This is a genomic window from Paraglaciecola arctica BSs20135 (genome assembly GCF_000314995.1).
GTDB lineage: Bacteria > Pseudomonadota > Gammaproteobacteria > Enterobacterales > Alteromonadaceae > Paraglaciecola > Paraglaciecola arctica.
The window spans coordinates 57672-115342 of sequence record NZ_BAEO01000006.1; the positions used below are offsets into that span (position 1 = coordinate 57672).

At 39.4% G+C, this 57671-nt stretch carries 47 protein-coding genes (2 of these 47 cut by a window edge); 17 read left to right on the forward strand and 30 right to left on the reverse strand.

Annotated elements, in window-relative coordinates; all coding sequences use genetic code 11:
- Positions 1 to 908: the final stretch of an LTA synthase family protein gene (locus GARC_RS01525; protein ID WP_007616039.1), read on the forward strand. 1057 nt of this gene lie to the left of the window's left edge; only the last 908 of its 1965 coding nucleotides appear in the window; the start codon falls outside the window, past its left edge; it ends in the stop codon at positions 906 to 908.
- A gap of 66 nt (positions 909 to 974) precedes the next feature.
- On the opposite strand, the gene GARC_RS01530 is transcribed toward GARC_RS01525, so the two are convergent.
- On the reverse strand, positions 975 to 4964 hold the full coding sequence (locus GARC_RS01530; protein WP_007616045.1) for a hybrid sensor histidine kinase/response regulator transcription factor: 3990 nt from the start codon (positions 4962 to 4964) through the stop codon (positions 975 to 977).
- Positions 4965 to 5255: 291 nt separating this feature from the next.
- On the opposite strand from GARC_RS01530, the gene GARC_RS01535 reads away from it, so the two are divergent.
- Positions 5256 to 6020, forward strand: coding sequence for a PEP-CTERM sorting domain-containing protein (locus GARC_RS01535; RefSeq protein WP_226989041.1), 765 nt, complete (start codon positions 5256 to 5258; stop codon positions 6018 to 6020).
- Between the two features lie 177 nt (positions 6021 to 6197).
- Here the strand turns inward: GARC_RS01535 and GARC_RS01540 are convergent, their stop codons facing one another.
- The 4 genes from GARC_RS01540 to GARC_RS01555 form a co-directional block, all read right to left on the reverse strand.
- Entirely contained in the window at positions 6198 to 6629 is a 432-nt protein-coding gene (locus tag GARC_RS01540; protein ID WP_039988382.1) for a CBS domain-containing protein, read from the reverse strand.
- Between the two features lie 116 nt (positions 6630 to 6745).
- Positions 6746 to 9367 carry a calcium-translocating P-type ATPase, PMCA-type gene (locus GARC_RS01545; RefSeq protein ID WP_007616050.1) on the reverse strand — a complete coding sequence of 874 codons (2622 nt, stop codon included), beginning with the start codon at positions 9365 to 9367 and terminating at the stop codon, positions 6746 to 6748.
- Position 9368: 1 nt separating this feature from the next.
- On the reverse strand, positions 9369 to 9941 hold the full coding sequence (locus GARC_RS01550) for a VIT1/CCC1 transporter family protein (protein ID WP_007616053.1): 573 nt from the start codon (positions 9939 to 9941) through the stop codon (positions 9369 to 9371).
- 12 nt (positions 9942 to 9953) lie between these two features.
- Entirely contained in the window at positions 9954 to 10232 is a 279-nt protein-coding gene (locus GARC_RS01555) for a DUF211 domain-containing protein (RefSeq protein WP_007616056.1), read from the reverse strand.
- A 159-nt stretch (positions 10233 to 10391) separates the two neighbouring features.
- Between GARC_RS01555 and GARC_RS01560 the strand changes: the two genes are divergently transcribed.
- Entirely contained in the window at positions 10392 to 11345 is a 954-nt protein-coding gene (locus GARC_RS01560) for an LOG family protein (protein WP_007616065.1), read from the forward strand.
- 33 nt (positions 11346 to 11378) lie between these two features.
- Here GARC_RS01560 and GARC_RS01565 read toward each other — a convergent pair whose 3' ends face one another.
- Genes GARC_RS01565 through GARC_RS01580 form a run of 4 tightly spaced genes read right to left on the reverse strand, consistent with a single transcriptional unit; the run spans position 11379 to position 16460 of the window.
- Entirely contained in the window at positions 11379 to 11729 is a 351-nt protein-coding gene (locus tag GARC_RS01565) for a rhodanese-like domain-containing protein (protein ID WP_007616068.1), read from the reverse strand.
- Positions 11730 to 11757: 28 nt separating this feature from the next.
- A complete protein-coding gene (locus GARC_RS01570) occupies positions 11758 to 12807 on the reverse strand; it encodes an efflux RND transporter periplasmic adaptor subunit (RefSeq protein WP_007616070.1) in 1050 nt (349 codons plus the stop codon).
- Positions 12804 to 16151 (reverse strand): efflux RND transporter permease subunit, encoded by a 3348-nt coding sequence (locus tag GARC_RS01575; RefSeq protein WP_007616072.1) that lies wholly within the window; start codon positions 16149 to 16151, stop codon positions 12804 to 12806. Before GARC_RS01575 ends, GARC_RS01570 begins: the two co-directional genes overlap by 4 nt.
- A 9-nt stretch (positions 16152 to 16160) precedes the next feature.
- Complete coding sequence (locus tag GARC_RS01580) at positions 16161 to 16460, reverse strand: ArsR/SmtB family transcription factor (protein WP_007616074.1); 300 nt, start codon at positions 16458 to 16460, stop codon at positions 16161 to 16163.
- Between the two features lie 97 nt (positions 16461 to 16557).
- Here GARC_RS01580 and GARC_RS01585 point away from each other — a divergent pair, with 97 nt between their 5' ends.
- Entirely contained in the window at positions 16558 to 16746 is a 189-nt protein-coding gene (locus GARC_RS01585; protein ID WP_007616076.1) for a YgaP family membrane protein, read from the forward strand.
- Between the two features lie 63 nt (positions 16747 to 16809).
- Here GARC_RS01585 and GARC_RS01590 read toward each other — a convergent pair whose 3' ends face one another.
- The 3 genes from GARC_RS01590 to GARC_RS01600 all read right to left on the reverse strand — a co-directional run bounded on the left by GARC_RS01590 (position 16810) and on the right by GARC_RS01600 (position 18783).
- Positions 16810 to 17367, reverse strand: coding sequence for a cytochrome b (locus GARC_RS01590; protein WP_007616078.1), 558 nt, complete (start codon positions 17365 to 17367; stop codon positions 16810 to 16812).
- Between the two features lie 34 nt (positions 17368 to 17401).
- Positions 17402 to 17827, reverse strand: coding sequence for a universal stress protein (locus GARC_RS01595; protein WP_007616080.1), 426 nt, complete (start codon positions 17825 to 17827; stop codon positions 17402 to 17404).
- 113 nt (positions 17828 to 17940) lie between these two features.
- Complete coding sequence (locus tag GARC_RS01600) at positions 17941 to 18783, reverse strand: helix-turn-helix domain-containing protein (RefSeq protein WP_007616081.1); 843 nt, start codon at positions 18781 to 18783, stop codon at positions 17941 to 17943.
- Between the two features lie 105 nt (positions 18784 to 18888).
- On the opposite strand from GARC_RS01600, the gene GARC_RS01605 reads away from it, so the two are divergent.
- From GARC_RS01605 to GARC_RS01630, 6 genes are all read left to right on the forward strand, one after another.
- A complete protein-coding gene (locus GARC_RS01605; RefSeq protein WP_153810837.1) occupies positions 18889 to 20082 on the forward strand; it encodes a PAS domain-containing sensor histidine kinase in 1194 nt (397 codons plus the stop codon).
- Between the two features lies 1 nt (position 20083).
- The gene (locus GARC_RS01610) at positions 20084 to 20734 is read left to right on the forward strand and encodes a response regulator transcription factor (protein ID WP_007616085.1); all 651 of its coding nucleotides are present in this window, start codon (positions 20084 to 20086) and stop codon (positions 20732 to 20734) included.
- A gap of 99 nt (positions 20735 to 20833) precedes the next feature.
- A complete protein-coding gene (locus GARC_RS01615; protein ID WP_007616086.1) occupies positions 20834 to 21235 on the forward strand; it encodes a response regulator transcription factor in 402 nt (133 codons plus the stop codon).
- A gap of 174 nt (positions 21236 to 21409) precedes the next feature.
- Positions 21410 to 21970 carry a DUF4136 domain-containing protein gene (locus GARC_RS01620; protein ID WP_007616087.1) on the forward strand — a complete coding sequence of 187 codons (561 nt, stop codon included), beginning with the start codon at positions 21410 to 21412 and terminating at the stop codon, positions 21968 to 21970.
- A gap of 71 nt (positions 21971 to 22041) precedes the next feature.
- On the forward strand, positions 22042 to 23034 hold the full coding sequence (locus tag GARC_RS01625) for a 2-hydroxyacid dehydrogenase (protein WP_007616088.1): 993 nt from the start codon (positions 22042 to 22044) through the stop codon (positions 23032 to 23034).
- A 115-nt stretch (positions 23035 to 23149) separates the two neighbouring features.
- Entirely contained in the window at positions 23150 to 23353 is a 204-nt protein-coding gene (locus GARC_RS01630) for a hypothetical protein (RefSeq protein WP_007616089.1), read from the forward strand.
- 371 nt (positions 23354 to 23724) lie between these two features.
- Here GARC_RS01630 and GARC_RS01635 read toward each other — a convergent pair whose 3' ends face one another.
- Complete coding sequence (locus tag GARC_RS01635; protein WP_007616090.1) at positions 23725 to 24825, reverse strand: glycerol dehydrogenase; 1101 nt, start codon at positions 24823 to 24825, stop codon at positions 23725 to 23727.
- A gap of 335 nt (positions 24826 to 25160) precedes the next feature.
- On the opposite strand from GARC_RS01635, the gene GARC_RS01640 reads away from it, so the two are divergent.
- Positions 25161 to 26120 (forward strand): DnaJ C-terminal domain-containing protein, encoded by a 960-nt coding sequence (locus GARC_RS01640; protein WP_007616091.1) that lies wholly within the window; start codon positions 25161 to 25163, stop codon positions 26118 to 26120.
- 2 nt (positions 26121 to 26122) lie between these two features.
- A complete protein-coding gene (locus GARC_RS01645; RefSeq protein ID WP_007616092.1) occupies positions 26123 to 26422 on the forward strand; it encodes a chaperone modulator CbpM in 300 nt (99 codons plus the stop codon).
- Between the two features lie 123 nt (positions 26423 to 26545).
- Here GARC_RS01645 and GARC_RS01650 read toward each other — a convergent pair whose 3' ends face one another.
- On the reverse strand, positions 26546 to 28828 hold the full coding sequence (locus GARC_RS01650; protein WP_007616093.1) for a nitric-oxide reductase large subunit: 2283 nt from the start codon (positions 28826 to 28828) through the stop codon (positions 26546 to 26548).
- Between the two features lie 323 nt (positions 28829 to 29151).
- On the opposite strand from GARC_RS01650, the gene GARC_RS01655 reads away from it, so the two are divergent.
- The 3 genes from GARC_RS01655 to GARC_RS01665 are packed head-to-tail and all read left to right on the forward strand — an operon-like array spanning position 29152 to position 32203.
- A complete protein-coding gene (locus GARC_RS01655; RefSeq protein ID WP_007616094.1) occupies positions 29152 to 30123 on the forward strand; it encodes an HlyD family secretion protein in 972 nt (323 codons plus the stop codon).
- Positions 30124 to 30134: 11 nt separating this feature from the next.
- A complete protein-coding gene (locus tag GARC_RS01660) occupies positions 30135 to 31058 on the forward strand; it encodes an ABC transporter ATP-binding protein (protein ID WP_039988413.1) in 924 nt (307 codons plus the stop codon).
- A complete protein-coding gene (locus GARC_RS01665) occupies positions 31055 to 32203 on the forward strand; it encodes an ABC transporter permease (RefSeq protein WP_007616096.1) in 1149 nt (382 codons plus the stop codon). The genes GARC_RS01660 and GARC_RS01665 overlap by 4 nt, the downstream gene beginning before the upstream one ends.
- A 45-nt stretch (positions 32204 to 32248) precedes the next feature.
- On the opposite strand, the gene GARC_RS01670 is transcribed toward GARC_RS01665, so the two are convergent.
- Entirely contained in the window at positions 32249 to 33286 is a 1038-nt protein-coding gene (locus GARC_RS01670; protein ID WP_007616097.1) for a mechanosensitive ion channel family protein, read from the reverse strand.
- A gap of 278 nt (positions 33287 to 33564) precedes the next feature.
- Complete coding sequence (locus GARC_RS01675) at positions 33565 to 34920, reverse strand: dicarboxylate/amino acid:cation symporter (RefSeq protein WP_007616098.1); 1356 nt, start codon at positions 34918 to 34920, stop codon at positions 33565 to 33567.
- Between the two features lie 350 nt (positions 34921 to 35270).
- On the opposite strand from GARC_RS01675, the gene GARC_RS01680 reads away from it, so the two are divergent.
- Positions 35271 to 36563, forward strand: a complete 1293-nt coding sequence (locus tag GARC_RS01680) for an NAD(P)/FAD-dependent oxidoreductase (RefSeq protein WP_007616099.1) — start codon at positions 35271 to 35273, stop codon at positions 36561 to 36563.
- Positions 36564 to 36654: 91 nt separating this feature from the next.
- Here the strand turns inward: GARC_RS01680 and GARC_RS01685 are convergent, their stop codons facing one another.
- Positions 36655 to 37374, reverse strand: a complete 720-nt coding sequence (locus tag GARC_RS01685; protein WP_007616100.1) for a DUF1624 domain-containing protein — start codon at positions 37372 to 37374, stop codon at positions 36655 to 36657.
- 1 nt (position 37375) lies between these two features.
- Complete coding sequence (locus GARC_RS01690; RefSeq protein WP_007616101.1) at positions 37376 to 37627, reverse strand: hypothetical protein; 252 nt, start codon at positions 37625 to 37627, stop codon at positions 37376 to 37378.
- A gap of 127 nt (positions 37628 to 37754) precedes the next feature.
- Between GARC_RS01690 and fabA the strand changes: the two genes are divergently transcribed.
- Positions 37755 to 38273 carry a 3-hydroxyacyl-[acyl-carrier-protein] dehydratase FabA gene (gene fabA, locus GARC_RS01695; RefSeq protein ID WP_007616102.1) on the forward strand — a complete coding sequence of 173 codons (519 nt, stop codon included), beginning with the start codon at positions 37755 to 37757 and terminating at the stop codon, positions 38271 to 38273.
- Positions 38274 to 38322: 49 nt separating this feature from the next.
- Here the strand turns inward: fabA and rmf are convergent, their stop codons facing one another.
- From rmf to GARC_RS01755, 12 genes are all read right to left on the reverse strand, one after another.
- Complete coding sequence (gene rmf, locus GARC_RS01700) at positions 38323 to 38499, reverse strand: ribosome modulation factor (protein ID WP_039988387.1); 177 nt, start codon at positions 38497 to 38499, stop codon at positions 38323 to 38325.
- A 277-nt stretch (positions 38500 to 38776) separates the two neighbouring features.
- Positions 38777 to 40549, reverse strand: a complete 1773-nt coding sequence (locus GARC_RS01705) for a DUF3466 family protein (protein WP_007616103.1) — start codon at positions 40547 to 40549, stop codon at positions 38777 to 38779.
- Between the two features lie 57 nt (positions 40550 to 40606).
- Positions 40607 to 42511 (reverse strand): ATP-binding cassette ATPase Uup, encoded by a 1905-nt coding sequence (uup, locus tag GARC_RS01710; RefSeq protein ID WP_007616104.1) that lies wholly within the window; start codon positions 42509 to 42511, stop codon positions 40607 to 40609.
- Positions 42508 to 42741 carry a glutaredoxin family protein gene (locus GARC_RS01715; RefSeq protein ID WP_007616105.1) on the reverse strand — a complete coding sequence of 78 codons (234 nt, stop codon included), beginning with the start codon at positions 42739 to 42741 and terminating at the stop codon, positions 42508 to 42510. Before GARC_RS01715 ends, uup begins: the two co-directional genes overlap by 4 nt.
- A 15-nt stretch (positions 42742 to 42756) precedes the next feature.
- Positions 42757 to 44880, reverse strand: coding sequence for a bifunctional 23S rRNA (guanine(2069)-N(7))-methyltransferase RlmK/23S rRNA (guanine(2445)-N(2))-methyltransferase RlmL (rlmKL, locus tag GARC_RS01720; protein WP_081587476.1), 2124 nt, complete (start codon positions 44878 to 44880; stop codon positions 42757 to 42759).
- Between the two features lie 119 nt (positions 44881 to 44999).
- The gene (locus tag GARC_RS01725) at positions 45000 to 45524 is read right to left on the reverse strand and encodes a cell division protein ZapC domain-containing protein (protein WP_039988414.1); all 525 of its coding nucleotides are present in this window, start codon (positions 45522 to 45524) and stop codon (positions 45000 to 45002) included.
- Positions 45525 to 45640: 116 nt separating this feature from the next.
- Positions 45641 to 46648: a quinone-dependent dihydroorotate dehydrogenase gene (pyrD, locus tag GARC_RS01730; protein ID WP_007616108.1), complete on the reverse strand. Its 1008-nt coding sequence runs from the start codon at positions 46646 to 46648 to the stop codon at positions 45641 to 45643.
- An 89-nt stretch (positions 46649 to 46737) separates the two neighbouring features.
- On the reverse strand, positions 46738 to 51576 hold the full coding sequence (locus GARC_RS01735) for an NAD-glutamate dehydrogenase (protein ID WP_007616109.1): 4839 nt from the start codon (positions 51574 to 51576) through the stop codon (positions 46738 to 46740).
- Positions 51577 to 52263: 687 nt separating this feature from the next.
- Positions 52264 to 52485: a DUF2835 family protein gene (locus tag GARC_RS01740; RefSeq protein WP_007616110.1), complete on the reverse strand. Its 222-nt coding sequence runs from the start codon at positions 52483 to 52485 to the stop codon at positions 52264 to 52266.
- Between the two features lie 198 nt (positions 52486 to 52683).
- A complete protein-coding gene (gene pepN, locus GARC_RS01745; RefSeq protein ID WP_007616112.1) occupies positions 52684 to 55293 on the reverse strand; it encodes an aminopeptidase N in 2610 nt (869 codons plus the stop codon).
- A gap of 69 nt (positions 55294 to 55362) precedes the next feature.
- Entirely contained in the window at positions 55363 to 56850 is a 1488-nt protein-coding gene (gene nhaC, locus GARC_RS01750; protein ID WP_007616113.1) for a Na+/H+ antiporter NhaC, read from the reverse strand.
- A 52-nt stretch (positions 56851 to 56902) separates the two neighbouring features.
- Positions 56903 to 57671 carry the 3' portion of a sodium-dependent transporter gene (locus GARC_RS01755; RefSeq protein ID WP_007616114.1) on the reverse strand. It continues 569 nt past the right edge of the window, so 769 of the gene's 1338 nt are visible here — the last part of the coding sequence; its start codon lies off the right edge, out of view — the gene reads right to left on this strand; the stop codon is at positions 56903 to 56905.

Consider the following 57671-nt stretch of genomic DNA (forward strand, 5'->3'; position numbering starts at 1 on the left):
AACTGGATAAGTCCCAACGTGACTTCTTTACTATTGCTAGTTTGTTAAGAAATAACGGTTATACCACGCAATTTATCTACGGTGGTGAAAGCCATTTCGATAATATGAAAAGTTTTTTCTTAGGTAATGGGTTTACCGACATTGTTGATTTTAAAGATTTTGAAGATCCAAAGTTTGTTGCTTCTTGGGGAGCCTGTGATAGGGATTTATTTAATCAAGCGGATATTGAGCTAACTAAACTCCATAACAGCAATAAACCCTTCCTGAGCTTTATTTTTTCATCAAGTAATCATGACCCATTTGAAATTCCAGAAGGCATTGTGACTCCTATTGAATACTCAGATGAACAATTGTCACAATATGATGAAAAAGAACGCAGGCGTCATCAAGCGATCCAATATGCAGACTTTGCTTTGGGTGAGTTTATAGACAAAGCGAAAACTCGCCCTTATTGGCAAGATACAGTATTTCTGGTGGTGGCCGATCATGATGCGAGAGCGCTAGGAAATAATCTTGTACCCATTAAAAACTTTCATATTCCTGGTGTCATATTAAATTCAACAAAAGGTCACGTCTCTGATGAAAGGATCACAAGCCAGATTGATTTAGCACCAACATTACTGTCGCAAATGGGGATCATAAATCATTCACCTATGTTGGGCCATGATATGAATGATCCGCAATCTTCGGGGCGTGCCATGATGCAATATGCTGAAAACTTTGCATATATGGAAGGTAACGAAGTAACGATATTACAACCACAAAAACCGGCTACTAATTTTATATATGATTTTAAACAAAAGACTCTCACCCCAACACAGATGAACCCAGCTCTGGCTGAGATAGCCTTAGCTCATGCTCTATGGGGCAGTTTGGCATACAAAAATGCATGGTATCGGGGTGAGTAAGTCGAGTTTTAGTGAATAAACTGGTTTAAATGAAAATTACTGCAGCATAATCTAGGCGTGAGTTTATTATTTCTGATTCAATGCTGAGGGCGATAGCCCATAATACTTTTTAAACACTTTAGAGAAGTACGCTAAGCTGTCAAAACCAACTGCATAGGCCACTTCACTAACATTCATTTTATCCTGCTCTAATAATAATTTTGCTTGTTGTAAGCGTAATGCCTGAATATGCGCTAATGGCGAAATCTCAAAACTGCTCTGACATTTTCGGCGCAGGGTTTCTTTACTCATAAACATCAATTGAGACAAAATATCTATATTAAAGTCGCTATCATGTAGATGAGCAAAAATATGCCGTTGCAAATTATCCTCAAACGAATCGTTATTGTTAGCTACACTTTCTAGTTGCGAAGCCATTTGGATTTTTTGTCGTGCAACAGCTTTACGACTTTTTATCAGAGTGTTGACCCGCATGACTAACTCTGAGGTATCAAATGGTTTGATCAAATAGTCATCGGCTCCACTGGCAAAACCCTGCACTATATCTCTTTTCATTGTTTGTGCTGAAAGTAATAAAATAGGTATATGTTTGATTTCTGGATGGCTCTTGATCTTTTGGGTTAACTCCAGCCCCGACATAACCGGCATACTAATATCTGAAATAATAATATCTGGTAGGTTTTTTAAAGCTGAAACATAGCCCGACTGACCATTATCAGCTTCAATAACAATAAAGCTATTTGTCAACCTCTGGCAGATAAACTGCCGTAACTCGGCATTATCATCAACTACCAGAATTTTCGCACAGTCTTTTTCCAGAGGGTCAATAAAATAATCTACTGTAGTACTATCTTGTTCAATTATGGTCGGTTCTAGAAGTTGTTCTGTTTTAAAATGGGATTTTCCATAAGGTAGCCATATTGTAAACTGGCAGCCCTGCTCTATTTCAGTTTGCAATTCAATTTCGCCATGATGCAACTCAACTAATTCTTTTACTAGCGCTAAGCCGATGCCTGTACCTTTAGTTGACTCACCTTTAGATGATTCTTCTTGATAGTATCGCTCAAAAACTTGTTCTATATTTGACGAATGAATGCCATGACCATTGTCTGTGATCCTTATTCCTAACTGCTGTGGCTGCTGGATAAGCTCCATTGTGATATCAGTATGTTTGCCGCTGTATTTGATCGCGTTAGAAAGTAAGTTTGAAATACATTTGTCGATTTGATCTAAATCGCAATATATGTCGTGGGGATTTTCACAGTTAACTAGTGTAAGGCGTTGCTGATGTTGCTCTGCCCAGGGTAAAAACCGTTCATAATTGACTCTGATTAATTCGGCTATATCATGCTGGCTAACCCGAAGAGATAACTGCCCTACTTCGAGTCGATTGATGTCGAGCACTTGTCCCACCAAAGCCAGCATTGTTTTGGCATTATTTAGTGCGGTAAAAGTTAAATTTTTAATTTTAACGTCTAATTGTGCGCCACATTCTTTTAGTATGGTTTCAAGTGGTCCGATAGTCAGGGTTAGCGGGGTTCTAAACTCATGAGACACATTAGAGAAAAATCGGTCTTTTAATATTTGTTGTTGTTTAAGTTGCTCTACTTTAAGGGCGATTTCTTTGGTTCGCTCTGTTATCCCAAGCTCTAAGTTTTGATTTTGTTGTTCTAAAGCTTTGTTACGCAGTTTTTGACCTAATCTAATACTCGCGCCGATGACCAGTAAAAACGTGATCAGATAAATCAATTTAGCCCAATAAGAAAGATACCAAGGATAGGCTACGGCAAAATTGTGTTCTGTTGTAGCGTTTCTCCCCCACGGATCTTCTGCTTCAACAAAAAGTGTGTAGTTGCCACCTGGAAGTAATGTGAAGTCTTTACTGGTTTCTGTTGACCATGGTGTCCATTGTTGCTCATCTGGCCCTGCAAGTAGCGTACGATAGCGAGTATCGGTAGGTGTTGAATTATCACCAAGCGCAAAACCAATGCGAATTGAATTGTTATCCACGGAAAAGGCATTTTGTGGAAAGTCTAAAGGTAAGCGGGAATTGCTGTTGATACTGTTAATATATTGAATTGTCAAAGGCGCAGCTTTGGGAATATTGTGAATCGACTGTTCAGACAATCTATAAATACTGCCATTTGCCGCCCCAAACCAGATTGCATCGTCAAAATAGGCCAATCCTCTGGTACCCGAATGATTGTAAGGCTTAAATAGTGATTCTTGTTCAACATATATTCCAGAGTCGTTTTTATATATCACCCCAGTGTCACGGCCTGCGTGGTACCAAATACGTTGTTTTTCATCAATTTTTATTTTGAATACGTCTTTATTTGGGGTTTTTAATGCGTCGGGTAAGTCATTCACTAGGGTGAACTCAGGTGTATCCTTAGAATGGTATTCGAGCACGCCATTTTGGGTTCCAATTAACATTCTTTGATCATACACAAAAGGACGCAAATGCTCGTTACCAAGTGGAGCCGATTTATTGTCGAATTTAAGCAGAGAATCTATATCAACTTTGGCATCTACCTTGGTTAATCGATACAGCTCTTGTTGCTCAGTCGAGAACCAAATATACAGCCGACTATCATCAATTGGTTGGATCGCTAGGTATTCAGTACTACTTTTGTCTTCTGCTAAACGCGTTTCTTGCCACTGCCCATTAACCCTAGTAAATTGCGATAAATTATTGCCTATTGTGGCATATAAAAACTGTTTGTCGGGAGACGTAGCTATCTCTGAAACCCAATCCTCAGTGGATATCAACTTGGGAGCTGTGATCACTCTTTGCTCATTGACCAGAGCCCAATTAAATGAATACACTCCAGCCTCTGTACCTACTAAAAGCTCGTCATCTATGACCAACAAGTCGAGCACAACAAGGTTGAAATCTGGAATTTGGGTAAACATAGGACTGCGAGTTTTACCATTTGGAAAAGTCAGTTGGTAAAATCCCGTTCCCGAAAAGAACATGCTTTGGTGAATATTATAGATATTTTCAAAATCAACTGTACCAGTATCACTCTGATACTCACTGCGTAGATGGGGAGGCTGAAAAACACTGATGTTAGGTAAGCCTGCTAACCAGATATTTTGTTGGTCATCTTGAAAGACATTGTAGATGGTAGACAAGCCTAAACCGTCAGTTTGTTTATAATGACGCATAAGAGTAAACGACTCATCAAAAACCATTACTCCGTCAAGTGAAGACGTTAGATAATAGTAACTGTCTTGCCCTTGTATACTGCTGCTGAGTCTGTTCGTAGGTAGGCTTTGAGGTGAAATAACATTGATGAACGTGTCATTTTCAAGTTGAAATACACCTTGTAAGTTAGTCACCATAATAATCTTCTTCTGGTGATTCATAAAAACCGACTTTATTCGCATATTAGCTGGAAATTGCCAATCTAATGGGGTTGCTACAGGCTCACCGTTAAGCATTTCTATTGAATACATTTTATGCTTGTCTTCAATTAATAAGGTGTTACCAATTTTAAAAACTCGGGTTCCTATTACACTTTGCTGTTTTATTCTTTTTATGTGTTTACCGTCCCACACTAAAATTGCTTGCTGGGTACTAAACACCACCATTTCTTGGTTACTGTTAACGCCTAAGGTCTGACCAAAATCTTCAAGTAGATGCGCTGTGGGTATCAAAGTAAAATTAAATTCTCCTGTGTTGGTTGGGCTGAAATAGCCAAGCTCTCCCACTGCACCAGCATAGATCCTGTCGTCGTGCCAAACGGTAACAGCGCGAATACGAGTATTATTAGGTGTACTAAAACGCTGCCAATTTTCGCCATCCCAAGTTGATAACCCATTACCGGTAGCAAACAGCATTCGACCGTCAATATATTGAGCTACAGACCAAATTTGATTACTGCTTTGATGCTCTTCAATATTAAACACTCGGGCAATAGGATTACCCACTTGCTGGTATTGGTTTGCATAAACGCTATTGAGGAAAAATTGTGATAAAAATATGGCAGGGTAAAATATATAAGCTAACCACAAAGGTAGTATTCGTTTTGATTCATCAAAAATATACAAACAGGCTCTACCTATATTTTTATTCTATAAATCAGTCTACGAGTACTTATCAAAAAGCACAAGAAAAGAACGTTAAATCAATTGTTTGCGTGTAAAACCATAAAGTATATTCCACTCATTAATGGCTGCGATATTATTTTGGATAAACATTAATGTGGATACAGGACAAACAACTGTGGATACAGAGCAACAGCTTAACCTTGGCTTTAGGTTACCTTGTTTAGCATCTTACTGATTGCGCAAAGGCTTAGCTTTTTAACAAAACAAACTCAAACTAAACGGAGAATAAAAGTGACTAAAACATATGTAAAGGAACAAAAAATGGTCAAACAAGGATTAGTGAAAAAAGTGGCTTTGGCAGCATTACTGTCGAGTGTCAGTATATTCTGCAGCCAATCGCAAGCCACTATTATCGGGAGTTTTGACACTGGTGTTGATGTGAATATTTCATCAAACATTTCAGAAAATGAATTCGGGACAGATATATTTGAAGAACTTGTTTACATTGAAGGCAACGCTTCTGGTAACAATAGTGGTAGCGATTACTCGGACATAATTCTTGGTGCCAATGAAACAGGCACCATGAGTGCAGCAGCTGATGGCCAAGTAGAAGGAGTTGCAGGTTTTGTACAAAGTTCATGGGAAACCGAAGGGTATTTTTATTTTGAAAATAATACTGGTTCGGACATTACCGTAAATATGACCTTTGATATAACTTGGTTCGCTAATATTTTCACCTCCAGTATTGACGAGGAGGCCTATGCTACAGCTGGTGTTTTTATAGAAGATAGTTATGGCGACAGTGTGTTCGAAGATTGGATTGAATTAGATAGTCTTATTGAAGGACCAGGAGCCTTTAGTCTTTCTGATTCCTTTGCCGTCAATTTTAGTTTTGATTTAGCCGATGGTGATTATGAAGAGTATTTTTTGATCGTAGACAGTTTTGGCTTTGCTGAAAATCTTCAGCAAGTTCCTGAACCAACAGGCCTTCTTTCAGCCGGGCTAGTACTTTTGTTTGTTATGCGAAAGCGTAAGATGACTACTTTAAGTGATTAAATTGAATTTTTTTATTGATAAACAGTTTTCACTTTTACCCTTGAAGTTGACTACGAAATGCTGAGGGTGTTAAGCGTTAAATAAAATTGTTTGATAAGTAAGTGCAGCAGATTTCATTACACCCGCGTTGATTAATTACGATGACCCCCATTGTAATTAATCAACTATTGTTCTATTTCAATTAATCAGTTCATTACTCAACAAATTTACTATTTCACTAAACTCTTTTGACAGTAGTGCTAATGAATCTTCAATGCTAAATAAACCAACCAATATACCGTTTACATTCACAACTGGTGCACGTCGCACGCCATAGTAATGCAAGTATTTAAGGGCCTCCTTAATATCATGAGTTTCAGTTACGCAGATCAATTCGCTGGTCAGAATATCTTCCGCCTTAACAACAGATGGGTCTAATTTTGAGGTGAGTACTTCGAGCACTAAATCACGCTCTGTAATCATGCCTTGAGGTCGTATCTCACCTCGCATATTTTCAACCACTACTACTGAACCAACATGTTGTTCTCGCATAATTCTGGCAACGTCCAACACCGAATCCTGCTGTAAAACATATACAACATTTTTTGAACATATGTCTCCGACATTCATTAAAATTTTTCCGGTCATGAAGCATAAGGTTATATTAGAAGTATTTTGGCTAGTGTTATTGATTTATGTCAAAGAAGATAATCGGCTTAGGCTGGACTAAAAATGACGCCCTACTCCTATCTCTCTTTATTATATAAAATCCCACGTCGTATCAAGAACTTCTCCCCTTCGACTGCCCACAAAATAATCGAGGACACAGCTATGCATATTAACAGTGCATCTAGCGGCAAGGGCTGGGTATGCAGAATGTGATTAAACGCTGGGGTATAAACAACCATTAACTGTAGTAATACAGTTAATGCAATAGACGAAAACATCGGCTTATTACTGAAGATACCTATTGTAAATATAGATTCTGATTCACTACGTACAGCTAACGAATGAAACAATTGGCAGAAAACTAAAACCGTAAAAACTGAGGTTTGCCAGTAATTTACATTTCGTTCAATGGTCCAAGCTAAGGTAGCAATAGAGATGCCCCCTACCGTTAATCCAACCCATAAAATATGTTGCCACATGCCATGAGTAAAAAAACTCTCTTCTACAGGACGTGGAGGTCGTTGCATAATATTCCGTTCTGCGGGTTCAGCACTTAAGGCCAATCCCGGTAAGCCATCAGTCACAAGGTTTATCCACAAAATGTGGATTGGTAATAAAGGAATAGGTAGTCCACAAAATGGAGCAAGAAAAAGAGTCCATATTTCTCCAGAATTTGAACTCATAGTATATTTTATGAATTTTCTAATATTATCGAATATTCTGCGCCCCGCTTTAACTGAACGTACTATGGTTGAAAAGTCATCATCCAATAACACCATATCAGATGCACCTCGAGCAACATCCGTACCTGTTTGTCCCATGGCAATACCAATATTGGCGCGCTGTAACGCCGGCGCATCATTCACACCATCCCCAGTCATAGCCACAAATTGATTATTTTCCTGCAGGGCTTTAACAATTTTTAACTTTTGTAAAGGGGACACTCTAGAAAACAGTTGTATTGAACAGACGTTATCTTTCAATTCTTGATCTGATATACGGTCGAGTTCGTCACCATCTAACATTTTGGGTTCACCATTAGCAATATGTAAACGTTTGGCGATTGCTAGGGCTGTGCCTCGATGATCTCCGGTAATAATAACAGGAGTAATGCCGGCAGAAATACAATCAGCCATGGCTTGTGGTACTTCAGTTCTAAGTGGATCTGTGAGCGCAACTAAGCCAAGAAAGGTTAGGTCTTGTTCAATAGTGACTGCACTTAGGTGTTCAGGCATTGAATCAAAGCTGCGTTTGGCCAACGCCAATACCCGATAACCATCATTAGCTAATTGTTCGGCTTCAGCTAAGATTTGTGTTTTGTCGATGGCTATTTGATCACCTTCTTGTTGCGTCTTTACACAATTAGCCAACACGCTTTCTGCCGCACCTTTAACATAAGCGACAACATCAGTGGAGGTACTATGCAGTGTTGTCATGAGTTTTCGTTGACTATCAAAAGAAATTACGGCTTCTCTGGGCATATCCATTATTAACTGATCTTTATCAAAACCACTACGTTTTGCAAATTCGAATAGTGCTAATTCTGTGGGTTCACCGAAAGGTATGCCATCCTTTTGTATAACATCATTACTTATGGCAAGAGCTTGCCCGAGAGTTTGCTCCAACTGAACACTATCAGTGGCTAAAAGGCTAGATTGTTGTTGCCCTATATACACTCGTTCAACCGACATTTTATTTACCGTTAATGTGCCAGTTTTATCGGTACAGATATATGTGACAGCCCCTAAGGTTTCGACTGCGGGTAGATTGCGCACTAAGGCTTGTTGCTTAAGTAACTTACGGGCACCAAGTGCAAGGGAAATAGTAATCACGGCGGGTAATGCTTCGGGTATTGCGGCAACCGCTAAACTAACTGAGGTCAAAAACATTAGCAGCAATGGTTGGCCCTGAAGTAGCCCAATTACTAACAATATTGCACAGATAAATAATATAGCTGAGGCGAGATATCGACCAAACTTAGCTAATCTTATCTGCAGTGGTGTTTTGGTATCATCTTGCTGCTGTAACAGATTAGCGATTTTACCTATTTCTGTATTTAGACCACTGGAAAATACCACCCCTGATGCTCTTCCGCTGGTAATCATACTCGCCTTAAAAACACAGTTTTTTTGATCTCCTATAAAAAGATTATTGTCTTTTAGTTCTGCCTGCTGTTTAAATACCGATTGTGATTCCCCAGTGATTGAAGATTCGTTAACTTGTAATTCTTCTACCTCAATCAAACGTATATCCGCAGGCACGATGTTACCTGCCTCTAATAAGACAATATCACCTACCACTAACTTTTCTTCAGGCAAGGTGACTGCTTGCCCATCACGCAATACGCTGGCAGATGGGGATGCCATTTTTTGCAAAGCCTCAAGGGATCGTTGTGCCCTAAATTCTTGAACCGTGCCCACAACCGCATTCAGTAACAAAATAATTAATATCGCCAGACTATCAATCAGTTCACCAATTACCCCCGATACTAAAGCAGCAACTAACAACACAATAATCATAAAGTCAGCAAACTGTCTAAAAAAAAGTTGCCAGATAGATTGTGCTTTTTTGCTGGGAATGACGTTAGGCCCGTTTTTCTGTAAGCGTATTTGGGCCTGTTCACAAGACAAACCGATCTCTGACGTTTCAAGCTCACTTAATGCAGTTTCAACGTCTAGCTGATAGTAATTTTTGTTCACTCTAATACCCCACAAATACAAAAATAAGCACCGCAGTTAATATGCCTACCAATAAGGTCCTTAATCCGCTTCGCCACCAAGATATACCTGAAACACGACTAAGAAATACACCCAGTAAAAATATAATCGTCATCGCAATAAGTACCGACATCAATAGAGGGGATATTGGCAACACCATACCACTTTTAAAAAGCCATAATGGCAGCAGTATAAGCAGCGAAATAACAAATGGTGCGAGGCCATTAACTAAGGCAATTATGATGGGAACAGTGCGCGCAGCATGAGCGTGAGAGGTTTGGCTTAAATCAGTGATCATAGATTGTTCGAGCTTGGTTAATACATATTGTCGCTCTGCACTTTCGCTCACATACGCACTGCTAATACCGCTCACACATAAAGCAATTGCGGCGCCTATACATACGTTAATAATATTATCTATATCAGTAGGATCACTGAACAAAAAACCCAAAATAAGGCCTAACATGGTTAATGCACCATCAAATCCATTGACGATAAAATAACGTCGAATAATGCCCTGAGAATGGGTAAGGGAAATTAAATCTTTTATATCCATGTATGGCAGTTATTAATCTTGCTGACTAAATTTTGACTGACTAATCGCATCAACTTCATCAATGCTGTGTAAGGATGCCCCCATATCAATAATCGCAGCTTGTACTAATTCAAAATTTATATTCGGGGCCTTTATCTCAAGTTGCACAGATTCAGTATTCTCATCCACTTCAATTACAGCTAAATGAACCTGGTATTCATTACCCAAATCAGCCAAAGTCATAGCAAATTCAGATGCTTTCGGTTGATGTGGTTTGAGAACGTCAAGAATGATCCTGCGGATTATGGCCATATTTTATACTACTTAGTATTTTATTTAGGCAAAGTGTATAAGCTTTAAGAGCAGTATTTATTGATACAGGTCGTATATTTGCCGTTTTAAGCATGGAATTAGGCCTTAACAAACGGCTATGATCAATACACCAGTATTTTTTGCAGTGTCTCCATTACTATGTCTAAAAAAAAGTTCATTTTGTCTATCCCTAAACCTGCTCACCCAATCAGACGCAAAGAGGCATTGCCTTGGCAAAAGCCTAAACCTGTAAGCGAAGACCCCAAAATTGCCAATAAGTTGGAAACTATATTGGATAACAGCAGCTATGTTCCCGCGATTGAAGATATTGATTTTCTACAAGGCCCAAACGCCAGAGGGATTAGGTTGCAGTTGGATTATTTAAAACCACAAATAATCTTAAATAAACACGGTATAGAGCACACCATTGTGGTGTTTGGCAGCACCCGTATCGTAGAGCCATTAGCAGCACAAAAGAAAATAAATTCGTTAAGTAAAAAACTTGAACAAAAGCCTTTGGATAAAGAATTAAATCGAAAATTGGCCATTGCCAAACGTATCCAAATCAACAGTCAGTATTATCAAGTAGCGCGTGAATTTGCTGGCATAGTTGGTAAGGCAGGTAATGGCCCTGAAGATTGTCGTTTAGTGATCATGACAGGCGGTGGGCCAGGTATTATGGAAGCGGCTAATCGTGGTGCTGCAGAAGCCCAAGCTGAAACCGTAGGACTCAACATTACCCTACCTAGTGAGCAATTTCCCAATCCTTATGTGACGCCTGAGTTATGTTTACAATTTCACTATTTTGCACTGCGTAAATTGCATTTTGTACTTAGAGCTCGTGCCTTAGTGGCTTTTCCTGGTGGATATGGCACCTTAGACGAAATGTTTGAGACTTTAACCTTAATTCAAACCCGTAAAATAGCACCAATGCCCGTGGTTTTAGTGGGGAAAAAGTTTTGGAAAAAAGCCGTGAACATGGACTTTTTGGTTGATGAGGGTGTGATTGATGCCGAAGATCGGGAGCTGTTCTGGTATGCAGAAACCGCTGCTGACATTTGGTCCGGTATCAATCAATGGTATGAAGAAAAAGGAGAGCGTTTGCTACCTTAAACTTGCATACCATTGCATTTACTTTGCGCTAGCTCAGTGCTGGTGCATTTTATGTATTTCGTCCATTTTACAAGTGATTACACTGACATTTGTGTAACCAACTCGCGCTAATTGTTCCGCACCTAAGGTTGCACGCAACGAAGATGCACAATGCAAATAAATAGGCCTTTCTGGGTCTTTCTCTATCTCCATTATTTTCATTTCCAATACGCCTCTAGGAATATTGATAGCACCAACAGCAGGCGATGCAAAATGTTCTGCTGATTCCCTAACATCTATTAACAAACCTTTGTTTTGTTTAAGTTCTTCTGCCGCTTTTTGGGCGGTTATAAGTTGCACATTTTGTGATGCTTGCTGTAATAATTCCGACATAGGTTTAAGCATGATTAATTCCTCAATGTTTATATTTTATTTAGTTAGCGCTCAAAGACAGTGTGTCACCGGAATTGAGACCTGAAACAATTTCTACTTGATTAAGCTGTGACTTTCCTAATCGCACAAAACGTCGGCTTAAATTGCCATCTTTTAACAGCCACACCATATCTAGTTGGCCGTAACTTTTTACATAATCTACTGGGATAGATAATATATCTTGGGTGCCATCTTCTATTATCATTCTGGCAAACATACCAGGCTTTAAATTGGGGTAGAATTCAATTCCAGCCTTAACCAAAAATGACCGTGCATTGGGGTCAGCAGCAGGCACTATTTCTACTATGGTGGCATTGATTTCTTTACCCAAAGATTCTATTTTAACCTTTATTCTTCGACCTATATTGAGCTGGGTAGCTAAGGATTCACGTACATCAGCTTCAATTTGTAAGGTAAGCGGATCATACAAGGACAAAAGTAGTTGCCCTGGTGACGCCATATTTCCCGGCTCCGCAGATCTCTCAACCACTACCCCAGTAAACGGAGAGTGTATTTTGCTATATTCAAGCCCAGTCTGTGCGGCTTGTTTACGCTCTGTTGCCGCTACTAATTCTGAGCCGTAACGGCGAAAGCTTGCGACGGCATTATCAAGTACGCTTTGCGATACCAAACCTTTTTCTTTTAGTGTTTGAGAGCGTTCAAAATTAGCTTTGGCTTCAGTTAACATCGCTTGTGACGCATCTTCCATTGCAATGGCTTGTGCCAACTGAGCCTTAAGGCTTTCACTTTCAAGGGTAACAAGTAACTGTCCTTTGGTTACTTTATCCCCTGCCCTAACATGTATCTTTTCGATCCTCGCCAAAATCTGACTTGATAACAAAGTCGCTTCCCTTGCTTTAATACCGGCAGGTATCGACTCCAATCTAGGCTGAGTGATTGTTTGCACCGTATAGCTGGATATGGCTTTATCAGTAGGACGTTCCATTAACCCAGGGGCAACTTGACTGGTAAATACGCCTGCCATCCAAGCCACTACAACTAATAATCCAGCAACAGTTACTACTGGGATTGCCCATTTTTTGATATTCATAATGTTTGTTCCTGTAACTGTGCTTGCGGTTTATCTTCAAACACTAAGTAATACACTATAGGTACGACAAATAGTGAGAAAAGTGTTGAAGCAATGATGCCAAAAATAATGGCCAGTGCTAAGCCGCTAAAAACCGGGTCTAAAGTAATCACTAAATTACCTAACATGGTCGTACCTGCAGTGAGTAAAACCGGCCTCATGCGTACCTCCCCAGCAGCCAAAAGAGCTTCTTTAATATTCATACCATTGCCTCTAGCTAAGGTGATAAATTCCACTAAAATCAAGGAGTTTCTGACGACTATGCCTGCAAGCGCAATCATGCCTATCATAGCGGTTGCGGTAAATAATATTGGATCAGGTGCACCGGCAATTGTTCGCTCACCAAACTGATTTAAGAGCCAAAAACCTGGCATGATGCCAATAATAGTTAATGGGATGGCCGACATAATGATTAATGCCAATGCCGAGCTAGAGGTTTGTAATTTAAGTAGAAAGAAAATACCCACTAAAGCAAACGCAAAGGCAATACCCATATCTCTGAACACATCTATGGTGATTTTCCATTCTCCTTCACCGGAAAATGAATAAGAGGTCCCCTCAGGTAATTCCCATTGCTCTCCCCCACCTGATTGTAAATAGGTTCTATTTTGCCAACTGTTTTGCCCGCTATTTTCAACTGAGTGTTCGCTAACCGACTCGCTGTTATCTGCTGTTTTAAGATCAGCGCTAAGATCTGCAATGACCTCTGCAGGTGTGCGGCCCGATAACTCTGCAGTGACGTAGATCACCGGAACAAGATCTTTATGTAATATCGGTTGTGAAACCTTAGTTTGTTGCCATTGTCCCAACTCCGCAAGACTCACCAGTGACTGGGGTGATGCTTCTAACCCAAGGCCATTATCCAGCTGTGCAATACCGTTTTGTCCTATGACTTGCAGTGACAGGATATCGGTTAGTGACTGTCTATCTGCGAACGCTAGTTTCACATCTATTGGCACAGGAGTTGCGTCATTTTCAACCTGATAAGTCCCCGCTCTTTTAGATGCTATAGCGACCGTCAATGCATTATTAATATCAACAGTAGAAATTCCTGACAATGCTGCTTTTTGTTTATCTGCCACGAAGCGCCAGATTAGCTGCTCGCTGGTGATTGTCGAATCAATCTCAACTACATGGGCCTCAGATTTAAGACGAGAAATCAGGCCAAGTGCAGCAGCTTGATGAACTTCGGGACTGACAAAAGGTTCGGCATAAATTTCAGCAACAAAAGTACTCAGTACAGGGGGACCCGGTGGCACTTCAATTACTTTTAATGAAAGATGTTGTTGTTGCATGGGTGCAAGTAACTCTCTTAAACGCAAAACAATGCCGTGAGATTGATGTTCCCGCTGTGTTTTATCCAGCAAGGTGATCCTTAATTCAGCAAGATTTGATGCCTTACGGAGATAGTGCTGGCGAACCATGCCATTAAAATCTATGGGAGATGGCTGACCAATATAACTAGCTATCGCCTTAACCTCTGGTAATAATTTAACAGTCTGAATAACATCTTCGACTTGTGCCGCAGTTTTTTCTAATGATGTGCCCTCTGGCATATCGATTAATACCTGTATTTCATTTTTGTTATCAAATGGCAGTAGTTTAAGTGGCACCATTCTTAACAAAGGTAAGGCACAAGACACTACAAACAACACTAATACAATCCATAAGCCTAACTTGCTTCTACTTTTATTGGCGATAAGTGGATTTAACAAACGAGAATATATGCCGTTGGTTTTATCGGCTATTTCTGTTGTGGATGGTTTTAAAAGTTTAGACGCTAGCCAAGGTGTGATTGCAAAGGCGACAAAGGTAGAGATCACCACACTAACAGGCACATTAAATGCCATGGGTGCCATATAAGGCCCCATCATACCGGTGATAAAAGCCAAGGGCACAAAGGCCAAAATGATGGTAAACGTTGACATAATTAATGCTGGGCGTATTTCTGACATGGCATTAATTATATTGTCACTTTTAGATGATTTTTTGTAACCCAGAAAACGGGTGATATTGTCAATTCCGGTAATCGGATCGTCTACCAATAACCCAAGAGAAAGAATTAACGCAAACAGCGTGACCCTATTGATAGTGTAGCCAAAAGCCAAGTCCAGCATCAGCGTCAGTCCGTAACAAATAGGCACAGCCAAGGCCACTACTATGGCTTGACGCCAACCTAAAAACACCCCAATAAATACCACTACTGTAAACACTGCAAAAGCCAAACTTGAGGTTAAGTTATTGACTTTTTCATTAGCTGTTTGGCCATAATTTCTCAGATATTCGTAGTGAACTTCAGCTGGCAATAATTGTGTTTGTAGTTCAGCCATTTTAGCCAGTACATCATCTGCAACTGTGACAGCATTACTGCCCTTTTGTTTGGCGACGCTGATAGTCACCATCGGATATTTGTCTTGGAGTTGCTTGTTCCCAACTCCATTTGCAGCTTCATTTGCGAACTCTAACCACTGATAACTTTGTGGTTCTGAAGGGCCATCACGTATTTCGGCAATATCTTTAAGCATCACCATTTTTCCATTGATGACGTTAACAACGATATTATTTAGCGCCTGCAGATCACGGATAACGTCGCCAGACTCAATCACTATGTTTTTTTGTCCCATAGCTAAGTCGCCATGTCTGGAAAGCTGGTTTGATAATGCCAGTGCATCCACCACGTTCATTACACTGGTTTGGCGAGCGGCAAGCGCCTGTAAGTCAAGAGACACTTGTATCGACCGTGAACGGCCACCCACTACATTAACTTCACTGGTATTAGGCAGACTTTGAATAACCGTAGACACTTCTTGCGCCATTCTGCGAAGTTCATAATCAGAATAAAGGTCTGGTGATGTGCTAAATAGCCCTACCATCAATATCGCAACATCGTCTACTTCAATGGGTTTAACAATCCAATTAGCCGCAACTTCAGGGATTTTATCTTGGTTAGAATGTAGTTTATTGTAGGTATTGAGTAACGCTCGTTCTCTGTCTTCACCCACCTCAAATCGCAAGGTGACACTTAATCCCCCATCGTGAGACGCAGAGTAAATATGTTCAATACCCGGTACTTGTTTGATGAGTTTTTCTAGGGGAACAGTCACTTGTCGTTCAACCTGGCGTGCAGATAAATTAGGCACATCCACCCACACATCAATCATGGGCACTACTATTTGTGGTTCTTCTTCACGTGGCGTATAAATAAGTGCTATTGCACCTAAGAATAGGGCAACAACAAACACAAATTGCGGAAAGCCGCCTTGTAATGAGTAGGCAACCAGTCGATCTATTGGATGTTTTTTCATATTTTTCAATTACTCTGTAACACAGAAAAATTCATACATTTTCTCGATTATTTGCTTTACTCTGACATCTACCACCGAGTAATAAATAGTTTGTGCTTCACGCCTTGTTGCTACTAACTCAGCTTTTCTAAGTGCAGCCAAATGTTGTGAAAGTGCAGATTGGGTAAGAGGTACCGATTGATTTAATTCATTAACCGAGCATTCTTTTTCAATTAAACTGCATAAAATCATTAACCTGTTTTTATTAGCTAACATCTTCAAAAACGATTCTGCCTCAGAAGCATTGGCTTTAATTTGATCTAGATCCAAGTTTACTGACTCCGACTTAATTTAAACTTGCTTTAGTATAAACATTATATTAGGTTTGTCTAATATTAGAATCTACTAATATTAAATGAGGTGTAAGATGAATATTAATCAAGGGTTAAGGTTGGTAGCTGGGATCATGATTTTAGTGTCGTTAGCCCTGACTTATTTTGTGCATGTTAACTGGGTTTATTTCACAGTTTTTATTGCAGCTAATTTAATTCAGTCGGCATTTACAAACTGGTGTCCGATGATGACAATTATGAAAAAGATGGGAATGCAGCAATAGTCTTTGCAGTTCTATGCAATATAAATATAACGGGTTCACATCTTAGCTGCGAACCCGACACTATTAATCTGACCTAGAATTTAGCATTGGCAACATACGTCGCAACGTATTATCTTTTTGTACGTAGTGATGAAATATTCCTGCAAGTGCATGTGATCCAATTAGGTAATATCCGACTGTACCTGCAGTCTTATGCACTTCTTCAATAGTCTCTGCTAATGGTTTATTTTGGGCTATTAATGCAGGTAAATTAAGACCAAAAAATGGAATATTCTTTCCTTCACCACTTAAGATAAGCCAACCCGCTATTGGCATACCGATCATCAAAATGTATAAGGCTATATGTATGGCTTTAGCTAATAATTGTTGCCACCTAGGAATGACAGCTAGGATTTCAGGAGCTGGTTTGATGAACCTAACGATAATTCTAATCCAAACTAAAATAAACACACTGAGACCGAGCATAAAATGCCAAGTTTTTAAGGTTTCTCTTAGATCACTGCCTTTTGGATAAATTTCTCGAAGTTCTATGCAGCTATATACAGCAACAAGTAACAAGAACATTACCCAATGCAGAATAATCGATAAAGTGGCATATCGCTGCTGGTTAATCTGAACCATTATTACATCCTAGTTTTGAACTAACAGCTTATGTCTATACAATCCTAACAGCCAATACATCTTGCTTTGCACCATGTAGCACTGAATTGGCAGTCGATCCCAATAATAGTTTAAGACCGCTTCGGCCATGTGTGCCTATTACAATAAGATCAGCTTTAATTTCATCTGCTAAAGTATGAATTTCATCGGCAGCATATCCAATGGGTAAATATAGTTGATTAGTGGGAATGCCATTTTTTTTAGCCATGTTATTCAAACTCATTTTGGCTTGTTGATGTATTTCAGCAATATAATCACCACTGACATCATTAACATAAGGTTGAAAATAAGTAGCCGGCAACGTCACAAAAACAACGCTTAGTTGACTGGCTTTGTCGACCAAACTCAAAGCTCTTTTAAGTACTTGGTCATATTCAGAATAAACATCAATAGCCACTAATATACGTTGATACTGTTTCATAATTTAGATCCCAAAAAGTGATGTACTGTTACTATTTAACTAAAACGTCAATCTACATACTCGACAGTCTAATTTTCCGAGATGTTCTTTATATAGCGTTTATAGTTGGCAGACTAATTCAATGCTTGTTTTACTCTTTTTATATTGGATTTTTTTGCTAAAGTTTGAGAACAGTTATCTATTGCCACTATGCTGTTCAACGATTCAAAGTCCAAAATAGACAAATAACGTAGCTTTACTGCAATAATATTTCTTTGTTGAAAGCTAGCGAATACACGACTTACTGTCTCTATAGCCATACCTAAATAATTGGCAATATCAGTACGTGTCATGCTTAACATAAATTCACTACCTGATAAGTTTCTATCGGAAAAACCGAATGATAAGTCCAGTAAAAACTGCGCGACTTTTTGTTCACTTGAACATGTACTTAAACACATCATCATTGCACTGTCGCTAGCTAAGGTATGACTCATGGATTGCAATAAACCATTGCGAAAATCAGGACTGGTTTGTATCAGACTATTTATCTGTGATTCTTTGATAAAACACACACTACTAGTTTCTAAAAAACGTACAGTTTGGGTATGCACATGTGCATCAAATCCATCTATTCCTAACATGTCACCAGGATAATAAAATTTAGTGATATGTTCTTCACCATCTCGGGAGGTAATAAATGATTTAGCCGAACCCGAGCGCAATAGATAAATACCTTCAAAATAATTCCCAACTGAAAATAGGTTATCTCTGCGATGAAAAACTCTATGGGAATCTCGCTGCTGGGATTGGTTTATAGAGCTACTACTGCCCATATAAGTGTCCAATAGCGTAGTTGCGTTGTAATAGTCATTTTGTGGTTGATATGAAGTCTTCATTTTAGTTACGCCTCTGTAGGTATTACTTGTGCCATAAAGTTTATCAACTGACATAACGCGTAATTGTCGAGCTGTCACTTTCACTTCCTCTTTCAAGTTAAATCATATACCGTAAACAAAAGGTTTCACTATCCGGAATGTCGCGTAAATCACTTCGGAAACTACGTATATTGGATGCTGTTAATGCCTGAATCTGACAAGTCATTCTCGAAGCAAAGATCATTGGATAACACTGTGGGCCAAGCCCCCATCGAAGATGCTAACGCCAGGTTGACTGCCTTACTTGACGCCACAGTAGACGCCTTAATTATTATTGATGGAAAAGGCAATATTGAGGTTTTTAACGCAGCGGCGCAGAGGATGTTTTTATATTCAAGTCAAGAAGTGTTAGGTAAAAATATTAAACTTCTTATGCCTTCTCCTTTTAGTGAAGAGCATGACAAATATCTCTCCACTTATTTGGCTTCTGGTGAAACCAAAATTATTGGTAAAGGCAGAAAAGTTAGAGGTAAAAAATCCAATGGTGAAGAATTCCCCATATTCCTGAGTGTTGGTGAGGTAAAAGAATCTAGCCACACCCAGTTTGTCGGTATTATTAGAGATATTTCTGAACAAGAACAGGACAGAATTGAGGTTCAAGAAAGTAGAGACCGTTTGTCGCACGCCTCTAGGTTAAGTTCTATGGGTGAACTCGCAGCTGGTATTGCTCATGAAATGAACCAACCCCTTGCTGCCATAACCAGTTATGCCCAAGCGTCAAAACGACTTTTGCAATCAGCGACAGTAGACAATAAAGAAAAGGTGGCGATTGCACTGGATAAAATTTGTGATCAAGCCATTCGGGCCAGCGATGTAATCGATAGGCTCAGATCATTTGTTAAAAAACGTGTAGCCCAACGTGAATCAGTTGACCTTAACAAGCTGATACTTGAAACTGTGAAGTTGGCTAAAGTAGATACCCGTATTCTTGATCATCAAGTCATACTGAAATTAAGCCAAGATATAAAACCTAAACTACTAGCTGACCCAGTGCAAATACAGCAAGTGTTATTAAACCTGATCCGCAACGGCATCGATGCCATGGAAGATTTAAAAGGCGCACCATTACATATTAGAAGCCAGTGGTTATCAGACGAGATGATTGAGGTGTCGGTTATTGATTGTGGCTATGGCCTAGATGAAGACTCCATTAGCGGTATATTTAGCCCGTTTTTCACCACCAAAGCGGCCGGAATGGGAATGGGCTTATCAGTAAGTCAAACTATCATTCATTCTCATGGAGGAACAATATACTTTGGCCCGAGCCAACCATCTGGATGTATATTTTCATTTAGTTTACCCGCTACTGTTATCAACCAAGAAAAGATTGAGAAATAATATGAAAAATAATCAGACTGAAAGTTTGTCAACTTCCCCCATGGTACATGTAGTAGATGATGATGAAGCCGTTTTGGATGCTGTGGGCATGTTATTAGACAGTATTGGACAGCGAAACACTTGCTACAAAGATGCCCAGGTGTTTTTAGAAGCATACAACTCCGCAGATTTCGATAACCACAATGGTTGTATAATGTTGGATATGCGGATGCCCGTAATTAGTGGCATCGAATGCCAACATAGACTCGAACAAATGGGCTGTAGTATGCCAATCATTTTTGTAACCGGTCATGGCGATGTGCCCACAGCAGTTGAGGCAATGAAACAAGGTGCTATAGAATTTATTCAAAAACCCTTCAGAGAACAGCAACTGATAGATGCTATTCAAAAAGCATTGCAAATAAATCTTAAGTCTCAAAAACGAATCGAAAAAGTACAGGAAACTCAGGCTAAATTAAAATTATTAACCAACCGAGAGGTCCAAATTCTTGAGGCGGTGGTATCAGGTAAAGCCAATAAAGTTATTGCTATTGAGCTTCATCTGAGCCAAAGAACAGTAGAAATACATAGAGCACATGTGATGGAAAAAATGGGTGTTAAGTCCCTTGCCGAACTAGTAAAAATAGTCATTGATGCCTCCCCTACTGAATAATTTACGTATAATTCCTTATTGCTCTATTCCTTCCTTTACGTGGATAATTAACTCTAAATCATACAATAAGTATTAAATTCAGTGTTATCTAGGCCTTTTATGGAATCCAAGATTAATGTCGCTAATAAACAGTTGGTAAAACCAATTGTGTATCTAGTTGACGGTGACCATAAGTTACAAGTTTCACTATCTAAACTATTAAATCAAAATAACGTGGCAGTAGAGATGTTTAGTTCTGCAGAAGACCTTTTGCAGACAAAATTAAGAACTAGAGCAGCCTGTCTAATAGTTGAAGTAAACCTACCCAATATGGACGGCATTCAATTACTCGAACATATTAATAATCTCGGCGTTAGATTGCCCACAATAGTTTTGTCATCCGACGGTAACGTTTCTGTAGCCGTTCGCGCAATGAAAGCAAAAGCCATTGATTTTATTGAAAAACCTTTTGTAGAAAACACACTCGTTAAAAAAGTACTGGATATAATAGAGTTGAATTAAGCGTTGTTAAAAATACAATTTGTATCTTTAACAATAAGTATTACCCCCTCATTTTTGTTTTGAACATCAATTATTTTGACCTGTATCAAGATTGCTACTGCTAATAAAGCGCAAAGTTATCTTCCATAACAGTATTTGTGTGTGTCAACAAATAACAATTCTAGGAGAATAGCGGTGGATAAAAATATTCAATTTACCATTAGATACGCACTTTTAGTGCTATTAACCGGCATATTGCTGGGTTGCCAATCGGTACCGACAATCCATAGCATGCAGGATCAATCGGCTCAATTTGATGAATACCAAACCTTTGGTTTTTATCCAACACTTCTGCCACAGGGTAATGAATACGATTCACTGACCTTTCGTTATATTAAGTCAGCGATAAAGTCTGAAATGCTAAACCATGGTTATAAGTATGCCGATGAACCTGATTTATGGGTAAACTTTAATGTGAATATTAAGGACAAAATAAATATCACTTCAGCTCCCTCAGCATCTTTGTATTATCACTATCGACGGGGTTACGGTGTTTGGGGCAATTATCCTATTGTTGATGATCGGATAACCCAGTATACCGAAGGAACCCTCAACATTGATTTAATTGACAGCAGCACTAAGCGTCTTTTATGGGAAGGTGTCGCCATTGGTAGAGTGAGCGAAAACACCTACGAAAACCTTGAAGATAAAATTAACAAAGCTGTAGCATTAATCTTTGAAAAGCTCCCAAAATAATGGTTTTTGTTTAATCACAATATCAATAATTAAAGGGCTGACTTAGGCTCTATTTAATTGAGGATTGCAAAATGAAAGTCGGTGTTTTTAGCTGTAAACCTTACGATCGTAAATTTTTAAGTGCTCGAAATAGCAACTTTGGATTTGATTTAGAGTTTTTGGATACCAGCCTTAATAATGAAACGGTTGAATTGGCAAGACCTTTCGATGCAGTATCCGTTTTTGTCAACGATGTGATTGACGTTACTGTACTCAAGGCTCTTAAATCCTTTGATATACACCATGTGGCGCTGAGATGTGCTGGGTTTAATAATATTGATCTGCAACAAGCACTAAAGTTGGGGATCAGTGTTTCCAGGGTGCCAAGTTACTCAGCCGAGTCAGTGGCAGAACACACTGTGGGGATCATCCTAGCCCTAAATAGAAAATTACTTAAAGCATCCAACAGAGTACTGGATAATAATTATGAACTAGATGGTTTATTGGGATTTAATTTGCGCAGCAAAACTGTCGGCGTAGTGGGAACTGGATCCATAGGTCGAAGATTAGTCGAGATACTAACTGGCTTCGGTTGCCGCATTTTATGTTGTGACCCATCTCCATCTGCCAAAATTGTTGCCATGGGACATCAATACGTCAGCCTAGAAAAATTAATAAAAGAATCAGATGTGATCAGTTTACATTGCCCTCTTAATGCAGGCTCGCAACATATGATTGATCATGCTTCGATACAAAATATGAAAGATAACGTGATGCTTATTAACACCTCTCGTGGTGGACTAATCAATACACAGGCTATCGTCGCAGGATTGAAAAGTGAAAAAATTGGCTATCTTGGATTAGACATATATGAAATGGAGTCTGAATTATCAAATAAAGACCTGATTTGCGAAACAGTCCCCGATAACACTTACCAAAGACTCGGCACATTTCCAAATGTGTTAATTACAGCTCATCAAGGATTTTTTACTGTGGAGTCCTTACAACAAAGTGCCGATACAACACTTAAAAATTTGCAGTATTACTTTGCCGGTAGAGTTTGTAATGAGACGTTTTTACTTTAGATGGATCTTGTAGTTAAAGATATCTAGAGTTAAAAGCAAAAGGAATTTGAACCACGTAGGACACAGAGAGCACAGAGGAAAAGCAGCTGAAAAAGAGAGTTGTTAGGAATTAGAAATGACTGTCTTGAGTGTGCCAATACCTGTCAGTCATGCCTCGCTTACCGAGTTAACAGTTATAGCAGTAAACAGTTATAGCAGTAAACAGACGGTGAGGATTTTTAAGATATTACACCTCGCTGACGGCGCAGATATTGAATATATTACACGTCATTCCCTCGGAGGAGGGAACCCACTAACATTTACCGTGCAGCCAATTTAAATCTTTTAAAAACAGTATGATATTAGTGTATTTCAATCAATTTTAACTTTGGAAATAAGATACTTTATTGAAATCTACAGATGTTGTTGGAGGTTCCCGCCTTCGCGGGAATGATGGGGTATATACGGGCGGATGTCACCATCCGCTTATTCAGTTTTTGAAACAGTCAGCAGGCATTAATCGTATGACCGCAGATCGCTCATTGCCGCCCAACAGGTTTAATTTGGGTCTATTGACCATGCGTGATATTTATCAGCGAACCCACAATATCTTTTCTCTGTGTTCTCAGTGCCCTCTGTGGTAAAAAGCTTTTATCTTTTACTTTTTAACTAGTCTCTAGCAGCCAGTTACTAGCCCCTGCTCTTAACCCATCAGCAAAGCATTGATTTACGACGTCGCCCCTCTGCATCAGCGGCTTTTAGGCAATGCATGACTCTTCGAGGTGTAACTTCATAGGGTTCATTATGTATGGTCTCTCCTGTTGCACAGGCTCTAGTGGCAACTTGCATTAATTCTTCGTCAGTTGGCTCTTGCATGCCAATATCGGCAAGGCAGATTGGTAAGCCTATTGATTGACAAAAATCGAAGACTAAATCGATAGTGGCGCTGGGTCTGTCAGTTAAGAACATCATAGCTTGCAATCCAATGGCAACTTTTTCACCATGATAATACTTGTGTGTGCTAGGTATGGCCGTTAGGCCATTATGAATGGCATGAGCGGCTGCTAAACCGCCGCTTTCAAAACCGAGGCCGCTTAACAAGGTATTGGCCTCGACTATATGTTCTAACGCTGGTGTGACTATATTGTTTTCACAGGCTTGTTTGGCTAATAACCCATATTCTAAAAGGGTTTCATGACATAATCGCGCCAATGCGTAAGCACTCATACAGCCTACTCTACCGGTCATATTCGCACCTTGTTTTAAGCGGCAATCTTCAGCCTCAAACCAAGTAGCAAACGCATCCCCCATACCCGCTACCAAAAACCTAACAGGTGCATGGGTGATGATATTGGTATCTACTAATACAACATTAGGGTTATGTGGCAAAACCTCATAACGTTTAAAAGACCCATCCGTATTATAGATGACCGCCAAGGCACTACAGGGGGCGTCTGTTGAGGCAATGGTTGGTACAACAATAATAGGGCAATTTTGTTTATTGCTTACAGCCTTTGCCGTATCAAGGGTTTTACCTCCACCTATGCCAATAATAACAGTAGCAGAATGCTCTGCAAAAACTTTCCCTAGTCTGGCTATTTCCTCGTCACAACATTCTCCAGAAAAAGGCTCAAGCTTAAAATCAAGTTGTTGCCCTAACGCTTGTTCAATCGCATCTTTACTCTGTTCAAACACAAATTTGTCGGCGATAACTAGCGCACTATTACCCTGCCTTAGAACTTCATCCGCTAAAATATTGAGTGCTTGGTCACCTTGGACATAACGTCCGGGGAAAATTGACGTTGAAATCATACATTGAACCTTTGTTTGCTCTAAAAGAGCATTACAATTTACCCATATATTTAATGTGCATTTTGATCTGCATCAAAATGTTACAGTAATTAACCCTGCAAACTAGAGTGCTAATTCATCCTTCACTATCCATTAAAAGTAATGAGTGTTGCGTTAAGTAAAGCGCTATATTAACGACAGAAAACGTCAAAATTAATTGCTGACGTCTAGAATGACGATAAAATAATTTATGAGCCAAAGTGCTTTTAAGCTAAACATTAGAATGAGATACAGGTTATCTCTGACAAAGCTAACCCCCTATCCCGATGACCCGTATTTAAGCTAAGGAACAATTAATGGAATTTAAAGATTACTACAAAATTTTGGACGTCAAAGAAGATGCTGATCTAAAGGAAATCAAAAAATCCTACCGTAAACTTGCCCTTAAATTTCACCCAGACATGAATCCAGATGAAGGTGCAGAAGAAAAGTTTAAACAAGTGGCTGAAGCCTATGAAGTCTTAAAAGATGACGATAAACGTGCTGAATATGACGAAATGAAGCGTTATGGTTCAAGTTCAGAGCAAGGCTTTAAAGCACCACCTGGTTGGCAGTCATCAGGAGGAGGCGCTAATCATTCTGGTTCTTCCGCTGATTTTTCTGATTTTTTCAATTCGGTTTTTGGTGGTGGTCGAGGTCAGTCTAGACACGCAGGACAACAACATGCTGATTTTTATAAAGGTCAAGATCTTGAAATGGAAGTGCCCATTTTTCTTGAGGAATCAGTATCTGGGATCACTAAAAATATTGAGTTTATGGTACCCGTTTTTGATGGTAGACAAACACAGCAGACCAAAAAATCACTTAAAGTAAAAATACCTGCAGGTGTCGCTGATGGAGAGAGGATTAGGTTAAAAGGCCAAGGAGCGCCAGGGCAAGGTGCTGCAAGCAGTGATAAAAAATTAAACGGAGACTTGTTTCTACATGTTCGCCTAGTACCTCATCCTCTATTCGATGTGCAAGGTATTAATCTGCTGTTAACTGTAACCCTCACCCCTTGGGAAGCTGCCCTTGGAATAAAACTTGAAGTACCCACACTTCATGGGAAAATTAATTTAAATATTCCCCCAGAAAGTCGTTCTGGTAAAAAATTACGAATTAAAGGCAAAGGGCTTAAAAACAAAACCGCACAAGGTGATTTACTGGCGATTATTAAGATTGATATCCCCCCAGTAACAAGCGACGAAGCCAAAAAGTTATGGGAACAATTAGCCGAAGTTGAAAAATATAACCCGCGCGACGATTGGAGCAACTAAGCATGACAAACATCACATTATATATGCCTTTAGAAGAATTGTGTCTCAGCGCTGATATAAGCCAAGAAGCAATAATTGAAGTAGTTGAATACGGCATAGTGACGCCCGTAGAAGGTGAGACTTTGTCCGAATGGGTATTTGATTTAGAAAGTGCCCACTGGATAAAAAAAGCCATCAAACTAAGCCAGCAATTACAAATTGACTGGGTTGCGACAGCTATGGTTATAGAATTATTAAAATCAAAACAACAATTGGAAAAAGAAAATAGTCAATTAAAAGCTAGACTTAGTCGTTTGCTTTAGGTTGTTTTAATCAGTCGTTTTGCCTCAAAAGGTAGCGCCCTAAAAGACGCTACTTTTTTTTGAATGTTTAAGCATTTACCCTGAAATATGTCAGGGTAAATACAAGCTAGCCAGTGAAGAACCTTATATTGCTTGGTTATTATGGTTTTTTCCTGGTACAAAGGCTTTATAAACAAAGCATACAAAAGCCACCACGCCCACACTAAATACTATGTCTCCAGGCACTCTAGCCCAAACCAGTGCTTCCATAATAGGGCTGTGTATAAACTCAGCCGAACGGGCAAAGAAATAACCTTGATCTATACTGACGTAAGTTTGAATGACGCCTTGTGGTAGCAGCGATAAAAAGGTCATCATCGCCAGACCAATGTTAAGAGACCAAAATGATATTTTAAGTAACTTTTGATTCCAAAAGTCGATATTAGTGAGGCCTCGCAGACAATATAATGTCAGTCCCAATCCAAGCATGCCATACACCCCAAACAGCGCCGCATGTCCATGATTGGCTGTAGTGTTAAGTCCTTGCATATAATAAAGCGCGATAGGTGGATTGATCATAAAGCCAAATATACCCGCACCGACTAAATTCCAAAAAAGAACCGCCGCAAAAAACATAAATGGCCAGTGATAATTACGCTGCCATTGTTCCATATGCTCTACTTTGTGGCGTGTATAAGCCTCAAAACCTACCACTAATAGCGGCACAACTTCTAGGGCAGAAAACATGGCGCCAACCGCAATAACTGATGTTGGTGTACCACTAAAATACAAGTGGTGGAAAGTACCCAGCACACCACCGAACAAGAATATAATAGTCGCAAACAATACCATTACAGTAGCGGTAGATTTACGTAAAATGCCCATGCGTACAAACAGTAAGGAAATAATCGCAGTCGCGAATACCTCAAAAATACCTTCAACCCAAAGATGAACCACCCACCAACGCCAATAGTTCATTATGGCTATATGGGTATGTTGGCCCCACATTAGGCCTGCGGCATACAGTAAACCAATCGCAATTGCCGATACCAGCACTAAATAAATCAGCGACTTACCGCCTTTTTGCATTAATACAGGCCAGAGTCCGCGCATCACTAAAGCTACCCAAAGGAATAATCCAATGGTCAGATAAATCTGCCAGAATCGACCCAGATCAACATATTCATAACCCTGATGTCCAAACCAGAAGTTCATGGTCAAATCACTAAAGAAACGATGCACCGCAGCCCATTGCCCCAAAAACGACCCTATAACAATGATCAACAAACTAAAAAACAGAAAGTTAACCCCAAAGCGTTGAAATTTTGGTTCACGGCCTCCCATCAAAGGTGCAACATATAATCCTGTTGCCAGCCATGCGGTAGCAATCCAAAGCACCGCCAGTTGCGTGTGCCATGTTCGTGTCACTGTGTAAGGAAGATACTCAGCAAAAGGTAGACCGTAGAGCCCCTGCCCTTCAACCGCATAATGGGCGGTAATAATGCCAAGCAATACTTGCGCGAGAAACATAGCACTGACCACCCAAAAATACTTTGCCGTTGCGCGCATCGAAGGTGTGACAATTGTACTATCCACTAAATCCGCTTTGGCCATGCCGGTTTCGGGTAAAGCGTCGTTTTGCCAAACATCAAATTGTTTTGCGTAATAGGCAATCAGAGCACCAGCGCCGGCTAGCAGTAACAGCACTGATGCAATGCTCCACATTAACAGTTCAGTTGTAGGCTTGTTGCCCACTAGCGGTTCATGGGGCCAGTTGCTCGTGTAGGTAATATCCAAGTTTGGGCGATTTGTAGTGGCCCCCCAAGCAGTCCAGAAATAGAAAGATGAAAGCTGCTTTGCTTCTACTTCAGTAAGTAGGCCATGCACAGGGAAAGCATAATCACGGCGCAGTGCCAAGGACTCAGGATCGCTGCCTACGTAGAGTCTTACAAAATGGTTTCCGACCTTTTTAATGGCCTCGGCTCTAAGGTCAGTGACCATAATATTACCCGTTGCCGGGTCATAGCTGTTGGTGCGCATCTCTTTTTGCAGCGCGGCTTTTCGTAATGCAGTATTCTGCTCTTCAGACAGCCCTGTAATAGGCGTTTTAAGCATTAACCCCAACAGGGTTTCAGCTTCTCGATGCAGCCATTCAGCGCTCCAATCTGGCGCAAGATAACTACCATGCCCCCAAATTGAACCTTGCTCCATGCCACCAATTGACTGCCACACATTTTGGCCGGTTTCGATATCATTTAAGGTATATAGTACTTCTCCAGAAGACGAAGTAACCGTTTGTGGCATAGGTGGTGCTTTTTGATAAATTTCTGCTCCGAGAAATAGCAAGATGCCGAACATGGCAATCATTCCTACGATCAGAATTATCCATAATCGTTTTATGCTAAAAGTTTGTTGATAGGTTTGCATGACTCAGTTCCTTGTTCATTAAAAACATATAGGTAGGTGTTTACAACTGAGTCATTACTTTACGCAATATCCCGATAATGATTAACAGAAACAAACTATGCGAGTTTACTTATCCCTAAATTTATAATGTTGATCTACATCAATGACTAGGCTAACCAAACTCAACGTTTAAACCGCTTTACTGTACCTTTATTTGACCTTACCCTCGTAAATCGAAGTTTTATGTTTCAAATTGAAGTTTGCAATAATACTGACTTATGTCGCCTTCGAAAGTGAGATTTCTGTCACAACCACAATTTCATCCACAAACTGGATAACATCACATGAAGAACTTGATAGAAATTACCAACATTAAGTATGTCATTGTCATATTAACCACCCTACTAGCCTGTCTTGGTTGTGAAGACGACTCACCTAGCCTTGCGTTAGGAACACTCGAACGAGATCGTATTGCACATACAGCAACTGCAAACGAAGTGGTCGTTGCTTTACCGATTGCCCGAGGAGCTCGCGTTAATGTAGGTGATGTACTAGTGCAATTAGATAATCGTCAACAATCTGCATTAACTGTTAAGGCACAAGCCTATGTGGCTGAAGCACAAGCTAATTTAGAAAAATACCGTAACGGCGCGCGGCCTGAAGAAGTCGCTGCAGCTAGCGCTAAATTACAAGGTGCTAAAGCCGCATTAACAGAGAGTGACGCAGCTTATCTTAGAGCTAAAAATCTACTGGCAAAAGGTTTGGTCAGTCAAGCTAGTTTAGATCAAGCTCTCGCGTCTAAGGATTCAAATAGCGCGGCAGTCCAAGCGGCTCAAGAAGAGTTATTGATACTCACCAACGGCACTCGCCATGAAGACTTATTAATGGCCGCAGCTAACCTAGCAGTTATGCAAGCAGCTCTTGCTAGTGAGAATAAAAAACTTGAGGACTTAACTGTTACAGCTACCCGAGACGGGCTTCTCGATAATCTGCCGTGGAATTTAGGTGAAAGAGTCACTCTGGGTAGTCCTGTGGCAATTGTTTTAGCAGGTCACACGCCTTACGCACGTATTTATGTTCCAGAACCTTACCGGATTAAAATTAAAGCAGGTGATGATCTAATTATTCATGTTGATGGATTAGCCAAAACTATAACAGGCAAGGTACGCTGGATTTCTAGTGAACCGGCTTTCACCCCCTACTATGCCCTTAATCAAGAAGAACGTGCCCGCTTAATGTACTTGGCTGAAGTACAATTACCTGACAGTTATGCAGAATTACCTAATGGTGTGGCTGTACAAGTTGAACTGCCTTGAATACCGATGCAATGCCTGATTTGGTTATTCAAGCCAAGCAACTAAGCCGCCACTTCGGCGAATTAAAAGCCATAGATAAATTAGACCTAAATATCGATAAAAATCGTATTTACGGATTCTTAGGTCCCAATGGTTGTGGAAAAACCACGGCTATTCGTATGCTGACTGGGTTACTAAAGCCGACTTCAGGAGAGATACAAGTCCTCGGTCTATCATTGCCAAAAGATGCTGAAAAACTACGCTTGAGAATGGGTTACATGACTCAGAAATTTTCTCTTTATAATGACCTAACGGTTAAAGAAAACCTACAGTTTATAGCTAAAATTTATGGTATTTCAGGTACTGCTCAAAAAAGTCGTATTGATGAGTTGTTATCCATTTATGGTCTTAACCAAAAACAACAACAATTAGCAGCTAGTATGAGTGGTGGTCAACGACAACGTCTAGCGTTAGCTGCAGCTACCCTGCATAAGCCTGATTTATTGTTCTTAGATGAACCCACATCAGCAGTTGATCCCGAAAATCGACGTGAATTCTGGGAACAATTATTCGATCTTTGTGATCAGGGCACCAGTATTCTTGTTTCAACTCACTATATGGATGAAGCTGAGCGTTGTCATAAATTGGCGATATTAGAAGATGGAGTAAAACGTGCAGATGGCACACCAGAACAGCTGATGAACAATATCGCTGCCCATGTGGTTGAAATTGAAGCTGAGGGACTACGGCATTTAAAACAACAATTAGTCACCCTGCCTGATATTGTCACTGCCGCACAGTTAGGTGCGCGCTTAAGAGTGTTGATAAAAAACACTGTGAGTGACCCTATAGGCTTTTTAGAGCATCACACTGATATTGAGTCGAATAAATTCACTATTGTGCGACCTAGCTTGGAAGATGTGTTTATCGCTTGCACTGGGAGTAGTCGCCAATGATAAAAAGCCTATATCGCATTCAAGCAATCTTTCTCAAAGAATTGACGCAATTAAAGCGAGATAAAATGACCTTTGCCATGGTCATTATGATCCCCTTAGTGCAATTAATATTATTTGGTTATGCAATCAATACCAATGTACGCCACATACCAGTGGCAGTGGTTGATCTCAGTCAAAGTGCATTGAGTCGTGTATTAGTACAAACCGTTGCGGCCACACAAGTTGTCACCTTTAGTGAGCAGTTTTATGATATCGAGAGTGCTCATGCGGCACTTGAACAAGCAGAAATACGCGCCGTTTTAATTATTCCTCAAGATGTTAGCCAGCGTATCGCTCGCCACGCCAGTGTTGGCTTTGGCTTACCTGCCTCGAGCGATGAAGAAACCAGTCGCCCCATAGCACAATGGTTAGTAGATGGCTCAGACACCATGATAGCTGGTGCAATTAAAGGGCTGAGAAACATGCCATTGGCAGAACTACTGAGTAAACCAAGCAATCGCACTATTCCAACTTTTGAAGTCACATTATTATACAATCCAGAACAGCGCACCGCAGTCAATATTGTGCCTGGTTTGGTGGGTATTATTCTAACCATGACGATGATCATGTTTACATCTGCCGCTATAGTGCGCGAACGTGAGCATGGCAATATGGAGATGTTAATAACCACACCTATTCGTCCAATAGAGCTTATGTTAGGCAAAATAATCCCTTATATATTCATCGGATTATTGCAGGTTTCAATCATTTTAGGATTGGGATATATGCTATTTAGCGCGCCTATTAATGGCGGTTTATGGGCATTGTTTTGTATTACGTTACTATTTATTGCTGCAAGCTTAACTTTAGGTTTGGTTATTTCAACCATAGCAACCAATCAACTACAGTCCATGCAAATGACTATATTTGTGCTACTACCGTCGATTTTATTATCAGGTTTTATGTTTCCATATGAAGGCATGCCCCTAATAGCTCAATATATTGCCGAAGCACTACCCGCCACTCATTTTATGCGCTTAGTTAGAGGAGTTATATTAAGAGATGTAGGTTTTACCGATATGCTGCCAGATGTGTACTGGCTTAGCCTATTTACTATCGCTGGTCTTGCTATTGCATCTTTACGTTTTAAGAAAAATCTAGATTAACAGAGCGTCAGTAACCTTTTTTGTCGTATTCAGAGCCCAGGGGATTTAATCACTCTTGGCATCTTGTTTTTTTAGACGCTCTTGCTCTTGATTAAGCTGCTCATTTAACACTCCTAATTTTTCTTCAATAGCCTCACGTTCTTGATGACTCAAAGTTTCTTTTGATTGTTTTAGTTCAGCAGCTAATTGTTCGATGACAGTCTCAACGTTAGTAATTGATGACGCCATTTCTGCTTTTTCAAAGGCTAATTTTTCTAACTTATTATCACTAATTTCTGTCTTCATAAGATCTGGCTTTGGAATGATTGGCTGTTCTTTTATGGCCCTAGTGTTCATAAAATTAGGCGACACAATCTCTATATTATCAGCGTGTAAACGATCAAGTACCGCGTTATATAAATGGGCTCTTACCGACAGTAAATTGGAGGTATCTTGCAAATGGCCTGCTATGCGATAAGTAACAGAAAAATCGCCCAAGTTTCTTATTTGAACAAAACCATCTGTCAAACCGGCGTCTTCCGATGCAAGGCATAGTTGTTTGCTTATCTGCTGCCGAGATATGTCGTACCCCAGCGAGATATCGATTGACACAATAGTACCTGAACTCCGCACAACCTTAACTGGGTAAGTCACCATGTGGATATTCGGGATAGTGACAAGATCACTTTGTTCCGTTTGAACTTCAACATGCAATAAGTTCATTTCTGTAGCTCGGCCAGTGATATTGTCTACAGTAATGTAATCACCTAGTTTGATATTTTTGATTACTCGTAACATCACTCCTGCCAATATATTGCCAATAAAAGTAGTGGAGGCAAATGCTATCGCGGCACTCAGTAATATGCCAAATAATGATAGTAATTGTCCCCGCAGCGCATCGCTAAGAGGCAGAACAATAATGATGACCACAACGGTAACGATAGATAGACTGAGCATCAAGAATTGGAATAAAAATTTACGTTTTTCCCAATATTTACTGAGATAGCGATTCAGTAACGTCAGCAAAATAAAACAAAACAATATAGTAGCAACTAGCTTAATGGTGCTACTTCCGGCTAAAAGCAGGTCAAATATACTGGCCATTTTTTCTGGATCCCTTATATGATAAATACTGAACTAAGCTCTAATTATTGATGATTATACGCTTGATTAAAGATGTAGAACTATCCCTGTTTTAATTAGGCTGTTGTGTTCCAATTTCCTTTAGATGTCATCCCAGTCAATCGGACCATGAAATAACACCAGGCGGTAAGTTAGTCAGAATGACTTTGGCTATGACTATGACTATGACTATGAATTGTGTAATTTGAAATAGGCAGAACTTGTCACATGATGAATTTAAATTGATAACCGAACTGAGGTTATTCAATGTTTTTTTCTAGTTTCAGAATTGGGTTGTCAGCTATACTTGGATTGCCAGTAAAATACTGAACCGTTGTACATGCCACAACATCACCTAATACATTCACAGACGTTCGACACATATCCAAAATTCGGTCCACTCCTAGAATGAGTGCGATGCCCGCAGCTGGTATACCAACGCCTTCAAGTACCATGCTCAATATAATGATGCCAGCACCAGGGGTGGCCGGAGATCCTATCGAAGCGGCGACTGACATGGTAACTATAAATAGGTAGCTGGATAGACTCAAATCAACATTAAAAACCTGTGCCAAAAATACGGTCGCAACACCTTGATACATAGCAGTACCTGTCATGTTGATAGTGGCACCTAGTGGTACCAGAAATCTCGCTATCTCTGGGTTTACGTCTAGTTTGTCTTCAACTAGCTGTAATGTAATTGGCATAACAGCCGCAGAACTACTTGTGGAAAAAGCCAGTAATAGTAACTCTCTCATGTTACTAAAAAATTGCCTAAACGATTGTGTCAGTGTGACTTTGGCAACCATAAAGTACAGAGCAGCAACAATCAGTAGGCCAAGGAGCACAGTTGCCACATAAACAGCCATTCCCGTGAGCACCTCCACCCCAAGATTTGCCACCAAACGTGTAATAAGTCCAAAAACAGCTACGGGTGCTAATAACATTGCCCAAGACACAATACGTAAACTAACGTCCTGTAATGCACCCATTAAATCAAATAAGGGTTTCGATTGCTGTGCCGGAATGGACAACATTGCAGCTCCCAGTACTGCTGCAAACAAAATGATCTGCAACATTTCTCCGGAAGCCATTGAAGCCAATGGATTTTTGGGAATAAGGTCTGAAACTTTGTTAGGTAATTCCGATATGGCTGGAAAGCCCTGTACAGCGTTACCGCTTACAGAAACTGTGGACACATCCACTAATGCACTGGCATCAACAAATTGCCCAGGCTGAATACTGAGAGCTAATGTGATCCCGACCACTGCTGCTATTGCGGTTGATAACACAATAAATATCAGAGCAATCAAGCCATTTTTCTTAATCGCTGCCGGATTATTGTTCGCAGCTAACCCTCTGACGATTGAGGCAACAACTAATGGCACAACAATCATTTGAATAATGGCTAAAAAAACTTGTCCAGGCAGTGCTAGCCATGCCGTTATTGGTTTAACCAATTCAGTATTAACCAATCCTAAATCTGGTCCTAACAATATTCCTAAGATTACACCTAACAGCAGTGCAATTAACACTTTCAACCAAAGCCTTCCGCTGATGAGGTGATCGAACTGATCTGCAAGATTTTTAAAGGGACTGCCAATAAAGGTTTTCAATTGATACCGCCAACAAAGTGAAAATTTGAATCGCCTGTTTTTGTTCCTTCTAAAGGAAAATATGAGGTAACTCAAAATAATATAAAATCATAACTATTAATCAGCCTGCTATCTTGATGTAAATCAAACCTAATGAGAGCTATTTCATATTCCTAAGGATTTAGGAATAAACCCAATTGGTATAAACCCATATATAAGTATCTAGACAGCTACGCAGGATTTGTGCATGATCTTTATATCGCGTTCTTGATTTGCAGTTACCGTGTTTTTACTCGTTATACATTTACCTATCCTTTCATCAATATTGCCTTCAGACGCCTCCAATTTTTATTTAACCTTTAGGAAATACCATGCAGAAAATCGTTATTGTAGGCGGAGGCGCGGGTGGCTTAGAACTCGTTAGTCGATTAAGTCGAACATTAGGCAAAAAAGGCTTGGCACAAATCATACTCGTTGACCGGCAGCCGACCCATGTTTGGAAACCGTTGCTCCATGAAGTTGCGGCTGGGGTAATTGATAAAAACTCTGATGGTGTGGATTATCGTATTCATGCTGCTCGGCACAATTATCAATTTCAACTTGGTACTATGAGTGATATCGATTCGATAAGTAAGCGAATAAAACTTGATCCTATTAAGGATGAGCAAGGCGATATTTTAATCCCAAGTAGAGAGATTGACTATGATTTTTTAGTGTTAGCTATTGGTAGTGTCAGTAATGACTTTGGCACTCCAGGTGTAAGTGAAAATTCCTATTTTCTAGACTCACTGGCGCAAGCTGAACGTTTTCACAAAGCTTTGTTAAATCAATTATTAAGGATCAATCAACATTCTGACCTTTCCAGTACTTTAAAAGTTGCGATTGTTGGAGCGGGCGCCACAGGCACAGAATTAGCGGCGCAGTTACACCATGTCGCAAATTTAGCCCGTTCTTATGGCATGCCAAAAATGTCATCTAAACGCCTGGTTATATCTATTATTGAAGCTGGTGACCGGATATTACCGGCCTTGCCTGAAAGGATTGCGATCTCGGCTAAGAACGCATTAACTAAACTGGGTATTAAAGTATTGGAAAGAACCCGAATAACTAAGGCCCAAAAAGAAGGTTTTGTTACCAACGAGGAGGTACTAATTGAAGCTGACTTGTTAGTTTGGGCGGCAGGTATTAAAGCCCCCGATTTCATTCAAAATCTCAACTTATTTGAAACTAATAAAGCCCAGCAAATTTTAGTCAATATACATTTACAAAGTACCATTAACGAACAAATCTTTGTGATTGGTGATTGTTGTGGGTTTAAACAAGAAGATGGTTCCTGGGTGCCTCCTCGTGCTCAATCTGCGCATCAAATGGCCAGCGTTGTCGCTACCAATTTGACAAATATATTTAAGTCTAAGCCACTGATAAATTATCGTTACACCGACTATGGGTCTTTGGTGCATTTAAGTAAGTACAGCACGGTTGGTAGCCTAATGGGTAGCTTAAGTAATAGCAGCATGTTTATTGAAGGTCGTATTGCAAGGTTGGTATATATTTCCTTATACAATATGCACCAATTCGCTGTGCACGGCTGGCGTAAGGGGCTACTAGTATTACTGAGTAGAAAATTGAGTAATATAGTCGGGCCTAAGTTAAAGCTTCATTAAACAAACAGTTATAAAGGGATAAATTGGCTTAGGCCAATTTATCCCTATTTTTTTGCTACTTTGACACTAACCTACTATGATTCTGCTGAATTCAACGTCCTAAAATCACATCTACCAGACCAAATAGTCCGTATAAAATAGGCTGATGTATCAAATAAATAAGCAACGAATGCTGACCTAAAAAAACTAACTTGTTAGAGATAACCCTAGGTTTAAACTTAATATTAAAAATCTCATTGTGCATTACAAACACACCTATTAATACCACGCCTATCCAAGGGAACAAGCTAACTAAATCGACTGTTTGCGAGGGTATACCTAAATGTAAAACACTCCAGTCCCAAATAAAGTCGAAGTTTAAGATACCTAACCAATAACCCAATATGCACCCAGAGCCAACAATTAAGGCAATATTTGGAATGCGAACAAATAACACTGAAATAGGTAATGCCACTGTAATAAAATGTATGATCCCAAAGTACACCCAGGTATTAGGATCCATAAAAAGGCTGCCGATAGTGATTAACAGTGAAACGCAGAAGAGTTTGCCCACAGTCTTAGCCAGTTTCTTTTGGTTGATGGATTTTTGATAGGCTAAATAGCTGCTCATACCCACAGCCAATAAAAAGCCACTAACGATAATGGTTCTAAAGATTCTCCATTCGATATCTTCACCGGTATTAAAAAATGCCCAGCCAAACATAGTTAAGTCGTAGCTAAAATGGAAGATTATCATCAGTACAATGGCTATACCTCTGAGTAAATCAATTTCATAATTTCTACTAACGTTATTATTTGAAATCTTGCCCATATTACTTATCGTGATCCTTAAGCCATTCATTTAAAAGCTTAATTTGCCCACATTTATAAGCTGCGTAGGTTATGCGTAACGCATTTGATAACATTTCACTGTCTGTCCATTTAGTTTTTTCTGACAACTCTTTATAACAGTCCATCGCTTGAGGTGTGACATAACCCCTCACCTGCTTTTTGCCTGTCTCTTTTTGTCTATCCCTGAATCGTTTTTGTTTCTCAGCGTTAGCACTGCGTTTAATTATGCTCATATTCTTCAAATAATCATTTGTTTGGGGTTAAATTGCTCAAAAGGTGAAATATATCACTGTTCAGAGTTGTTTAGCGTACAACTGTTCGCTAAATTACCCACCTCAGTTTATTTAGGCAGTATATAGAATGACAGAACAACAAAATAGTTTCACAAAAGAAGAACTTTTATCCTGTAGCACAGGAGAGTTATTTGGCCCAGGAAATAGCCAACTTCCAGCGCCAAATATGTTAATGATGGATCGTATTGTAGAAATTTACGAAACCGGTGGTGCCCATGATAAAGGTTACATAATAGCAGAACTCGATATTACACCCGATCTCTGGTTTTTTGCATGTCATTTTCCTGGTGACCCCGTTATGCCTGGCTGCCTAGGTTTAGATGCAATGTGGCAACTAGTAGGATTTTTCTTAGGTTGGTCTGGTGGACCGGGCAAAGGTAGAGCATTAGGAGTGGGCGAAGTTAAATTTACTGGTCAAGTGTTGCCAACAGCTAAAAAAGTAACCTATCGCATTGATTTGAAACGCGTAATCAAACGTAAACTCTTTATGGGTTTAGGTGATGGTTCTGTTGCAGTAGACGGTAGAGTGATTTATCAAGCCAAAGATCTAAAAGTAGGTTTATTTCAAGATACCAGCAAGTTTTAGTTGGAATTGAGATTTAAAAAAATTAAAGCCCCAAACTGGGGCTTATTTATTATCGACTAACTAGTCCTATACCTCTATCGCCGATGGCCTCTCGCCACCCTCCTAACCATTCAGATCGTGTATTCGTAGTATGAAATGGGCAATTCTCTTTTGAACGTCCGGTAATGCCTGCTTGGTAACCTTTAGAATGCGCCCTTGACAGCTTATCTCGTTTTTGTCTTTTCATTGAGTTTCCTCTTTGGAATGATTAATTACCTGTGGATCTTAATAGCCACGTAGTAGAGATAGTGGATGCGGGCATTTGGTTCAATAGTAAATAACACTTATATTATTTGACATTATTTAACTCTTTGAATAATTGTGTTTTTTTGTCCATAAACCAATTTTGTATATAAACCAGCCGTTTTAAGCCTATTTGTAATAAAAGAAAAATTGCTGGAAATACATAGCTATTTATACAAAAAACCCGCCTATAGGCGGGTAAAAATAAAACTGTAGTCAGTTTAGAATGTATTTTTAGAGCGTCTCCAACCTAATAATAGTAAGCTAAGTCCAATTATCCAGGTTAGACTGCCACCTTGCCTTTCCCTGTTTATGTCATCAATAACTTCACAGCTTTCTATTTCGCCACCTACAATAGGCACTAATTTAACTGTAGTGACTAAATCAACTATAACTTCACTACCTGTTGAATCGAGAACAACTTCCCCCCTTGAATCCCTTGATGGTCCGCGGTACAAGGCAGTTGCTGCTATTTCATCTTTATCATTAATGGCATTAGCTTGAACTATTTTGTATGGTGAATCACAACTGATTAGTTCACTAAGACCATTAAACTGCTTTGCTGTATGATCATATAGAAAACCTTCAGTTCGTCGCCCTGTTAAAGAAGCATCAATTTCTCCATACCCGACAACTAAGCCATTGTTATTTATATCTAAAGCAACACTCTCAGAGCCCAAGAAAAAATCAGTTGGTAAAGTTAGCTCAGACAAATTCATATCGTAAACAAAAAACTTGCTTCTATTCACGCCGTTCACTCGTTTTACTTGAGTACCCGTCACTAAATTATTATTGTTGATGTCCTTCGCACTACTAATTATTCTTGAAGTTCTTTGTACATCACTATCGGGTTCAGGAGTAATATTAATCACCGCTCCGTTATGAAATATTACTGCATAGTTTTGAAGAAATGTTTGGGTCCCTAGGGTATGAGGTATATTTGAATTACCTACAGCAATGCCGTTGTCATTAATCGCCACTGCTTGGCTAGAGTATTTCAAAGTGTCATCTTCTTCAGGCTCATGTAGTAACCCTAACACTGTAGTATCTAACAAGTTTCCTTGGTCATCTAATTGCCAAATTAGTCCTCTCAACTGAGCGTAAGTAGACACAGAATTCGTCAATAAGCTAACAACTTTACTGATGCAAGATTCGACAGGAACGTTTCCTCTTAGCGGAAGATAATCTACGGTAGCTTCGTTTTCATCATCTACTATATCTTCGCTTGCGCAGTTTGTTATGGCTGTTTGTAAGGTGTCGGATAAAAATAGCGTTGTTCCAGAACCAACCACTTGATTACTCTCATTAATGCCATTAGCTTCACTAAAGCCACCTGCAATTAATGATGGTGCAGGTAAATCAATTATTGTGTTGCCATGACTAACAAATCCTTTCGTACCAAATTCCTTTACTACAAAGGTTGCTTCTACTTCTACTGTGACTTCGTCTTCAGTGGTTGGAGGAGGCAGTTTAAACGTATAATCAACTTTATTGTAGGAACCTTCACCGCTGCCAACAGCAAAGCCTGAGTCGTTGATATCTTTAACGACAGTTGTTGTACTATTATAAAACTTGTTATCTTGTTCAGACCACGGATCAAAACCAGAGATATAACTTGTTTCATTTTCCGCTGCTAAAAAACTAATAGTATTGGCTATTTGTTGAGTGAATTGTGAACCGGCAACAGATCCTATAAAAGCTAATAGTATTTCATAGTCAGTACTATTGAAGTTTCCGTTTCTGGCTGACTCAATGTCAGTTAAGACTGACATTAAATTCTCTGATTCAAAATCTATTAAATCTAGATCAATCGGCACATTGTATGGAGACTTCACATTTACGGTGATATCGCCATCTTCATTGATTGCGCTGGGGAAGTTATTTCGTCCTTCATCTGCAACAGGCAGTTCAACTATTCTGTACTTAGCTGCTTGGCTAATAGGTGCCACCATAAGGGCTAAAGATAATGCGGCGGCTAGCCTTGTTTTAGTCATGTATAATTAATCCTACTTACTACTAATATGTGAATTTGTAATATTTATTTTAGTATTTTATTTTTTAGTCATACCTTCAATCTCATCCCACCTTTCGTATGCTAGGTTTAGCTTTTTTTCTGTTTCAGCTAATTCTGCAAGCACGGGATCAGATTTTGACACCTCTTGAGTAAAAAAATCTGGGGCGTTCACTAATTTTTGCAAACTTTCGACTTTAGTTTCAAGTGATTCAATTTCTAATGGTAACGATTCTAATTCAAGTTGTAACTTATATGATAGCTTTTTACTTTTTACTTCTGGCAAACTGCTTTTAGGACTCTGAGTTTGTGTTTTAGTTGCAACTGGAGCAACTTTTTGTGACGACTGCTGTGAATACCAATCGCTAATATCAGTACAACCACCTACAAACTCCCTGATTATGCCATTGCCTTCGAAGAAGTAACTGGTTGTTACTACGTTATCAACAAACTCTCTGTCATGGCTAACCAAAATAACCGTACCAGGATAATTACATATAGTGTCTTCTAATAACTCAAGGGTTTCTACGTCTAAGTCATTTGTCGGCTCATCCAGGATCAGTATATTGCTGGGTCTTAGCATTAATTTTGCTAACAATAATCGATTTTTTTCACCGCCTGATAACGACTTAACGGGAGAATTCACTCTTTCAGGGGTAAACAAGTAGTCTTGTAAATAACTCATGACATGTTTTGTTTTGCCATTGATTGTTACTTCGCGTCGACCATCAGCAATAGCGTCAATCACTTTAAGTTCACCGTCCAACTGGTCACGATGCTGGTCAAAGTAAGCCACTTCAAGTTTTGAGCCTGACTTTACCACACCAGAGGTTGGCGATAACTGGCCTAATAACAGCTTAATTAAAGTACTTTTACCACAGCCATTTGGACCTACCAAAGCAAGTTTTTCGCCTCTTTGAATAGTAGTTGTCAATGATTCAACTATTAGCTTGTCGGCAATGGTGTAATGTAAATTTTCAGTTTCAAAAACAATTTTTCCAGAACTCTTAGACTCGCTAACACTGACCTTTGCAGTACCTAACTTGTTGGCTCTTTGGGAACGTTCAGTTCTTAATGCTTTAAGGGCACGCACTCGACCTTCGTTTCTAGTTCGACGTGCTTTAACACCCTGACGGATCCATGTTTCTTCGATACTTAATTTTTTATCAAATAGTGCATTTTGAGTTTCTTCAACTTCCAAATCATGCACTTTTTGATCGAGGTATTCCTGATAATTCCCCGGATAACTTACTAAGTTACCGCGGTCTAAATCGATAATTCGGCTGGCAACTTTACGGATAAATGCCCTGTCATGGCTTACAAACACCACAGCTCCAGCGTAACCAATAATGGCATCTTCAAGCCACTTGATCATTTCAATATCAAGGTGGTTGGTAGGTTCATCTAATAGAAGAATGTCTGGCTCACTTGCCATAGCTTTAGCTAACGCCGCTTTTCTTCTCCAACCACCAGACAAATTACTTAATTGTTGATTGGGATCTAGTTGCAGTTTAGTCAGAACTTGTTGAATACGTTGCTCTAACTGCCAGCCATTATGGTGATCAAGTTGAGTTTGAAAAAACTCCAACTTTGCCATATTGGCATCAGACGGGTCCTCAGCGACCAAATCGGCCGTATGAAAATATCCTTTCAGATACTCCCCTACCTCAGCCAATCCTTCTGCCACATAATCAAACAGACTACACTGCACACTTGCTGGAGGATCCTGCGGCAAACGAGAAATTTTCACTTCTTTATTTACCAAACGTTGTCCGTCGTCTAGTTTGATATCTGCCTCAATAACTTTGAGCAGAGTGGACTTACCGCAACCATTGCGACCGACTAAACATAATCTTTCACCAGGATGAATGACTAGTTCTATACCATTTAATAAAGGGGGATGACCAAGGATAATACTGGCATTTTTTAACTGCAATAAACTCAACGTAAAAACTCACCTAATTGAAAAGAATCGAATGGCCAAGGCAATTCACTGTGGTTGTCTTCGCGGTACAAAACCGGAATTCGTGCACCATATAAATGGTACAAATCTGAGCTAGCACGAACATCCACTTTTTTAAGTATGGAGGCCGCGCTTTTGTCTGCTTTTTCAAGTAAAGCCTCGGCTTGTTCGCAAAGGCAACAACCTTGGCCGGTATATAAAATTAAACCCATACAAGTTAACACATCCTATTGTTTAACAAGAGACCAACAATGATGGATTTTTGGGTTACGCTGAAAATCTTCTGGCAGTGTTTGCTTGGAGATATCTTCAATACTCAGTCCTAACCCAACTAATGCTTGCTCGTCTAACTTAAATTGACGTAAGTTGTTTGAAAACAAAATTTCACCACCTGGATTGAGGCAAGTCAACGCATCTGTGATTAACGCTATATGATCTCTTTGTACATCCCAAGTACCTTCCATTCGTTTAGAATTGGAAAAAGACGGGGGATCAATAAACATTAGGTCGTATTTACCGTTATGACGATTCAACCAAGTCAAGCAGTCGGCCTGAATAAATTCGTAAGCCCCAGTTAACTTATTGATCTTGAAATTTTCTTTTGCCCAATCAATGTAAGTATTCGACATATCCACTGTGGTCACCGATCTGGCACCACCTAATGCGGCATGTACTGAGACACTACCTGTATAAGCAAACAAGTTCAGCACGTCTTTGCCTTTGGATTTTTGTTGGATTAATTGACGTGTCACTCTATGGTCTAAAAACAAACCTGTATCTAAGTAGTCATATAAATTAACTTGAAACTTCGCACCATTTTCAAACACTTCGATAGTTTCTTTACGTTGCGACACTTTTTGGTACTGGTTTTTACCTTTTTGTTGCTCTCTGACCTTAAGAATAATCTTATTTGCATCAATACCTGTGACTTGAGGTAAAGACATCATGACTTCCTGTACACGCCTTTTAGCTTTATGTTCAGGTACATCTTTAGGTGCTGAATATTCTTGCACCACTAAATAGTCGGCATATCGATCCACTGCGACATTGTATTCAGGCAAATCGGCGTCATAAATTCGATAACAATTAGTGTTTTGCGTTTTTAACCACTTATTGGTTTTCACCAAATTTTTAGCTAAACGATTAGAAAAGTCATTATTAACTGTTTTGTTTTCTCGGACCTGACAATTTTTTTCATCTAATTCATAGTTAACTAACAAACATTCCAATTTTCCGTTCATTAATTTGTAATCTTTTTTAGCCGCTAATTTCATTTGACGTAACAAATCACGGTCAGATGTTAATAACGAAAGATGCCAGCTCTTAAATTCTTGTTTTAACCAACTGCCCCATTTTTGGAAAATCGGAATAAGTTGAGTTGTTTCGCTTAATCGTTCACCGTAGGGTGGATTACTCACTATGTATCCACTAGGTAAATCGGATGATGGTAAAAGACATGCGTCTTGTTGAGTAAATTTAATTAAATCTGCTACGCCCGCTGCTTGCGCGTTTTCTTTGGCAACGGCGACTATCGAGCTCTCGATATCATTTGCCCAAATAACACCTTTATGGGGCACAATTGCTTGTTCGGCTTCTTCAATCAATCTATCCCAGCTAGATTTATCATGCTCTTTCCATGCATCTAATCCCCAGGTCTCTCGTTTTAAACCCGGCGCCATATTGGTTGCCATCATTGCGGCTTCAATGGCAATAGTGCCTGAACCACACATGGGATCGATTAAAGGTACTTGCATGTTTTTTGTCCAGCCACTTCTGATAAGCATGGCACTGGCTAAATGTTCTTTTACTGGCGCTATGCCAGTCTTACTCCGATAATGCCTTTGATGTAAGCTTTGACCTGTTAAATCAATATAAACACCCAAAATGCTTCGCCACATACGGGCTTGAACTCTTATGTTTGGAGCGACTTTACTGACCGAAGGACGTTCATCGAAAAAAGTTGAAAATTGGTCAACTATGGCATCTTTTACTCTTAATCCGCCAAACTGGGTATTATTGATACTTTGGTTGGTGCCAGTAAAGTCCACCATAAAGGTATCGTTTACTCCAAAATGAGTTGGCCAGTTTGCTTGGTCAGTTACTTTATACACATCGTCTGCAGTATTGACTTCACCTTCTGCTAGCTTTACCAACACGCGGTTTGCTAAACGTGACCAGATGCAGACTTTATAAGCGTCAGCGAGTTCACCGCTAAACAATACTTGTCCGGGTTTAGATTTTAGTGCTACGTCTGGGCAAATCTCTGCTATTTCTTCTAATAACATTCCGTCTAAGCCCTTAGACGTAGTGATTAAAAATTCGAACGTGGTTTGGCTCGTGGTTTGGTTCATACTGCGGCTCAAGATACTCATAGATTAAAACGGGCGCGATTATACGGTAAATGTCGACTAAGCGCATGTTTAATCGACATTTAAAAGGCGCGGTATTTGCAGGCGCTAGGATGCGACAGTTATGCAGTAAGTTGGGAGCTAGCTTCAGACAAAAAAGGTTCAAGGCGGTTTTTCGCTACTTTAATTAATTCAAACTGTCGTAAATATTTATTTTCATTAAGTTGCAGTTTTGAAGATATCAACATGCAGGTCGCTAAAGAGTGTTCATCTGTCAAAACTAATACAACTGCAGAATTAAACTTATTGGAAACTCTGGCTAATCTATGATGAAAACCAAAAGATTCTATTTCATCTAAAAACCAACTTTTTGGAGACACCGGTTTGTGAAACATTATCGCGGCTGTGGCGTTGATTAAAATTTGGGTGAGCTGTGCTTCTGAAAATTGCCCACCGCTGGCAAGCAAATGATCAGCAAAGGTCAAATAATATTCGGTGTCTGATAAATTAAACAACTGATGCGACTTTGGTAAATCGACAATCTGTTTTTGCCCAAATGCAGTTGTGCACTGCCACTCCTTTCCCATAGACAACATAAGTTGACTATTTTCAGAGAACCAATACCAATCTGACCTGGGTTGAAGCATAAATGGAAACAAACTCAATAGATAACAAAGGCTAAAAAACTAACATATGTCTTTAGCCTTTGGGCATTTTATTACCTATTTATTTAGTATAAAAGAAGCAGATCTACGCAAGATCATTATATGGAATCGACGATCTCTTTGATCACTTTTGGCCCCTGATAGATCAATGATGAATACAGTTGGATCAAAGTTGATCCGGCGTCGATCCTTGCCTTTGCAGACTCAGCGGAGTGAATACCCCCTACCCCTATAACCGGTATTCTACCTGCGATCACTTTACAAAGCTTCTCAGTAACGGCCTGACTTTTAGCGGTTAACACAGCTCCACTAAGACCTCCCATTTCTTCTGCATTTTGTTGTCCAAGCACTTCAGTTCTATCTAGAGTTGTGTTGGTTGCAATCACTCCGTCGATCTTGGCATTGATCAAAGAATTAGACATGTCGACAATTTCTTGGTCGCTAAGATCTGGTGCGATCTTAACTAGGATCGGTACATATTTACTGTGCTGTTTTTCTAATAATTTTTGTTCTGTTTTAAGCCCTATTAAGAGTTCATCTAAAGCTTGTCCGTGCTGAAGATTTCTTAATCCAGGAGTATTAGGTGATGAAATATTAACTGTGATATAACTGGCATAGTTATACACTTTACGCAGACAAATCAGGTAATCATTCAGAGCCTGCTCTTCTGATGTGTCTTTATTTTTACCAATATTGATCCCTAAAATACCGGTGTATTTTGCTCGTTTTACGTTTTCAATTAGATTGTCCACACCCTTATTATTAAATCCCATACGGTTAATAATGGCCTGCCCTGCTGGTAACCGAAACATTCTAGGCTTGTCATTGCCGGGTTGTGGTTTAGGTGTAACGGTTCCAATTTCAATAAAACCAAACCCCATAGCAGCAAAGGCATCAATACATTCGCCGTTTTTATCTAAACCTGCCGCTAATCCCACTGGATTTTTAAAGTTTAAGCCGAATGCTTGTACTGGTTTATCGGCTATTTTTTGTTTGTACACACAATCTAATAAGCTATTTTGTGTGCGTTTAAGCCAATTAATAGTGAAGTCATGACTCCATTCGGCATCTTGGGTGAATAATAATTTTTGGATAAGGGGATACATAATTTCTCTTTAAACATAAAAAAGCCCCGGCACGTATTAACGAAAACCAGGGCGTTGTTAGACAAAAAGGGCTTTAATAAGCCCAATTATCAGTTATTGGCGTTGATGCTCAGTAGCATTAACTCCCTAAGAGCAACTGAAAACTTAGCAAACTCATGTGTACTGCTGGTTTTAAATTCTGACATCATATGATACCAGCGATCGAGCAAGACTTGGTTATTGTCCATCCAATTATTTAGAATCGATTCTGCATCTTTATTCTTTGGAGCGGCAGCCAACAACACTGTAGCTATCGAACGTTGTTGCCAATCAAGTTCCTCGCGATACGATGCCCGTGCCAGTGCCTGCCAATGATTGCTCACTGCTTGACCATCTATTTGTGCCAAGAACCAATGTAATTCGAGTTTTGAACCTAACTTAAAGTACAAGTTAGAGACTAATTTTATATCGCGTTTCTCGCTTTCGGCAATCTGAGCTAAATCCATACAAGGGAACATATTACTAAGAGAGGCAACTTTATAAGCAATTGGATCAGGAACACCAGCTGTAGTCAGCTCAAGACTTGCGCTTTCAAGTTGTTTGTATTCGCTTTCGACCAAATAATCTTGGATATTGGCAAATAAATCGTCATAAGTAGAACGATAACTGTCAATAGAGTCTTGAATACTAAGGGTTTTGCTGCCGTGGCGTAAATACCAGCGAGACGCTCGTCGCATGCTTCTTCGCATGCTGTCGAGCATACGTAACTGCACGTCTGAGGATACTTTGTTATCTAAATCCTCGATTTCATCCCATAAGTTTTGCATTCCAAAAATGCCTTTAACCACAGAATAGGCAGTGGCTATTTCATCAACACCAGCCCCTGTTTCTTCCTGGATCCTAAAGACATAATTCATGCCCATATCATTAATGATATTATTGGTTAACTTAGTGGCTATGATTTCGCTTCTAAGGGGATGCTGTTGCATCTGCGCTGAGAAATTTTCTTGTAATTTCTTTGGAAAGGCTTCAATCAGTAACTTACCGTGGTATGGATTATCAGTTATAGATGCAACATTAAATTGCTCTTTCATGACCATTTTTCCATAGGCAATCAATACTGATAACTCTGGTCGTGTTAATCCAGCAGATTTTGCCAGCCGATCAGAAATTTCATCATCAGAGGGTATAAACTCTAGTTCTCTGTTTAAATACCCCTCCCTTTCTAGACCATGAATAAAGCGCATTTGCTCTCTAAGCTGACCTACTCCACCTAAAGCAGATATGGATATAGACTCAGTTTGACGATAACAGTCTTGGATCACCAAATCTCCGACTTCGTCGGTCATTTCATACAAGATCTTGTTGCGTTGTTTAGTCGTTAAATCACCGGCATTAACTAAAGAATTAAGTAAGATTTTTATATTTACTTCATTATCTGAACAATCAACACCGCCAACATTATCAATAAAGTCAGTATTGATCTTGCCACCATTGCTAGCAAACTCGATGCGTCCAAGCTGAGTTGTCCCAAGATTACCGCCTTCACCAATTATTTTAGCTTGTAACTGGTTACCATTTACTCGCACATCATCATTGGCTCTGTCACCCACTTGGGCGTGGCTTTCTTTAGTGCTTTTAACATAGGTACCTATGCCGCCGTTCCAAAGTAGATCAACAGGCATTTTTAATACATTATGGATAAGTTCGTTTGGTGTCATGGTTTGTTGTTTAGTGCCCAACCATTTTTTCATTTCTGTTGTCAGCTTAATTGATTTAGCTGACCGGCTGAAAATGCCTCCCCCCTTAGATATAAGATTTCGGTCATAATCATCCCAACTCAATGATGGGTTTTCAAATAAGCGTTTTCTTTCTTTATAAGTAGTTTCAATATTTGGGCTAGGATCAAAAAAGATATGTAAGTGGTTAAAAGCACAAATTAACTGAGTATGGGTAGATAACAACATACCATTACCAAACACATCACCAGCCATGTCACCTATAGCTACACAAGTAAAATCACTGGTCTGACAATCTTGACCCATTTCTCTGAAATGCCGTTTAACTGATTCCCATGCTCCTCTTGCAGTAATTCCCATTTTTTTATGGTCGTAACCAATACTGCCACCAGAAGCAAAGGCATCACCTAACCAGAAATTATATTCATTTGAAATGCCATTAGCGATATCAGAGAAAGTGGCCGTGCCTTTATCTGCCGCGACAACTAAATAAGCGTCATCTTCATCTAATCTAACCACCTCTTTTGGATGGACAACTTTACCTTCGACTATGTTGTCTGTAATATCTAATAAACTGCGGATAAATATTTTATAGCACTCTTGTCCTTCTTTTTGGAAGGCTTCGCGACCTTGATCCATAGGCAAGTTCTTACAAACAAATCCACCTTTAGCACCAACTGGCACAATCACAGTATTTTTAACTTGTTGGGCTTTCACTAATCCTAAAACTTCGGTTCTAAAATCTTCTTGTCTGTCTGACCAACGCAAGCCGCCTCTTGCTACTTTTCCGCCCCTTAAATGCACACCTTCAATACGGGGTGAATAGACAAAAATTTCAAATTTAGGTCTAGGCAATGGCATCTCAGGAATAAGCTCAGGTAACATTTTGTACGAAACATAAGACTTTTCATTACCCTGTTCATCTTTTTGATAAAAGTTGGTGCGTAACGTGGCCAAGATCAAATCCAGATAACGACGGATAATCCTATCGTCATCCAAATTAGATACGTTTTCTAATTGTTCCTTAATAGTGTTTAATGTTGCTTCCTCAACTTTGCTACTGCGTTTAGCGCTAGGATCAAATTTTTGATGGAATATTTGCACCAGTAGCGTAGCGATTTTCGGATAGTTAGCTAAAGTGTTAGCAATATAATCGCGGCTAAAAGAACTGCCAATTTGGCGCATATATTTTGCGTAAGAACGCAAAATAGTGACATTTCTACCTGTTAACCCTGCCCCCAAGACTAAACGGTTAAAGGGGTCATCTTCTAAATCGTTGGACCAAACTTTTGAAAATGCTGTTTGGAATAACGTCTGAGCTTGCTCCATATCCATGTCGTTACTAGTGTTATGCAACATAGAAAAATCCATGATCCAATTAACTTGCTCTTCGTTAGGACTTATCTTAAAGGGACTTTCATCAATGACCCTTAATCCAAAATTTTCTAGCATGGGCAATACAGCTGATAAATGAATCGGCTCATTTTTATGAAACAGTTTTAACCTTACGGCTTTACTTTCTGGTCCTTCTTCTTGAGGTCGATAAAACAACATATCCAAGGTATGTTCAGTGTTGAGCAACTCAAGTTTGTCGATATCGACTAATGCTGCGCTTGGTAAATTATATTCTTTATAACTGCTAGGAAAGGCATTTACATACCTCTGCTCTAGCCTTTTACCTTTGGCCTCGCCATGATTAGAGCGAATAGAATTGGCTAGTCTGTCATCCCAGCTTTTATTCAATTCAATGATGTTTTTCTCAATATCCTTCACATTATATTCCGCGTTATTGTTTTTCACTCTGGCAATGTAATGCGTTCTCGCATATACAGACTCTGAAAAATAAGTGGTAAATTCGACTTCCTCTTCGCTTCCAAAAGATTGTTTGAGGAGTACTTGAGTATCTTTTCGCAATTGGGTGTTATAACGCTCTCGAGGGACAAACACCAAACATGAAATAAACCGACCAAATACATCTTTACGTGCAAACAGCCTAGAAATACCTCGCTCTTGCATTTGGAAAATACCCAAAATAATTTGTGTTAGCTCTTTTACGCTGCCTTGCAGTAATTCATCTCGAGGATAGGTTTCAATTATATTGAGAAAAGCTTTGTGTCCGTGCGAGTCCGGATCAAAACCAGACAATTTGGAAATAGCATTAATTTTATCCTGCAGCACAGGTAATTGTGTGGCACTGCTGTTATAAAATGAAGCTGAATATAGGCCGATAAATCGGTCTTCACCGATTACCTTACCTTCTTCATCAAAACGTTTAATACCAACGTAATCTAAATAGGCAGGACGATGCACTCTAGAACGTGAATTGGTTTTAGTGAGCATCAAAGGATTGTTACTCAGGGCTTCTTGCCTCGCAGAAGGAGGTATATTCGACAAAACTCTGTCTCTGTCAGTTTTCGAATTTTTCATCAATCCTAAACTGGAATCATTATCAGCAACCCATCGGTAATCACCTTTTATGCCCTTGGCACTATAAGAACGGTATCCCATCAATGTGAAGTTGTGATCATTTAGCCATGCCAAAAAGTTTTCAGTATCTACTTTCTGCTCTGCGGAAATGGGGCATTTGCTGGTTGTAAATTCCTGAATGATATCTCTTAATCGGGTCCGCATAGGCTGCCAATCTTGCACTGCGAGTGAGACATCATTAACCACTGACATTAGCTCTTCGGTAAGTTGCGCTAAGGCTAGTTTTGATGTTTGTCTGTCTACTTCAATCAGGAAAACAGTTTGCTTGATAACATCTTTCTTTTTACTTTTAGAATCTTCGAAGGAAACGAAAGTGTGTTGTTCATCACGCTTGAGGCCAATAGGACAATGCAACAATAAATGAGCTGTTATGCCCATTTTGTTGAGCGCCATACGCACTGAGTCCACTAAGAATGGCATATCAGTGACAATTATTTCTACAATTGTATGGGTTGATTGCCAGCCATGTTTGCTAATTGCAGGATTAAACGCGCGGATAAAAGGCGCTTCGCCTTGATAATCAACAAATTGGTTCCATAAACTTAAAGTAGCGCCGTAAAGATTATCATCGCTACGGTTATCTAAATCATCACGTGCGATGTTCTTGAAGAGTATTTTCGAAAAACTTGTAACTTGCTCAACGCGATCAGGAGCAACTTTTTTATTAATTAATTTATAGACATTTTCAAGTAGAACCGAATGTTGGTTATCTGCAACCGTCATGTGTTTACCCATTCCTTAATAACTTGTGAGTGGAAGAAAGACCTGTGATTACCGAGCATACTAAGGTGTTTTAGTATTAGCTATACTCGATTAGACAAAAGACTGAGATATATACAGTTTTTCGTATTTTATAACTCATTCTCGCTAAAATTCTCATATAATAAAAGGCTTATATTTACTTAATTTTAACAAGTTTCATAGGTATGCAAGTTCACCGCATAAAAAAGGCAAAACCTCAGTTTTACTGCCAATATGACTCAATATTTATGCAAATTTATTTTGTCTAACTTATCCAGTTTTGGATAGTATTACTGGCTGCTCACCTTAGTACTTATTTTCGCTTTAACTGTTCATTAGTCACGACATACATAAAGTGTTCTAGAACTCTTTCATGAGAATGACTAATTATTCGTCAGCTAATCTAATTTAGATTATTGCCAAGACAATAAATAAGGTTGGGAGTGGATTTAATGGAATGGATTTACTACGCATTGATACTAAAAGTGATGCAGAACGTTTTTCCAATATTCAAAGGATCTAAAAAAGGTTTATAGATTGTGATAGTCATGAAGAGATTGTCGTTAGAATAGACTTTCTTAAAAAAGCCCTTTCGGGAAAATTAGACTGATATAAAAGCTGCTGTCAGTTTTAAATATATAGTTTTAAGCAAAAGACTAATTGTGAAAATCACGCAATTTTTTCAAAGCTTTTAATTTTATTATTATCATCAATTATCAACCTAAACCTGCCTTTTATGCCTATTGGACTGACATGGGGCCTTAAGTTTCTAACCGGCAATTGAATACGTTTACCGTTGTCAGCTCGCATAACAACGGTATTAGTACCGGGAATATAAAGTCGCTCACATAATTCATATTTGAGCGACAGGGTGAAATAAAACGTCTGCATCTTTCTTTTCTTAATCTGATCTCAATGGTCTTTAACCTAGATTCAGCAGTTAAACTCGTGGAAAGAGTAGTAGCCAATGGTTTGATTGGCGTAGGGAAAAAATTCGTAGTCACCTTATTGGTGATGAGAATTTTTTCCCATAGCCACGCACATCAGTGGATGCTGCTATTTCTCGTGGTTTAGCTGCGGGATCTAGGTTTAAGGCAAACTTTTGGATATTTTCTCAAATAAGTCGTTACTCAAACCTTTTGTATCACCAATACGCATAAGTTGGTGTTGCATTAGTTGTTGTCTGACTTTATCCACTTTTTGCCATTGTATTAAGGGGGTAATGATCCTCGCAGCAATTTGTGGGTTAACTTCGTTTAATTTTATTAAATAATCAGCTACAAATTTATAGCCACTACCATCAATATTATGGAAACCGCTCACATTAAAGAAGCTAAATGTGCCGATTAAGGCTCTCACTCTATTTGGATTGTTAATAGTAAATTGGCTGTGCCCCATTAACATGCTAATTCGAGCCAAAATATCTGGACGTTCGGTATTGGCGTGCAAGGCAAACCATTTATCTAATACTAGTGGATCGTTGTGCCATTTTTGTTCGAATAATAACATCAGTTTTTCAAATAAATCCAAGTCTCCTAATTGTGCAGCTCCAAGTACAGCAAGGGAATCTGTCATATTATCCGCGCCATTAAACTGTTCGATTAATAGTTGTTCTACATCATGCTGCCCTGAAAGAGTCAAATATTTGAGCGCCAGATTACGCATTTTTCTTTGCTCAACTTGATTTGCCTGGTAGGCATAAGGTTGCTTTTCAAACTTAGAATACTGGGTTAGCCAATTATTTTGGAATTTTTGTGCTAACGCTTTGAATAATAGTTTTCTTGACTGATTTAAGCCGTCAATATCGACTGTATCCATTTGTTGGAACAACGTCTCAAAACTAGGCAAGGTCAATATCTCGGCTTTTAATGCCAAGGATATATCCGTTGCCTCAATGATAGGTTCAAACATTGCGACAGTTTGATTAATTGAGTCCTTTTGCTGCTGTTGTGTCTTGCCCGCCAAATCATGGATACAATCACTAAATAACTTTTGACCGGCATCCCAACGAGCAAATTCATCAGGGGAACCCAACATAACATTGCCTAACTGCTGCTGACTGTATGGGTAATCTAACTTAACTGGTGCACTAAAACCGTGAAGTAAAGAAGGAATTGGCTTAGAGTCTATATTTTTGAATTCGAGACTTTGCTTAGAATCATGCAGTTCTAGCATTTTTTGTTGTTGCTTTGCATCACCTAATTTTATTAATTCAAGTTTGTCGTTGAGTAAACTAAATTGAATTGGAATAACCAAGTCTTGTTTTTCGTTCTGATCAAAGGTAGCAGAATGTTGCTGTTCAAATGTTATTTGATAGGTTTTTGCACTTGGATCATAACTATCTGTTACCACAACTTTAGGCGTGCCAGACTGGCTGTACCAACGTCTAAATTGTGACAAATCTTTATCATTGGCGTCTTGCATGGCTTGTACAAAATCATCACAAGTCACTGCTTGCCCATCAAATCGTTTGAAGTAGAGTTTGATACCGGCCAAAAATCCAGTTTTACCTAACAAAGTAAACAACATTCTGATCACTTCAGCGCCTTTATCATACACAGTGACGGTATAGAAATTATTCATTTCAATCACTTCATCAGGCCTGATCGGGTGTGACATTGTGCTCGCATCTTCGGCAAACTGGCGTTCTCGAATGATCCTGACGTTTTGGATACGATTCACTATAGGTGAAGACATGTCAGCGCTAAATTGTTGATCACGAAAAACAGTCAAACCTTCTTTTAAACTTAATTGGAACCAATCACGGCAAGTCACCCTATTGCCAGTCCAATTGTGGAAGTACTCGTGGGCTATGACAGCCTCTATATTAAAATAATCTTCATCTGTGGCAGTTTGTGCATCGGCTAATACAAATTTACTATTAAATACGTTTAGCCCCTTGTTCTCCATGGCACCCATGTTAAAAAAGTCCACCGCGACTATCATGTAGATATCAAGGTCGTACTCAAGACCAAACTCAGTTTCGTCCCACCTCATTGCTTTTTTTAGTGAATCAAGAGCATGTTGCCCACGGCTAAGCATGCCTTTATCTACAAACAGCTCTAAAGCAATGGTTCTGCCTGACTGGGTAACAAACTGGTCCTCCAAAAGATCGAAGTCCCCCGCCACTAAAGCAAACAAATAACAAGGTTTGTTGAATGGATCAGACCACTTTACCCAGTGCATTGAGTCTGGTAATTCACCAGAATCAACTTTGTTGCCATTAGAAAGTAAAAATGGAAAGTTCTTTTTGTCGGCAATAATAGTGACGTCATATTTAGCCAACACATCAGGTCTGTCCAAAAAGTAAGTGATTTTTCTAAACCCTTCAGCTTCACACTGAGTGCAATAAGCCCCAGCTGAAAGATATAAGCCCTCGAGGCTAGAGTTATCTTTTGGGTTTATGATGTTTACGATACGTAATTCAAATTCATTACTATCTGTATCTATGGTTAGGCTGTTCTCTGTTTGTTGATAATTAGAAACCTCTATGCCATTGATGTGCACACTCAATAACTCAATGCCTTCACCATCTAATATAAGTGGTCTGTTATGTAGGCCGTTTCTGGTTACCTGAGAAACACATATCACTTTAGTGCTGGTTTCAGCCAAAGTGAATTCTAGATCAACATGATTGATTAAAAAATCAGGTTGTTGGTAGTCTGAACGTTTTTTAATTTCGGGAATTATAGTGGACATTATATCCTCAAAAATGAATAGATTTAACGGGACATTCAAGACTTGCTGACTGAGCAGCAAGTCCAAATATTAGGCTTTTGTTACTTGAGGTTCCTGTTCCTCTTCAAGTTCAGGGATGGGAATACGTAAAATTTTAATACCTAAGTAAGCATAAATGATAGCTAAAACTGGATTAATCAAATTAAAAAACGTATAGAAAATATAATCTAAAGGATTAACTCCCAATACGCCATGCATATACACACCACATGTATTCCATGGAATAAGCGGAGAGGTTAATGTGCCACCATCTTCTAAGCTACGGGATAAATTAAGTTGATGTAACCCACGTTTCTCAAATTCATTTTTGTACATTCTACCTGGCATCACAATCGCCATGTATTGGTCGGCAGTAATAATATTAGTGCCAATGCAGGTTAAAATTGTGCGAGTGATCATATCCCCAGCCGATTTAGCACCTTTTAAAAACGCACTGACGACTCTTTTAAGAAGTCCAACTCTTTCCAATACCGCGCCAAATGTCATAGCACACATGATTAGCCAAATAGTATTCAACATACTCGACATACCACCGCGACTTAATAAGTCATTCAAGGTATCGCTAGGTGTCGAGAAAGATACTCCATCAAACAATGCCGTCCATACCACTACAATTGAGCCTCGAAGTGCACTTACCCCCTCGCCCGCTAAACTTGTAATAACTTCAGGTTGGAACACCGCAGCCCATACACCACCTAACAAAGCACCTATAGCCACCGCAGGAAAAGCAGGTACTTTCTTAATTGCCATAGTTAACAATACCACTAGTGGTACTAACATATGTATGCCCAAATTAAATTCTTGCTGTAACAAGGTTTGCATTTCTTCGATGCCAGTGGCTGAATCTGGTAAATCAGCTCCTAAGCCAATGATCACAAATAAAATCAGCGTAATGATAATACTGGGTACAGTTGTCCACAGCATATATTGAATATGTTCGAATAAGTTAGTCCCAGCAATAGCCGGTGCCAAGTTTGTCGTCTCTGAAAGTGGTGAAATTTTATCACCAAAATAGGCGCCTGACACAATAGCGCCAGCGGTAACCGCCTCTGACATGCCCATACCTATAGACACTCCCATCAGAGCTACACCTACTGTTGCTGCTGTGGTCCATGAACTACCGATACTCATGGCGACAATGGCACAAATAAGGCAACTAGCGGCGTAGAACATCGAAGGGTTTAATAAGTCCAAGCCATAATAAATAAGGGTGGGAACTGTACCTGCCAACATCCAAGTGCCAATTAATGAACCAACAGCCAGTAATATAAGTATGGCTCCTAAGGAACGAGATATGCCTTTGACTATACCTTGCTCAATATCATCCCAACTATAACCATTTTTTAATCCAATCAAGGCTGCTATGCCCATGGAGACCAACAAGGCAATTTGGTTAGGGCCAAAAGAGGAATTATCTGCGAATAAATATACTGAGCCGCTTAACAAAATGACCAATATTACAATGGGTATAAGCGCATCAGATAACGATGCTTCTACTTTTGGTTTTTCAATTGTCATAAGGTTTTACAATCCTGAAAGTCTAAATGGAATTCAAATTTATGTTAGGGTTTTAAGCCACTATCGAACGGTAAAACATAATAGCGATAACCACTGGGCATACAAAACGTATATACCAAGGCCATATTTTCCAGAATAAACCATGTTCAGCCTGATCATTACCTTCTTTTAATTCTTTCAATATTTGGTCCCGTTTCCATACCCAACCGGCAAAAATACATAACACTAAACCCAGTAAAGGCTGACTATATTTGGTGGTTAAATCTATCACTAAGCCAAATAAGCTATCCATATTGAATGCTATGGTTGAACTAATAACAAATACCACTAGAGTTAATGACCATACCGCCCGTTTTCTATCTATCCCCTTACTTTCAACTACATAGGCTACAGGCACTTCTAACATGGATATGGATGATGTGAGTGCGGCTATTATCATTAAGGCGAAAAACACAAAGGCGACAAACACCCCAACACTGCCCATGGTTTCAAATAATGAAGGTAAGACCGCAAAAATAAGATTAGGACCTTCTATTAATGCGCCACTTTCAGAAAATATTTTCACGCCATTATGCAGTGCCACGTACATAGCCGGAATAATTAACATTCCAGCTAAAATAGCGACGCCAATATCAACTAAAGCAACTGAAGCACCTAAGGTCGGTAAGTTTTCTTTTTTACTCACATAAGAGCCGTATACCAACATAGTGCCGACCCCTAATGACATGGAGAAGAAGGCTTGACCCATTGCGCTAATTAATAAATCCGGCTCCATGATCAAACTAAAATTGGGAAGCAAATAGGCCTTCCAACCAGCAGCT

What these genes read in the sequence shown, in the direction of transcription:
- GARC_RS01650 (WP_007616093.1), bottom strand. Translation starts at nt 28,828, where the DNA reads ATGCAAACCTATCAACAAACTTTTAGCATAAAACGATTATGGATAATT.
- GARC_RS01670 (WP_007616097.1), bottom strand. Translation starts at nt 33,286, where the DNA reads ATGGCCAGTATATTTGACCTGCTTTTAGCCGGAAGTAGCACCATTAAG.
- GARC_RS01575 (WP_007616072.1), bottom strand. Translation starts at nt 16,151, where the DNA reads ATGAAAAAACATCCAATAGATCGACTGGTTGCCTACTCATTACAAGGC.
- rlmKL (WP_081587476.1), bottom strand. Translation starts at nt 44,880, where the DNA reads ATGAACCAAACCACGAGCCAAACCACGTTCGAATTTTTAATCACTACG.
- GARC_RS01590 (WP_007616078.1), bottom strand. Translation starts at nt 17,367, where the DNA reads ATGGTTCAGATTAACCAGCAGCGATATGCCACTTTATCGATTATTCTG.
- nhaC (WP_007616113.1), bottom strand. Translation starts at nt 56,850, where the DNA reads ATGACAATTGAAAAACCAAAAGTAGAAGCATCGTTATCTGATGCGCTT.
- GARC_RS01625 (WP_007616088.1), top strand. Translation starts at nt 22,042, where the DNA reads ATGAAAGTCGGTGTTTTTAGCTGTAAACCTTACGATCGTAAATTTTTA.
- GARC_RS01645 (WP_007616092.1), top strand. Translation starts at nt 26,123, where the DNA reads ATGACAAACATCACATTATATATGCCTTTAGAAGAATTGTGTCTCAGC.
- GARC_RS01655 (WP_007616094.1), top strand. Translation starts at nt 29,152, where the DNA reads ATGAAGAACTTGATAGAAATTACCAACATTAAGTATGTCATTGTCATA.
- GARC_RS01735 (WP_007616109.1), bottom strand. Translation starts at nt 51,576, where the DNA reads ATGACGGTTGCAGATAACCAACATTCGGTTCTACTTGAAAATGTCTAT.
- fabA (WP_007616102.1), top strand. Translation starts at nt 37,755, where the DNA reads ATGACAGAACAACAAAATAGTTTCACAAAAGAAGAACTTTTATCCTGT.
- GARC_RS01605 (WP_153810837.1), top strand. Translation starts at nt 18,889, where the DNA reads ATGCCTGAATCTGACAAGTCATTCTCGAAGCAAAGATCATTGGATAAC.
- GARC_RS01725 (WP_039988414.1), bottom strand. Translation starts at nt 45,524, where the DNA reads ATGCTTCAACCCAGGTCAGATTGGTATTGGTTCTCTGAAAATAGTCAA.
- GARC_RS01550 (WP_007616053.1), bottom strand. Translation starts at nt 9,941, where the DNA reads ATGGATATAAAAGATTTAATTTCCCTTACCCATTCTCAGGGCATTATT.
- GARC_RS01635 (WP_007616090.1), bottom strand. Translation starts at nt 24,825, where the DNA reads ATGATTTCAACGTCAATTTTCCCCGGACGTTATGTCCAAGGTGACCAA.
- GARC_RS01740 (WP_007616110.1), bottom strand. Translation starts at nt 52,485, where the DNA reads ATGCAGACGTTTTATTTCACCCTGTCGCTCAAATATGAATTATGTGAG.
- GARC_RS01570 (WP_007616070.1), bottom strand. Translation starts at nt 12,807, where the DNA reads ATGAATATCAAAAAATGGGCAATCCCAGTAGTAACTGTTGCTGGATTA.
- pepN (WP_007616112.1), bottom strand. Translation starts at nt 55,293, where the DNA reads ATGTCCACTATAATTCCCGAAATTAAAAAACGTTCAGACTACCAACAA.
- GARC_RS01585 (WP_007616076.1), top strand. Translation starts at nt 16,558, where the DNA reads ATGAATATTAATCAAGGGTTAAGGTTGGTAGCTGGGATCATGATTTTA.
- GARC_RS01715 (WP_007616105.1), bottom strand. Translation starts at nt 42,741, where the DNA reads ATGGGTTTAATTTTATATACCGGCCAAGGTTGTTGCCTTTGCGAACAA.
- GARC_RS01610 (WP_007616085.1), top strand. Translation starts at nt 20,084, where the DNA reads ATGAAAAATAATCAGACTGAAAGTTTGTCAACTTCCCCCATGGTACAT.
- GARC_RS01660 (WP_039988413.1), top strand. Translation starts at nt 30,135, where the DNA reads ATGCCTGATTTGGTTATTCAAGCCAAGCAACTAAGCCGCCACTTCGGC.
- GARC_RS01565 (WP_007616068.1), bottom strand. Translation starts at nt 11,729, where the DNA reads ATGCTTAAACCTATGTCGGAATTATTACAGCAAGCATCACAAAATGTG.
- GARC_RS01595 (WP_007616080.1), bottom strand. Translation starts at nt 17,827, where the DNA reads ATGAAACAGTATCAACGTATATTAGTGGCTATTGATGTTTATTCTGAA.
- pyrD (WP_007616108.1), bottom strand. Translation starts at nt 46,648, where the DNA reads ATGTATCCCCTTATCCAAAAATTATTATTCACCCAAGATGCCGAATGG.
- GARC_RS01690 (WP_007616101.1), bottom strand. Translation starts at nt 37,627, where the DNA reads ATGAGCATAATTAAACGCAGTGCTAACGCTGAGAAACAAAAACGATTC.
- GARC_RS01680 (WP_007616099.1), top strand. Translation starts at nt 35,271, where the DNA reads ATGCAGAAAATCGTTATTGTAGGCGGAGGCGCGGGTGGCTTAGAACTC.
- GARC_RS01630 (WP_007616089.1), top strand. Translation starts at nt 23,150, where the DNA reads ATGACTGTCTTGAGTGTGCCAATACCTGTCAGTCATGCCTCGCTTACC.
- GARC_RS01640 (WP_007616091.1), top strand. Translation starts at nt 25,161, where the DNA reads ATGGAATTTAAAGATTACTACAAAATTTTGGACGTCAAAGAAGATGCT.
- GARC_RS01685 (WP_007616100.1), bottom strand. Translation starts at nt 37,374, where the DNA reads ATGGGCAAGATTTCAAATAATAACGTTAGTAGAAATTATGAAATTGAT.
- GARC_RS01665 (WP_007616096.1), top strand. Translation starts at nt 31,055, where the DNA reads ATGATAAAAAGCCTATATCGCATTCAAGCAATCTTTCTCAAAGAATTG.
- GARC_RS01560 (WP_007616065.1), top strand. Translation starts at nt 10,392, where the DNA reads ATGTCTAAAAAAAAGTTCATTTTGTCTATCCCTAAACCTGCTCACCCA.
- rmf (WP_039988387.1), bottom strand. Translation starts at nt 38,499, where the DNA reads ATGAAAAGACAAAAACGAGATAAGCTGTCAAGGGCGCATTCTAAAGGT.
- GARC_RS01705 (WP_007616103.1), bottom strand. Translation starts at nt 40,549, where the DNA reads ATGACTAAAACAAGGCTAGCCGCCGCATTATCTTTAGCCCTTATGGTG.
- GARC_RS01540 (WP_039988382.1), bottom strand. Translation starts at nt 6,629, where the DNA reads ATGAATGTCGGAGACATATGTTCAAAAAATGTTGTATATGTTTTACAG.
- GARC_RS01555 (WP_007616056.1), bottom strand. Translation starts at nt 10,232, where the DNA reads ATGGCCATAATCCGCAGGATCATTCTTGACGTTCTCAAACCACATCAA.
- GARC_RS01615 (WP_007616086.1), top strand. Translation starts at nt 20,834, where the DNA reads ATGGAATCCAAGATTAATGTCGCTAATAAACAGTTGGTAAAACCAATT.